Source organism: Sanguibacter sp. Z1732, assembly GCF_051020515.1.
GTDB lineage: Bacteria > Actinomycetota > Actinomycetes > Actinomycetales > Beutenbergiaceae > CALKWS01.
Map to the genome: position 1 here is coordinate 3,952,844 of NZ_CP194857.1, position 56,755 is coordinate 4,009,598.

The window sequence follows — 56,755 nt, forward strand, 5'->3', positions numbered from 1 at the left end:
ACGGCGGCGACCTCGGCGAGCACCTCGCCAGGGCGCCGGTCCCGTTCCTTGCCCCGCAGGCTCGGCACGATGCAGAAGGTGCAGGTGTTGTTGCAGCCCACCGAGATCGACACCCACGCCGCATAGGCACTCTCCCGGCGGGTGGGCAGCGTGGAGGGGAAGACCTTCAGCGAGTCCTCGATCTCCACCTGCGCCTCGTCGTTGTGGCGGGCCCGTTCCAGCAGTACTGGCAGCACGTCGAGGTTGTGGGTGCCGAAGACCACGTCCACCCACGGAGCGCGCTCGACGATGCCGGCCCGGTCCTGCTGGGCCAGGCAGCCTCCGACGGCGATCTGGAAGTCGGGGCGGTCCTTCTTCAGGGAGGCGAGCTGGCCGAGGTTCCCGTACAGGCGGTCTGCGGCGTTCTCCCGTACAGCACAGGTATTGATGACGACGACGTCGGCCCGGGCGGCCTGCTCCAGCAACGAGCCGCTGTGGCCGCCGGCATCGATGTAGCCGGCCTGCTCCAACATGCCCGACATCCGCTCGGAGTCGTGCACGTTCATCTGGCAGCCCAGGGTGCGCACCATGTACCGGCGCGGGGTTTCAACACTCACAGGGCCCGATTCTACGGTGCTGCGGGCCGGGCGCGAGAAGCCCGGGGGGCGGGGATCGAGTCCAATTCGTGATCTGCGTACCGACCCCCGGATGGGTACGAGGCATTAGGTTGCAGATATGTCAGAAGCGACTCCGGAACCGCCTGCCCTGACGGCGCCGGCCTCGGATATGGCCGCAGCCGCCGGTGAACCGCTCGTGGTGCTCAGCGACGTGCAGAAGTACTTCGGTGACTTGCACGTGCTCAAGGACATCGACCTCACCGTGCACCGCGGCGAGGTGGTGGTGGTGATCGGGCCCTCCGGTTCGGGCAAGTCCACCCTGTGCCGCACCATCAACCGGTTGGAACCGATCAATTCCGGTTCGATCACCCTGGACGGCCAGGAACTGCCCGCCGAGGGCAAGGCCCTGGCCGCGCTGCGCGCCGATGTGGGCATGGTCTTCCAGGCCTTCAACCTGTTCGCGCACAAGACGGTGCTGGAGAACGTGACGCTGGGGCCGATCAAGGTCAAGAAGATGAAGACCGCCGAGGCCCGCAAGGTCGCGATGGATCTGCTCGACCGGGTCGGCGTGGCCAACCAGGCCGACAAGATGCCGGCCCAACTCTCCGGAGGTCAGCAGCAGCGTGTGGCGATCGCCCGCGCCCTGGCGATGAGGCCCAAGGTCATGCTGTTCGATGAGCCCACCTCAGCGCTGGACCCGGAGATGGTCAACGAGGTCCTCGACGTGATGGTCTCCCTCGCGAAGGAGGGCATGACGATGGTGGTCGTGACACACGAGATGGGCTTCGCGCACAAGGCGGGCGACCGCGTCGTCTTCATGTCCGAGGGCCAGATCGTGGAGGTTGCCGATCCGGACACCTTCTTCGCCGACCCGCAGACCGATCGAGCCCAGGATTTCCTGAGCAAGATCCTCACCCACTAGTCGCCGCCGACCTGAACACCCATTCCACTCACAGACATGTGCGACCCACAGGAGGAAACCCACGATGAAGAACACCCGTAAGTCATTGATCGCCCTGGCGGCAGCCGGGCTGCTGATGCTCACCGCCTGCAACGGGGACGACGGCGCTCCCGAGGGCGAGCCGGTCGACCCGACGGAGTTCCCCGAAGGCAGCACGATGCAGCAGCTGCACGACCAAGGCTCCATCACCATCGGCACCAAGTTCGACCAGCCCTTGTTCGGGCTGCAGGGCCCGGACGGCACACCGGTGGGCTTCGACGTCTCCATCGGCCAACTCGTCGCCGACGCCCTGGGCGTGGAAGCCGAGTTCGTGGAGGCACAGACCCCGCAGCGTGAGAACCTCATCGAGAACGGATCGGTGGACATCGTCGTGGCCACCTACACCATCAACGACACCCGCAAGGAGGTCGTCGACTTCGCCGGCCCGTACTACATCGCCGGTCAGTCCCTGATGGTGACGATGGACAACGACGAGATCTCCGGCGACGACGACCTCGACGGCAAGCGCGTCTGCTCCGCGGACGGGTCGACCCCGGCGCAGAACATCGCCGAGAACTACCCGGAGGCCGAGCTGGTCACCTACGGCGCCTACACCGACTGCCTGGACCCACTGCGAAGCGGGCAGGTGGACGCCGTCACCACCGACAACGTGATCCTGGCCGGCTACGTGGACGAGAGCCCGGACGACTTCAAGATCGTCGGGGACCTGTTCACCGAAGAGCCCTACGGCATCGGCCTGGCCAAGGGCGACGACGAGTTCCGCGATTTCATCAACGACGTGATCGAGGAATCGTATGAGAACGGCAACTGGGAGGCCGCGTGGGAGAACACCGCCGGCACGGTGCTGGAGCTCCCGGAGCCCCCGGCCGTCGACAGGTACTGATCGCTGCCCACGTTGACACACCTTGACGGTCCGGGGCGCGCTTGCGCTCCGGACCGTCAAGGGTCGGATCGGGAGGACGAGGCATGAATGTTGTCCTGGACAACCTGCCGGCGTTCTGGAACGGATTCCTCACCACGCTGTACCTGTCGGTAACGGCGGGGATCATCTCACTGGTCGTGGGAGTCCTGCTTGCCGCGATGCGGGTCTCCCCCCTGTCCACCTTGCGCTGGGTCTCGACGGCGTGGGTCGAGGTCATGCGGAACACCCCGCTGACGCTGATCTTCGTGTTCATCTCCGCCGTGCTGTTGACGATGGACATTCTGATCCCGATCGGACGTACCCAGGCGATCGTGGCGCTTTCGGTCTACACCTCCGCGTTCGTGTGCGAGGCGGTGCGCTCCGGGATCAACAGTGTGGGCGTCGGACAGGCCGAGGCAGCCCGTGCGATCGGCCTGACCGGCGGGCAGTCGTTGAATCTGGTCGTGCTCCCCCAGGCGCTGCGGACCGTGGTGCCACCGATCATCAACGTGCTCATCGCGATGATCAAGAACACCTCCATCGCGGCCGGATTCGCCACGGTGGAACTGACCTCCACCGCCCGCACGCTGGCGCTGGGTAACCCCGGTCCGGCGGCCCTGTGGATCTTCGTGGGGATCGCCGTGTTCTACCTAGCGCTGACCGTGCCCTCGGGGCTACTCGCCAACTACATCGAGCGGAAGGTGGCCTTCGCGCGATGAGCAACGTCAGTTCAGTTCTCTACGACATTCCCGGACCGGTGACCAAGCGCCGTCAGCGGCGGTGGTCGGTGGTCGCCGGGCTGGCGATCTTCGCGGTCCTCGGTGCGGGCCTGTTCGCGATGTACCGCAACGGGGTCTTCGATGAGCGCTGGATGGTGCTGATCGATCCACCGAACGTTCGGGGGTTGAACAGCACCGCGGCAGATGTGTGGTGGAACTCACTCATCATGACCGGCCTGATCCAGGGGACGCTGGCCGCGGCTGGGCTGGCCATGCCCATTGCCGGGCTCGTCGCGCTGATCCTGGTGGTGCTACGCACCTCGACCAAGAAGGCCGTCAGCGTCCCCGCCAAGGTCCTCATCGAGGTCTCCCGCGGACTCCCGGTGCTGGTCCTGATGCTCTTCGGGCTGTTCGTCTTCAACTTCAGCGCCTACGTCTCTGTGGCATTCGGGCTGATCGTCTATAACGCCGCGATCCTCGCCGAGATCCTGCGGGCCGGTCTGGCCTCGATCGCCAAGGGTCAGGGCGAGGCCGGGATGGCCATCGGGCTGAGCTGGTTCCAGAACTTCTTCATCATCACCCTGCCGCAGGCAGTCCGGGTCATGATGCCCAGCCTGATCGCGCAACTGGTGGTGTTGCTGAAGGACACCTCGATCGGTTTCATCGTGGGCTACACCGAACTGCTGCGAACCGGACAGGTCAACTGGAACTTCTTCGGCAACGAAACCCGTCTGCCGTTCTTCGTGGCGGTGCTGGCGATCTACCTGGTGCTGAACTTCTCCCTCACCCGCATCGCCACCTTCGTGGAGAAGCGGCTCCGCGAGCGTGGCCAGCGCGCCACGCTGCCCGGTGGGATCGCCGCCACCCTCAATCCCAGGGACGCCTGACCGGCTGCCGCCTCCTAGCCCTCGGAGACCACCAGGTCGGCGTAGTCGGTATGACGCTCGATCCAGGCCGCCACGAACGGGCACACCGGGTCCACCCGGCGCCCCTCGGCGCGGATCCAGTCCAGCGCCGTGCGCGCCAGGGCCGAACCCACACCGCGGCCCTCCGCGGCCGGCTCCACGAGGGTGTGGCGAAGGGCCACCACGTCTGCCCGGCGCTCGTACTCCAGGCGCCCGAGGTGTTCACCACCGGCGGTCGCCACGAACTGCTGCTGGTCGGATGAATGTGAGATCTGCGGATCAGCCATGACTCACCCTAGGCAGATCACGGGCTCTCCAGGAAACTCTCGGCGGTGCCGTCCGGGTCGGAGTCGCCCTGGTCGACGCCGTCCTCGGCCTGCTCATCCCAGAGCAGTTCGCTGATCAGCCGGTGTGCCAACCCCGCCGGGTAGCCCTTGCGGGCGAGCATGCCCATCAGACGCCGACGGCGCCGAGTCGGATCCAGGCCCTGGGAAGACCGGGCCTTGCGGCGCAACAGGGCCCGCGCCGCGCCTCCTCGTCCTCGTCCTCGGGCTCGATCGAACTCAACGCAGCCTCGGCATCCTCACTGCCGATGCCCTTGCGTCGCAGCTCGAGCGCCAGCGCCCTGCGGGCGAGCCCCCGCTCGGACTGACGGCTGCGCACCAGCATCTGCGCGTACTCGGCGTCGTTGATCAGGCCCACCTCGGTGAACCGGTCCAGGACCTTGGTGGCCACCGCCTCGGGGACGTCCTTCTTGGCCATCGCCTCGGCCAGTTGCGAACGGGAACGCGGGGAGTGGGTCAGCAGGCGCAACGCGATCGCGCGCGCCACCGACTCCGCTTCCGGTTCGGAATCAACCGCCGCCGCGCCCGTGGCCGGGGTTTCACTCACCCGGCCACGGGAGGTACGCGTACGGCGCATCAGGTCACCGGCGTCGGCTCGCTCGGAGGAAGGCATCCGATACTCAGAAGTCGACCGCCTCGGCGGACTCCGGCACCACCTCGAGTTTGATGCCCACCCCGAGTTTGGTCTTGATCTTGGTCTCGATCTCGTCGGCCAACTCGGGGTTGTCCTTCATGAAGCGGCGCACATTCTCCTTGCCCTGACCCAGTTGGTCGCCCTCGTAGGTGTACCAGGCACCGGACTTGCGCACGATCCCGTGCTCCACGCCGAGGTCGATCAACCCGCCCTCGCGGGAGATGCCCATGCCGTAGAGGATGTCGAACTCGGCCTGCTTGAACGGCGGGGCCATCTTGTTCTTCACCACCTTGGCACGGGTGCGGTTACCCACCGAATCGGTGCCCTCCTTGAGGGTCTCGATCCGGCGCACGTCGATGCGTACCGAGGAGTAGAACTTCAGCGCCTTACCGCCGGTGGTGGTCTCCGGTGAGCCGAAGAACACCCCGATCTTCTCGCGGAGCTGGTTGATGAAGATGGCGGTGGTCCCCGAGGAGGACAGCGCGCCGGTGATCTTGCGCAGCGCCTGGGACATCAGCCGGGCCTGCAGGCCCACGTGGGAGTCGCCCATCTCGCCCTCGATCTCGGCCTTGGGGACCAGGGCTGCGACGGAGTCGATCACCACGATGTCCAGGGCGCCGGAGCGGATCAGCATGTCCATGATCTCCAGGGCCTGCTCGCCGGTGTCCGGCTGGGAGACCAGCAGCGCATCGGTATCCACCCCCAGACTCTTGGCGTACTCGGGGTCCAGGGCGTGCTCGGCGTCGATGAATGCGGCGATCCCCCCGTTCTTCTGGGCGTTGGCCACCGCGTGCAGCGCCACGGTGGTCTTACCGGAGGACTCCGGACCGTAGACCTCGACGACCCGGCCCCGCGGGAGGCCACCAATGCCCAGGGCCACGTCCAGGGCGATCGAACCGGTCGGGATGACCTCTACCGGCGGACGGGTGTCATCACCCAGCCGCATCACCGAGCCCTTGCCGTAGGCGCGGTCGATCTGGCCGAGAGCGGCGTCAAGGGCCTTCGTGCGATCTGCGTTCGTGCGATCTGCTGCGGAAACAGCCATGGTGTGTCACCTTCGGTTCTGGGCGGTCTCTCCGCCGGATGTGCAAGGGCTGGTCTGTTCGCCACCACCCTCTCCGGGTGGCTTGATGGGGCGTGGAACGAGGCTATGTCCGACCACTGACATCCGGTGCGCTGCGGATCCAGCGTGTGGATCCAGGGCCGCACCGTCCGCGTCCTGTGGACAGCCTAGGACGAACGCGTGTTCGAGGTAAGTCCGACACGCCGAACGCGCGGATTGACCACGACGCAGAGCACGATCGTGGGCCCCGCTCAGGTCAGCAGCAGCCGTTCGATCCGCCGGGTCGCGGCCCACAGACCCAGCGCGCTCATCACCGCCAGGTAGGCCACGTGCGCCCACATACCGGCGTGCACTGCTCCGGTGGTCAGGCTCCGGATCAGTTCTACCCCGTGGTAGAGCGGGGTCGCCTGGACCACCCACTGCAGGGCCGGCGGATAGGTACTCAGCGGGAAGAACGTGGCGGAGAACAGGAACAGCGGCAGGATCGCCAGCTGCACGTAGTCGGCGTCATTCCATGAACGCATGTAGGTGGTGGCGGCCATGCCAACCGAGCCGAACGCCAGCCCGATCAGCGAGGCGACCGGGATCGCCAGTACCGCCCAGGCCGAGAGCACGAACCCCGACAGCGTGGCCACCAACAGGAACGCCACGGAGTACACCAACCCCCGCAACAGCGCCCAACCGATCTCCCCCACCGCGACATCGCGCGGGCTCAGCGGGGTGGTGAGCACCGAGTGATAGAGCTTGGCGTCCTTGATCTTGCCGAACACGTTGAACGTGGAGTCCATCACCGCCCCGTTCATCGCGGAGGTGGCCATCATCGCCGGGGCAACGAAGACCGCGTAGGACATCGCCTCCCCGTCGACGTCGATGGTGCCCACCAGCGTCCCGATGCCCACCCCCAGGGCGAACAGGTAGAACACCGGCTCGAGGAAGCCGGAGACATAGGTGAACACCGCCCGGCCGGCCGCCCGCGCGTTGCGTTCGACCAGTGCCCACGGCCGCAGCAGCAGCGCGATCATCACACCACCATCCGCTTTGTCAGTCGGCGCACCGCGAGGGCATAGCCGACGGCGATCATCGCCACCAGCACCGCCAGATGCACCGCGAACCGCCACGGTTCCAACCACAGCGGGGAGTCCGGCCCCAGCCCGAACGCCCGGTTCAGCGCCACCGCGTGGGTCAGCGGCGACACCCATGCCACCGCCTGCAGCCCGGTGGGCAACTGCTCCAGGGGGAAGAACGTCCCGGAGAACAGGAACATCGGCATGATGACGAAGCGCTGCAGGATATTGAAGCCCTGCCCGGAGTCGGTGATCCCGGCGGAGTAGGCGAAGGTGCAGGCCGCGAAGCCCATCCCGGTCAGCACGGCCACCACGACGACGGCGGGCACCCATACCCCGTTCATCGCCCCCAGCGCCGTGGCCACCGCGGTGAAGACCCCGGCCACCATCGTCATCCGGATCAGGATGTAGACCAGTTGCCCGCGCACCAGGTCCACCACCCTGATCGGGGTGGCCAGCATCGCGTAGTAGTTGTAGGTCCACTTGATCGGCGCCAGCACGTTGTAGGTGGCCTCCCCGGAGCCGGTCATCATCGTCTGGGCCGCGACCAGCCCGGTGGCCACGAACGCGACGTAGGCCACGCCGTTGATCGCGCCACCGCCGGGGCCGTCCACCAGCGACCCGAGCCCGTAGCCCAGGCCGGCCAGGTACATCAGCGGGGCCAGGAAGGAGGAGACCACGGTGGAGGGCCAGATCCGCCGGTAGCGCATCAACCAGTACGTCAGCACCGCCCGCCAGCCGGAGAACGAGGACGAGGAGACCGGGCGCGTCGGATCGGCAGGGAGGCTCGCGCCGGCACCGGGGCCGTCTTCCGGGCTGGTCATTCGATCAGGCTCCGCCCGGTCAGCCGCAGGAAGACGTCCTCCAGGCTGGACCGGCGCACCAGCGTGGCCGCCGGGTGGATGCCGCGTGCGGTCACCGTCTCCAGGGGCCGCGTCGCCGTCGCGGACGTAGAGCAGGACCCGGTCGGCGAGCACCTCGACGCGATCGGCGAGATCGCGCACCTGGCCGACGACGTCGTCGTCGTGTTCGGCGAACCGCAGTTCCAGCACCTCCCGGGAGGCGTGCTGGGCGATCAGGGAGCGCGGTGAACCCTCGGCCACGATCCGTCCGGCGTCCATCACCACCAGTCGGTCGCAGAGTTGTTCGGCCTCGTCCATGTAGTGAGTGGTCAGCACCAGGGTGACCCCGGAGCGCTTGAGCTGTAACAGGCGCTGCCACAGGTTGTGCCGGGCCTGCGGGTCCAACCCGGTGGTGGGCTCATCCAGCAGCAGCAGGCGCGGTTCGTTGATCAGGGCACGAGCGATGGTCAGGCGCCGCTTCATCCCGCCGGACAGGCTCTCGACGACGGCGTCGGCCTTGTGGGTCAGATCGGCGAACTCCAGCAGCGGGCCGGCCCGGCGGGCGGCTTCGGCGCGGGACAGCCCGAAGTAGCGACCGTACACGAGGAGGTTCTCGGCGACCTTGAGTTCGGTGTCCAGCCAGTCCTGCTGCGGGACCACGCCCAGTTGGGCGCGGATGTCCGGGCCGTCGCCGGCCGGGTCCATCCCGAGCACGCGTAGGGTGCCGCCGCTCACCGGCGAGGTGCAACCGATCATCCGCATCGCCGAGGTCTTGCCCGCCCCGTTCGGTCCCAGGAAGCCGAAGGACTCCCCCGCCTCCACCGTGACGTCGATGCCATCCACGGCGGTGAAGTCACCGAAGGTCTTGACCAGGTTGCGGGCTTCGATGAGGGGCATGCCTGGCACTGTAGGACATCGTCGGCACTGCTAGCAACCTACCTTGCTTGCCTGGGCGTCATCGCCATGCCGGGTATCCGGGCAGGTTCAGCGCACCGTTCCCACCCCACTCCCGCAGTGCCCGGGTGATCGCCTCATCGGCCGCCGCGGCGGTATCGGGGAAGTCATCGGCGGCCTCGGCGATCACCTGGCGCCACCGGCTCACCAGCAGTTGGCGATGATTCGGCGCCAGCGCACCGGCGGGTCCGATGCTGGCCACCTTGGTCCGGGCCGAAGGAAGCAGCCACGCGGCCGAGACCACGGTGAAGATGACGACGGCGCCGCGCACCTGAGCGGGCCAGTGCGGGTCGGTCGCGAGCTGGGGAAGCTGCCCCGACGCGCCCGCGGTGAACTCGGCCAGCATCGCCTCGCGCAACCCCGACGGCGGAGTGAACACGCACCAGCAACTGCTGAACGGCTGCAGTGCGTAGGCGGCGTCGATGGCTACCGGATGTACCGCGGTGCCCTCGGTATCCAGGAAGCGCACCGCAGGTTCGGTCAGCACCGCGTTGTCCGGGCAGGTGTCTCCGGCTGAGATCACCTCGCGGGTGGAGTCGCCGAGCAGCGCTGTGAGCGCCTCGGAGATCTCGGCCCGCGCCGCCTCGGCGTGGCGCACGCCCCAGTCCGCCATCGCATCGAGCCCAGCGCCCGGCAGCGCGGCAATCAGGCGGCGGTTGGTCTCCTCGGCCGGGCCCAGGTCGGCGCGGAACTGCGCCAGCACGTCGGGATCGGCCACCACGTGGCCGCCCAGCGCCCGGGCCCAGCGCAGGCAGGCGGCCCAGGCCGCACCCGGGTCGTCACGCACGAGCAGGTCCGCCAGGGTGGGGGCCGCGCCGATGTCCTCCATCACCAAGGTGGTGTTCGGGGCGTCCTCGGCGAGCAGGGCCGGGGTACCCGGCAGGTAGCGCAGCCCGGCGCGTTCGCGCAGGAAGCCCTCGGTGTGGGCGCCCGCGCCGGCATCGGCTTCGTCCGGGGAGCCACCCTCCGGGGCCAGGAAGGTCTTGACGACCACGCTGCTCCCCCACTGCGCCGGTGCCTGGTTCACCCGGTGCCGGCTCACCCGGGAGCGAGCAGAGCCACCCAGTTCGGTGCCGGGAGCCAGGTCGATGTCGTCGGGAAGATTCGGCGGGAGCACGGTGGACACCGGTTCACTAGGACAGCGCCGGAAGCCGGATGTGCGGATTCGCCGCGTGAGATTACCGCTTGCGCGCCTGAGGTTGGCGGTGGTGCCAACGCACGTGCTCGGGCAGGTCGTTGACCACGCAGATCGCCGCCCAGACCTCGCGCGGGGACGTGCCCTGGTCCAGGGCCTCCTGCGCCGTCCGCCCACCCAGTGGCCCCAGCACCATGTCCTTGGCCAGCGATGCGGCATAACTGCCGAAGGTGTCGGTCATGGCGGACCAGAATTCCGAATGCTTCACCCGCGCAACCTTATGAGGCCGGGTCAAGGCGTTGACAGTCGGACGTCTCGCTTCTAGCGTGTAATCGATTACTCGCACAGTCTGGATACCTGCCGCTGTGTGACGGCATCGGTTTCACCGCGATGTCACTGACCGACTGGCAACCTCCTTCTGGAGTCGATCGATGACGACGACAATGAGCCGACGAAACGCGCTCCGCCTGGGAGCCGGCGCACTCGGCAGCCTCGGCGCAGCCTGGGCGCTGAGCAGTTGCTCTGACGCCTCGGCCTCACGGCCGATGCAGTTCTGGAACAACTATTCCCCCCAGCGTGCGGGCGATCCGAACGTGATCGCCCAGAGCGACTGGTTCCTGAACGCCACCAGACGCTGGGCGGAGGCGGGCGAGCGCCCGGTGGACATGGTGCACATCCCCGGGTACACCGATCCCACCAACACCCGGATCACCACCGCCTTTGCCGCCGACGAGGGCCCGGACATCTTCCTGATCTCCCCCGGCGACTTCCTGCGCTACTACAACGGCGGCGTGCTCACGGACCTGACGCCATACCTGACGCAAGAGGCTATCGACGACTTCTACCCCGACGCGCTGGCAACCCGGATGGTCGACGGGCGCGTGTACGGCCTACCGATGGAGCAGGAACCCCTCGCAATCTTCTACGACATCGCCGCGTTCGAGGAGGCCGGGTTGGCCGAGGGCGACCTGCCGAGCACCTGGGATGACATGCTCGGCCTCGGCCGGGAACTCACCGGTGGCCAGCGTGCCGGTCTGGTCCTCGATACCACCCCGAGTTACTACCAGAACTTCACCTTCTACCCGTGGATATGGCAGGGCGGCGGGGACGTGATCGATCCCGCAAGCGGCACACCGCACTTCGACTCCGACGCCGCCGTGCAGGCCCTGAGCCTGTTCCAGGAGGCCGTGCAATCCGGTGCCTCACCGCGCACATTGCCGGCCGGGGGCGACCTGGTCAGCGCCTTCACCAACGGGTACGCGGCTATGTGGCAGACAGGCATCTGGCAGGTCGAGGCGATGCGGCAGAACGCCCCCGACCACCCTTACGGCATCTTCCAACTCCCGTCCCCGCCCGGTGGGCAGTCGGTCACCGCGCTAGGCGGGTGGGCATTCGTAGTGAACAGCCGTGGGGTGGATCCCGACGCCGCAGCCCGCTTCACGGTCGAGTTGATGGGAACGATGAGTGAGAGGTCCATCGGCGCAGCGGTGGAATGGAACGGGCTGGCCAAGGGCAATATCCCGGCACGCCGCTCAGTGACCCGGGCGATCGGCGACACCGGATCGTTCGAAAACCCGATTCTGCAGCAGTTCCGCGACGAGATCGTCCCCACCGGCCGGGGTGAGCCTCGCTACCCACCGGTTATCTACAAGGCCGTCTCCAACGCCATCCAGAACACCATGCTCGCCGGCGCCGAGGCGAACGAGCAGGCGCAGATCACTCAATCGGCGATCGAAAGTTACCTGGAAACATACGAAGGGGGCTCACTGATATGAGTTCACTGACGCTCTCGCGCACGGCCGGCCGTGAGTCGCCGGCCACCCCGTCGGCGACCGGTGGGAAGTCCGCACAAGCCCGCTGGGAACGCCGCGCAGCGTTCTGGTTCCTGCTTCCGGACTCCCTGGGACTGCTGGTCTTCGTGGCGCTCCCGATGGTGCTGGCCGTGGTACTGGGGTTCTTCCACATGGACGGCTTCGGCACCTTCGAGTTCGTGGGCGTGGACAACTACGTACGCATGGCCGGAGACCCACAGTTCTGGAACAGCGTACGCATCACGCTGATCTACCTCGTAGCCGTGGTACCGGCGATCTACGTGATCGGGCTGGCTCTGGCGCTGCTGGTCCAGCAACGGTTCCCGTTCGTGGGCCTGGTTCGGAGTGCGCTGTTCGTGCCCTACGTGGTCAGCCTCGTCGTCGTCGCCATGGTCTGGGAGTTCATGCTCGCCGAGCGCACCGGGATCATCTCCCGGGCCCTGAGTGGACTGGGCATCACCGATGTCTCCCTGCTCGGTGAACCCAGCCTGGCCCTGACCGCGGTGATCGTGGTGACCGTCTGGTTCCAGATGGGCTACTACATGGTGATCTTTCTCGCCGGGCTACAGGACATACCGGGCGAGTACTACGAGGCTGCCCGCATCGACGGAGCGAATGCGTGGCAGCGGTTCCTGCTGATCACTTCCCCGCTGTTGCGCCCCACCAGTTTCTTCGTCGTCATTACCGAACAGTCGCGGTCTTCACCGGCGGCTTGGACCTGATCTTCGTGCTCACCGGCGGCGGACCAGCCGGAGCGACCACGCTGTTGATCTTCTATGTCTACGAGCAGGCGTTCCTGTTCGGCGAACTGGGCTACGCGGCGGCGATCGGCTCGGTACTGGTGTTGGTGCTGATGATCTGGTCCGGCCTAATGTTCGCCCTCACCCGCGGAGGACGGTTCGACAATGACTGACACAGTCGCCCACCCAGACCACCAAGACCACACCGCGACCCCGCGACGACGGGTGCGGGTCGACAGCTTGTGGACCAAGCGGCGCACGATGATGCTGGCGCTCGGCCTGGTACTGGGGGCGTTGACCATCTTCCCGCTGGTGTGGATGGTATCTGGCTCCTTCAAGACCGCAGCCGACGTCTACAGCCTGGACCTGATCCCGGCCAGTCCCACCCTGGAGAACTTCACGTACGTCTTCACCGAGGTGCCATTTCTGCGATACATGGCCAACAGCCTGTTCGTGGCGGGCACGGTCACGGTGCTGGCGCTGTGGTTCCACTCGATGGCCGCCTACGCCCTCGCCCGTCTGAACTTCAAGGGCCGGGACACGATCTTCCTGATCATCTTCTCCACCCTGCTGGTGAGTCTGCCGGTGGTACTGATTCCCACATTCGTGGTGGTGCGCACGCTGGGTCTGGTGGACAGTTACGCCGGGCTGATCATCCCGGCCATCTTCAACGCCTTCGGCATCTTCCTGCTGCGCCAGTTCTACATCTCCCTTCCCAAGGAACTCGAGGAGGCCGCCCTGGTGGACGGAGCCAGTTACTGGCGGATATACGCGAACGTGATCCTGCCGCTGTCACGCCCGATACTGGCGGCGTTGGCTGTCTTCTTCTTCCTGGCGAACTGGAACTCCTTCGTCTGGCCGCTGACGATCACCTCGGATCCCAACCTGCGGGTGGTCCAACTCGGAATCGCAACCTTCCAACAGCAGTACACCGCGGACTGGAACTACATCCTGGCCGCCGCCACGGTGGCGGCGGCCCCGACTTTGCTGGTGTTCTTCTTCTTCCAGCGCCAGATCGTGGAGTCCATCAAGAGTGCTGGCTTCAAATGAGGCCTGATCCGTCGTCGAGGCGCACTGCCGGCGGGGTTGAGCAAGCCCCGCCGGCCCTGGTATCGAATGTGTCATGACAACTGAACTGACCTGGTTGCGCGCCACCGAGCACTCCGACCTACTCGCCGAACCCACCCGCGCTGCATTGGCCGGCTGGCCCGGCGCCGAGGCCGTCCAGGTGGCCGAGATCGACCCTGCGATCGCCGACACCTCCGCCCTGGTCGCCGCGACCGACATCACTCTGGAATCCAGCGCCAACTGCTTGGTGGTGCGGGCCCGGCGGTCCGGCACCGAGACCCTGGCCGCCGTCCTGGTCCTGGCTACCACGAAGGCGGACATCAACACCGCGATCCGCAAGACGCTCGGGGCGCGCAAGTGCTCCTTCATGTCGATGGGCGCCGCGGTGGAGGCCACCGGGATGGAGTACGGCGGCATCACTCCGATCGGACTCCCGCAGGACTGGCCGCTACTGATCGATGAGCGGGTGGTGGCCCAGGACCAGATCGTGATCGGCTCGGGGGTGCGCCGATCCAAAGTGCGCATGCCCGGCCCGCTCGCGCAACAGTTGCCCGGGGCCCAGGTGATCACCGACCTCGCGGTGCCGAGCGCCTGAGCCTCGGCCGGGGTCTCCGGGCGGGGTGTCGGTACCTACCGTCACAATAGGGCGGTGAGTGGATCCACTGAGCGCGGACCGGACCCGGGCACCCTCCCGCGGGAGACCACGGCGCCCCTGACCGGGTTCAGCGAGCCGACGACGGCGTGGTTCTCCTCCGCATTCGCCGCGCCGACCGCCGCCCAGTCCCAGGCGTGGGAGGCGATCGCCTCCGGCGATCACGCCCTCGTCGTCGCCCCGACCGGGTCGGGGAAGACGCTTGCGGCGTTCCTGGCCGCGCTGGACGGGTTGCTCACCGGCCCGGACCCGGCCGACCCGGGCCTGCGGTGCAAAGTGCTCTATGTGTCCCCGCTCAAGGCACTGGCCGCCGACGTGGAGCGAAACCTGCGCTCACCGCTGGTGGGAATCACCCAGGCCGCCCAGGCCCACGGCCGCTCGGTACGCGAAGTCCAGGTTGGCGTGCGCACCGGGGACACTCCGGCGGCGCAGCGTCGGGCCTTCGCCACCAGGCCCACCGACATCCTGATCACCACTCCGGAGTCGTTGTTCCTCATCCTCACCTCCGCGGCGCGGGAGGGGCTGCGGGGTGTGCAGCAGGTGATCCTCGATGAGGTGCACGCCCTGGCCGGCAACAAGCGCGGTGCGCACCTCGCGTTGTCGTTGGAGCGGCTCGATGTGCTCACCGAGCGCCCGGTGCAGCGGATCGGACTGTCGGCCACGGTCCGTCCGCCCGAGGTGGTCGCGCGGTACCTGGCCGGGGCACGCCCGATCGCCGAGGGTGGGCGCGAGGTGCGGGTGGTGGCTCCGCGCATCGCGAAGGTCCTGGACATCGACGTGACCGTCCCGGTGCCGGACCTGTCCGACATCGGCGGGGCAGCCAGCAGCGCCGACCCACCGGCCACCGGCGGGGACGAGGAACTGGACCTGTCCGGGTCCGCGGCCGGGCGGCTCCCGGAACTGACCCGCCCGGGCGCAGGGCAGGCCAACTCGATCTGGCCGCACGTGACCGAGCGGATCACAGACCTGATCAACGCCCACCGGGCCACGATCGTGTTCACCAACTCCCGCCGGGGCGCGGAGCGGTTGGCAGCCCGGATCAACGAGTGCCAGGCCCGGCGGCTCGGCCTGGACGATCCCGACCCCGGTGCCGATCAGCCGGCGCAGGCACCCGGCCAGTCCGGCTCCCGCACCGACGTACCGCCCGAGGCGGTGATCGCCGCGGCTCACCACGGCTCGATGAGTCGGGAGGAGCGCGTCCGGATCGAGTCCGCCCTGAAATCCGGACGCTTCCGGCGGTGGTTGCTACGAGTTCACTGGAACTGGGGATCGACATGGGCGCGGTCGACTTGGTGGTCCAGGTCGGGGCCCCGCCGTCGGTGGCCTCGGCGTTGCAGCGCATCGGTCGGGCCGGACACCAGGTCGGGGAGGTCTCCCGCGGGGTGGTCATGCCGACCCACCGCGGTGACCTACTGGCTGCGGTGACCACGGCCGCGCGGGCCGGGTCCGGACAGATCGAGCAGGTGCACGTCCCGGCCAACCCACTGGACGTGCTCGCCCAGCAGGTGGTGGCCGCCACCGCGGTGCAGGACTGGGACGAGGCCGAACTTGTGGCGTTGGTACGCCGCGCGACTCCCTTCACCGGTCTCACCGACGGGGTATGGCGTGCGGTGTTGGACATGCTCTCCGGGCGCTATCCGAGTGAGGACTTCGCCGAACTGCGGCCCCGCCTGGTGTGGGACCGTCGCGGTCGGACCCTGAGCGCCCGCCCGGGCGCGCTCCGCCTGGCGGCGACCTCCGGGGGCACCATTCCCGATCGTGGGCTGTACGGGGTCTACCTCGTGGGGGAACAGGACCCGCGCCGCGGCGGCAAGCGGGTGGGAGAGCTGGACGAGGAGATGGTGTTCGAGTCCCGCGTCGGGGACACCTTCACCCTCGGCTCGAGCACCTGGCGCATCGAGGACATCACGCCCGACCGGGTCCTGGTCTCCCCCGCCCCGGGCCTGCCGGGCCGACTGCCCTTCTGGAAGGGTGACGCCCCGCCCCGCCCGGCCGAGCTGGGCCGAGCCCACGGCGAGATGATCCGCCACCTCGCCACCGACCCCGACGGCGCCCACGCCCGGGCGGGGCTGGCCGGCCTGGACGACTGGGCGCGGCAGAACCTGCTGACCTACATCGGTGAGCAGGAGCAGTCCACCGGGGCGTTACCGACCGACCGCACGATCGTGGCCGAGCACTTCCGCGACGAGTTGGGTGACTGGAGAATCGCGATCCACTCCCCCTACGCGCGGCGGCGCGGCGGTGCACGCGCCCTGGGCGCTGGTGCTCAGCGCCCGGCTGCGGGAGCGGTTCGGCCTGGACGCCCAGGTGATGCACGCCGATGACGGGATCGTGCTGCGATTGCCCGAGACCACCTGGGCCGAGGATGAGGCACGCGGTCCGCTGGACGTAGGCGAGCTGGTGTTGGCGCCGGAGGATGTGCACGCCGATGTGCTCAGCGCCCTGACCTCCTCGGCGCACTTCGCCGCTCGGTTCCGGGAGGCGGCGGCTCGCTCACTGCTCCTGCCCCGCCGCCGCCCGGACCGGCGCCAGCCGTTGTGGCAGCAGCGTCAGCGCAGTGCCCAGTTGCTCTCGGTGGCGGGCCGGTTCACCGATTTCCCGGTGGTCCTGGAAGCGGTGCGGGAGTGCTTGCAGGACGACTTCGATATCACCGCCCTGACGGACCTGATGCGCGCCCTGGACCGGCGGGAGGTGCGCCTGGTGGAGGTGCAGACCCCCCAGCCCTCCCCCTTCGCCCAGTCCCTGGTGTTCGGGTATATCGCGCAGTTCCTGTACGAGGGTGACGCGCCACTGGCTGAGCGCCGTGCCGCCGCGCTGACCCTCGATGCCCGGCTGCTGACGGAACTGCTCGGCGAGGGTGCCGAGGTGGCCGAACTGCTCGACGTCGACGCGCTGAGTTCGGTGGAGGCCGAGGTGGGTCTACGCACCGAGACGACCCGGGCCCGCGACCTCGAGGCCCTGGTGGACCTGATCAGGCGACTGGGGCCGGTGCCGCAGCACGAACTCACCGCGCGCAGTGCCACGCCGCAGGACGTACCCGGCTGGCTGGCGGACCTGGCCGCCGCCCGGCGGGTGCTGCCGGTGCGCGTAGCCGGGCAGGACCAGTGGGTGATCGCCGAGGACGCCGGCCGTGTCCGCGACGCGTTGGGGGTGGCGCTTCCCCCTGGGCTGCCCGAGGACTTCACCGCCCCGGCGCCCGATGCTCTCCTGGATCTGGTGCGCCGGCACGCTCGCACCCACGGTCCGTTCCGGGCCGGCGAGGTGGCGCAGCGGTTCGGCCTGGGCGTGGCCACGCTCACCCCCGCGTTGACCGCACTGACCGACCAGGGGGTGCTCGCTGCCGGAACGCTGCGTCCGGTGCAGGCCCACACCGCGGCCAGTGCGGCGATGGCCGGGCCGGACTATTGCGACGCCCAGGTGCTGCGCAGGATCCGGCGCCGGTCGCTGGCGGCGCTGCGCGCCGAGGTAGAGCCGGTGCCCGCCGCGGCGCTGGGAATCTTCTCCCCGCGCTGGCACCAGATCGGACGGTTGCGCGGGGTGGAGGGGGTGCTCAGCACGGTGGAGCAACTGGCCGGCAGCCCGATCGCCGCCTCGGCATGGGAGTCCCTGGTGCTGCCGGCCCGGGTGAGCGACTACCGCCCGGCGATGCTCGATGAACTCACCGCCTCCGGGGAGGTGGTCTGGGTGGGGGCCGGCGCCGGTCCGGGCAGCGATGGCCTGCTCGCCCTGCTGCCGGCCGAGGCTGTTGCGGAACTGGCGCCCCCGCCCGATGACGACGCCGCCCACGGCCGGGTGCATCGGGCCGTCCTGGAGGCGCTGGCAGGTGGGGGCGGAGTGTTCTTCCGGGATCTGGTCGCCGGTGTGCGTTCGGCCTCGCCCGCACCGGAGGAGGACGGTGACGACCAGGAGCTCGCGCAGGTCAGCACCGAGGAGGTGGTACGGGCCCTATGGGACCTGGCCTGGGCCGGCCATCTGACGAATGACTCCCTGGCGCCGCTGCGCGTGTGGATGTCGGCGGGCGGCGCCCGGCCCGGCACCCATGTGGCCGGCCGGCGGCCCGCCCGGCCGCGGTCGCTGCGGGCCGGGGCGTTGCGTGCAGCAGGCTTCGGGGCAGGCGGCCGGCGCACCGGCAGCGCGGTGCCCACGCCTCCTTCCGCGATCGGACGGTGGTCGGCGGTACCGGAACGGGCTCCAGCGCCCGAGCGGGCCGTCGCCGCGGTGCTGTCGCTGGTGGATCGGGACGGCGTACTGACCCGTGGCTCGGTCGGGACCCGGGTGCCGGGCGGGTTCTCCGCGGCCTACCGGGTGCTAGCCGAGGCGGAGCAGGGCGGTCAGGTGCGTCGGGGGTACTTCGTGGAGGGCCTGGGGGCTGCCCAGTTCGCCCTGGCTGAGTGCGTGGAGCGGCTGCGTGCCGATGCGGCCGAGGTGGAGCGTGATCGTGGGCAGGCAGTGCTGCTGGCTGCCACCGATCCTGCGCAGCCCTACGGCGGTGCGCTGGCGTGGCCGGAGACGGTCACCACCACGGCTACCGGACACCGGCCGGGCCGGAAGGTGGGGGCCAGCGTGGTGCTGGTGGACGGCCGGTTGGTGCTGTACCTGGAACGCGGAGCCAGGAGCCTGCTCTCCTTCACCTCCGCTCCGGCGGCGCTGCGGGCCGCGGCGACTGAACTGGCCCGATGGGCCGGCGACGGAGCGCTGGGCAGGTTCACGGTGCAGCGCGCAGACGGCGCCGACGCCCTCACCGAACGGAGCCCGCTGGTCGCGGCCCTGACCGAGGCGGGGTTCATCGCCACCCCACGTGGGCTCCGGCTGCGCGCGGGCTCGGGACTGTCGGGGAGCTCGGGTGCCCGAGGGTGACGTCGTGGCCCGAGTGGCGCGCCACCTCACCCGAGCACTGACGACGGGACCGTTGGTGCGTGCCGAACTGCGCTGGCCGGGCCTGGGCGATGCCGACCTGACGGGTCAGCAGGTGAGCGAGTGCCTCGGCTACGGCAAGCACCTGTTCATCCGCACCGGGAACGGCTGGAGCCTGCACACCCACCTGCGCATGGATGGCACCTGGCGGGTGCGGCGCACCGCCGCCCCGCCCGAAGCGCTCCGAGGTCGTTGGATCCGTGCGGTGCTCGCCACTGCGCGATGGACCTGTGTGGGTTCACACCTGGGCATGATGGACTTGGTGCGTGCTCGTGACGAGCGCCGGCTCATCGCGCACCTGGGACCGGACCTGATGGCGAAGCACCCGGACCTGGATGGGGCCGCGCGGAATCTGCATGCCCAAGGCTCCCGTGGGGTCGGTGAGTCGTTGCTGGACCAACGGGTGGCGGCCGGGATGGGCACCATCTACATGGCCGAGACACTGTGGGAACACCGGCTCAGCCCGTGGTTACCCGCCGACCGGGTGCCAGATCCCCGCGCGCTGTACGCCACGGCGTCGTTCCTCATGCGCCGCAGCGCCGACGCACCCGAACTGACCGCCACCGGGCACCTGGGAGCGGGGCTGCGCACCCACGTGCACGACCGGGCCGGGAAGCCCTGCCGGCGCTGTGGTGAGATGATTGCCGTTGCCGAGGTTGCTGCGCCACCGTTGGCACGGCCGGCGTTCTACTGTCCGGGTTGTCAGGAAGGCAGGCGAGCGGGGGCCGGGTATTGAGGTTGCGGGGAGATCCACGGACACCGGTGCTGTCCGCGCTGGTCCTGACGATGGCCATGGTGGCGATGGACACCACGATCATCGCCACCGCCGTACCGCAGGTGGTCGGTGACCTCGGGGGGTTCGATCAGGTCGGCTGGGTGTTCTCGGTGTACCTCCTCACCCAGACCGTGACGATCCCGATCTACGGCAAACTCACCGACGTCCACGGCCGCAGACCGGTGCTCGTGTTCGGGGTGTCGGTATTCCTGGCGGCCTCGGCCCTGTCCGCGGCAGCCTGGGACATGGTCGCGCTGATCGCCTTCCGCGCGCTGCAGGGACTGGGCGCGGGGGCGATCGCGGGGACCGTGCAGACCGTAGCCGGGGATCTGTACAGCGTGCGCGAACGCGGCCGGGTACAGGGGTACCTGGCCAGCGTGTGGGGCATCTCGGCGGTGCTCGCCCCTACCCTGGGCGGCTTGTTCGCCCAGTACCTGTCCTGGCGATGGATCTTCCTGGTGAACATCCCGATCGGGATCTTCGCCCTGGTGCTGATCCTGCGGGGCCTGCACGAGGACATCGCGCGGCGGCGCCACAGGATCGATTACCCCGGCGCAACGCTGATCCTGATCTCGGCCGGGCTGCTCATCTTCTGGCTGCTTCAGGGCGGAGCCACCTTCCCGTGGTGGTCGCTCACCAGTGTGGTGATGGTGAGCGTGGCCGTCATGGCCGCAGCCGCACTGGTGCTGGTGGAACGTCGTGCAGCCGAGCCGATCCTGCCACCACACCTGTGGGCGCAGCGCATCACCCTCTCGGCCTACATCGCCTCGGGGGCCGCGGGGATGGCGGTGATCGGCCTATCGGTCTACCTGCCGAACTGGGGGCAGAGTGTGCTCGGGCTGTCACCGATCGCCGCGGGGTTCGTGCTGGCCACGATGAGTATCACCTGGCCGATCACCTCAAGCCTGTCCGCGAAGGCCTACCTGCGAATCGGGTTCCGGGACACCGCCCTGGTCACGGTGCTGGCCGGGGTGGGGTTGAGCCTGCTCGGACCGGACGCCGGAGTGTGGCAGCCGGTGGCGTGCAGCGCCCTGATGGGCGTCGGGATGGGTCTGTTGTCCACCCCGTTGATGGTGGGCCTGCAGAACACGGTCGGCTGGGACCAGCGCGGAACCGTCACCGGGGGGTTGCTGTACGCCCGTTTCCTGGGACAGAGCATCGGGGCGGCCGGGTTCGGTGCGGTCGCGAACACGGTGCTGCGGCGCCGGGAGGGAGCAGCCGCCGACGTCGCGATGCATGCGGCGACCCATGCGGTGTTCGTGGCGCTACTGGTGGTAGGCGTGCTGGCCGTGGTGGCTCTGCTCCTCGCGCCCCGGCGGTTTCCCACCCATGCGATGGGCGGGGAACCGGTCCGGGACGAGGGCTGAGCCCGGGCTCAGACGCCGGCGAGATCTTCCTGGCCGAACTGCTCGGCCATGGCCATCTGCTCGGCGAAACTGACCGGGACCGTGTCCGGAACGGCGATCCCCTCGACCAGCGCGATGCGGTCGGAGACTTCCCGCAGCACCACCGACAACGGCACGCTCAATGCCGAGGCGATGGGTTGAGCAGCTCCGAGGAGGCTTCCTTCTGTCCGCGCTCGACCTCGGAGAGGTAACCGAGGGACACCTGGGCGGCCGAGGAGACCTCGCGAAGGGTGCGGCCCTGGCGCTGGCGGATGTCGCGAAGGACATCACCGATTTCTCTGCGAAGAACCACCATGGTGCGTCCCTCCTCTCTCGCCTGCATCGAACTCTTGGATGTGTGTGCCGGTGTTGCAGTATTACCGTACCCCGAGATCGCCCGTGGCACCGTCCGGGGAGTGGACGGACGGCCGGCCGGGCGCCTGGAGCGCGGAGGGTGCATACGTGTGATCATTACTTGCTTCAACGCCCGGGCGCATCTTGTTTGTTCCCGGTGGGCCGGATCGCCGCCGCGCCGAGCGCCAGCGCCAGGTCCACCGAGGACGCGCGCAACTGCTCCCGCCCCCCGGCGAGTCGGTAGTGCCGTACCCAGACGCCACCCGGATGAGCACAGGCCAGATAGATCGTGCCGACTCCCTGCCCGTCCTGACCGGCCGGGCCGGCCACGCCGGTGGTAGCCAGGGTGAGGTCGGTGCCAAGCAGTTGCGCTGCCCCGGCAGCCATCTGCGCGGCCACCAGCGGATGCACCGGTCCGTGCGCCGCGAGCAGACCAGCGTCCACCCCGAGCAGATCCCGCTTGACGTCGGTGGCGTAACTGACAACCGAACCCCGGAAAGTCGCCGAGGCGCCCGGAACCTGCACGATCCGGTCGGCGAGCAGCCCACCGGTGAGGGACTCAGCCGCGCCCAGGCTCCAACAGGCCGCGCCCAGCCGAGCCAGGAGCGTCGCGGCCGGGTTCTCCGCCGTCAGACCGGTCATGGGCCCGCTACTGCGCGGTGGCACCGCTCCGGGCCACCTTGATGGCTCGGATGACGTAGTCCAGCCCGGTGACCACGGTCACCAGCACCGCGGCCAGCATCACGACGAACGCAGCGGTCTCGATCCAACCGCCGAGGGTGGCGCCGAGGAGGCCGACCGCGGGCAGGATCATCAGGGCGATGAAGATCACCTGCATGACCGTCTTGAGCTTGCCGCCCTTGGAGGCTGCCATCACCCACCGGCGCACCATGATGAATCGCAGGATGGTGATCGCTGCCTCCCGGACGATGATCGTGATCGTGGCCCACCAGGGCAGGTCACCGAGCATCGAGAGCATGATGATCGCACCACCGACGAGCATCTTGTCCGCGAACGGGTCGGCGATCTTCCCGAAGTTGGTCACCAAGTTGCGCGCCCGCGCGATCGAGCCGTCCAGCTTGTCCGTCAGCGCGGCGAGCAGGAACACCGCCAGCGCACCGACCCGCGACCAGGTGGTGTCCTGCCACAGCAGCACCATGAAGAAGGGGACCATGACGATGCGGAGCATCGTGAGCATGTTCGGCAGGTTCCAGACCTGGCCGGCATGAGGATTGACCGGTTCACTCGTCACCCGCCCAGGGTAAGGGAGATTCACAGGCTCAGCGGCCGGTGAGTTCCCAGGCATCGGTGGAGTCGGCGTCGGAGGCCTCGTCGTCGTAGTCGGTGGTCTGCGCGTACTCTGCGGCCGGCACGCCCGTGTCCTCATGGGACGTCTGGTGCGGCTCGGCGTCGAATGGGACATCACCGTCGGACCCGGGGCCGGGCCCGTCTCCGCGCAGCATCGCCAGGGTGGAGGGCAGGTCATCGGGATCCACGAGCACATCGCGTGCCTTGGAACCCTCCGACGGCCCCACGATCTCGCGGGACTCCAACAGGTCCATCAACCGGCCGGCCTTGGCGAAGCCCACCCGGAGCTTGCGCTGCAGCATCGAGGTGGAGCCGAACTGGGTGGAGACCACCAGTTCGGCGGCCTGCAGCAGCAGGTCGAGATCATCGCCGATGTCCTCATCGATCTGCTTCTTGGCCGCCGCGACCGTCACGTCCTCGCGGTAGGTCGGCTTGAGCTGGCCCTTGACGTGATCGACCACGCCGTGGACCTCGGACTCACTGACCCAGGCCCCCTGCACCCGCATCGGCTTGGAAGCGCCCATCGGCAGGAACAGGGCGTCACCCTGGCCGATCAGTTTCTCCGCGCCAGGCTGGTCCAGCACCACCCGGGAGTCGGTCACCGAGGAGGTGGCGAACGCCAGCCGGGAGGGCACGTTGGCCTTGATGAGTCCGGTGACCACATCGACACTGGGTCGCTGGGTGGCCAGCACCAGGTGGATCCCGGCTGCCCGGGCCAGTTGGGTGATGCGCTGGATGGAGGCCTCAACATCGCGCGGGGCCACCATCATCAGGTCGGCCAACTCATCGACGATCACCAGCAGATACGGGTACGGGGCGAGTTTTCGCTCACTGCCCGGCAGGGGGGTGACCTTGCCCGAGCGCACTCCGGCGTTGAAGTCATCGATGTGCTTGTAGCCGAAGGTGGCCAGGTCGTCGTAGCGGGTGTCCATCTCCCGCACCACCCAGTCCAGCGCCTCGGCAGCCTTCTTCGGGTTGGTGATGATCGGGGTGATCAGGTGCGGGATGCCCTCGTAGATGGTCAACTCCACCCGCTTGGGGTCCACCAGCACCATGCGCACCTCCTCGGGCGTGGCGCGCATCAGGATCGAGGTGATCATCGAGTTCACGAAGGAGGACTTACCCGCACCGGTGGCACCGGCGACCAGGATGTGCGGCATCTTGGCCAGGTTGGCCACCACGTAGCCGCCCTCGACGTCCTTGCCCACCCCCATCACCATCGGGTGCTCGTTGCGGCGGGCCGGTCCGGAGCGCAGCACGTCCCCGAGGGAGACCGTCTCGCGGTCGGTGTTCGGGATCTCGATCCCGATGGCCTTCTTGCCCGGGATCGGGGACAGGATGCGCACATCGGCGCTGGCCACCGCGTAGGCGATGTTCTTGCTCAGCGCGGTGACGCGTTCCACCTTCACACCCGAACCCAGCTCCACCTCGTACCGGGTCACCGTGGGCCCGCGGGTGAACCCGGTGACCTCGGCGTCCACGTCGAAGTCGGTGAGCACCGCGGTCAACGCCTGCACCACCCGGTCGTTGGCCTCCGAGCGGGTCTTGTGCGGGGCGCCCCGGGCGAGCATGTCGTCGGTGGGCAGGGTGTAGGTCAGGTCCGGCGTGAGCATCAACTGCTCAGCGCGCGGTGGTAGCGGCCGGGTGGGAGGCGGTTCGATGACCTCGGTGCCCCCGGCCTCGGTGGCCGCCGACGCGGTCGTCTTCGCCGCGGCGGCCTTGGCCGGCTTCTTCTTCCCGGCCGGAGCACCGGCCCCGGAGACGGACGCGGCACCAGCACGGGCCTCATCGGTGTCATGGGGATGGCTGAATGCCTCATCGCCCGCGAAGGCGCCGGGGTCGGGCGCCGATCCACCGCCCTTCCTGCGGCCACGACGGCGGTCGGCGCCGCCTGCGGGTGCATCCGGTCCGGCGCCGTCCGCGCCGTGCGGGGAGCCCTCATCCTCGGTGACATCCGCACCGGTGAGCCACTGCCAGGCTTGCACGAACCGGCGCGGAACGGCCGCCACCGGGGTGGCGGTCACCACGAGCAGGCCGAAGACCGCCAGCAGTACCAGCAGCGGAATGCTCACGTAGGTGCTCAGGGCGAGCGACAGCGGGTAGGCCGCCACGTAGCCGAGCAGTCCGCCGGCGCTGAACATCTGTGGCCAATCCGGGGGGCTCGGTAGTCCGCGCGCCACGTGGATCAGACCGCTGACCGCCATGGTCAGGGCACCCAGGCCCACGGTGATCCGGCCGTTCACCTCCCCGCGTTCGGGATGGCGCATCAGCCGGACCGCCATGAACAGCAGGATCAGCGGGATGACGGCGGCCAGCACCCCCACCGAGCCGGCGACCGCGGCGTGGATGACGTCCCCGGCCGCGCCGGAGAGGCCGAACCACACCCGCACCGCGATGATGACCGCCAGGCCCAGCAGCAGGAACGCCAGGCCGTCACGCCGATGAGCCGGATCCAGCCCCTTGGCGCTGGATCCGATCGAGCGGGCGGCACCGCCGACGACGTGGGCGGTGCCCATCCAGATCCCACGCAGCATCCGCACCGGCAGGGAACGCGTGGGTTCCGAACCCTCACCCTTGGACGCGGTGTCCCTCGTCGCGGTGGTACGCGAGGCCGTCGCTGTCTTCTTCCTACGTCCTGGTGGGGCTGACCGTCCGGGGGAAGTCGTCCGGGTCGCCATGGTGCCTGCTGTCCTCCTGCCCTCGGGCATCGCTTATACGCGCCCGTCGCTGTCCACTGAACCAGAGGAACGGCAGAATCCTGCGGTGTGACACGCACTCCAGGGGCCCATCCCCCGGGACCGGCGCGGCGGGACGGCGCTCAGACGGCGATCAGACCGACGCCGAGCGTCAGCAGACCCGCGATCAGGAAGGAGGCACCGGCGTAGATCAGCACACTCCACCGGTTCGGCGTGCGCCGGTCCGGACCCATCGCGGAGAAGAAGAAGCCCGCCGGCATCAGGATCGCCGCGACCAGCACCCCGGCACGGGCCAGCCAGGCCCAGCAGCCCCCGCTCAGGCCGGAGGCATCGGTGAGAACCAGGCACACCAGTCCCAGGGTGATGAAGACCCCGGCGTGGCCGTGCCCGGCCCGGAAGGACCGGCGCTGGAAGTCGGTGACCGGGGCCTTGCCGGCATTGATGCGCAGCAGGAGGTAGCCGCCGGTGGTGACGGTGGTGGCCGCCAGCACCGCGATCCCGGCGGTGCGGGTGGCGGCTTCGGTCAATTCGAGCATGGGGCACCTCTCAGGGGCTGGACATCCATTCTCTAACACTGTTATCTAACGCTGTTAGGAACTGGTCGTCAAGCTCTTTAGACTCCCCTCATGCCCCGCCCGCGCCGTTACGACGACGACCTTCGCCGTCGGCTCCTCGACGTCAGTTCCGAAGCGATCAGCCATCGCGGTACCCAGGGGCTGAGCCTGCGCGCCGTCGCCGCCGGGGCCGGGACCACCACCGCGGCGGTGTACGCGTTGTTCGGTAGCCGCGATCACCTCATCGAGGCGGTCACGGCCGAGGGACTGGCCCGGTTCGCCGCGCACCTGGATGCGGTGGAACGCACCCATGATCCAGGTGCGGACCTGCTCGCCCTCGGCGTGGCCTACCGCGACAGCGCCCTGGACGACCCGCACTTCTACCGGGTGCTGTTCGGATCGACGAGCACGGCCAAGCCCAGCGAGCCCGAGGAGCACGCCACCTTCGATGCCCTGCGTCAGGCGGTCCGCCGGCTCGTCGGCGGTCCGGAGCCCGACGTCACCGAGCACACCTACCGGTTGTGGTCGGTCGTGCACGGCCTGGTGGACCTGGAACTGGGCGGCCTGCTCCCGGGCACGACGGCGCAGCGGGCCGACCGCTACATCGCCACCCTGCGCGCCGTGGGTCCGGCGCTGCTGCGCGGGTAGTGCGGCACGATCAGGCTTCCACGACCACCGGGATCAGCATCGGACGACGGCGCAACCGGCGCGAGGCCCACCGGCCCACCACCCGCCGGATGATCTGCTGGAGTTGATGGGTGTCCACCTTGCCGCTGGCAGCGGCCTCGGTGAGGGCGTCGGTGATCTCCGGGACGATCTCCGATAGCCGCTCATCCCCTTCGGCGAGGCCGCGGGCCTGCAGGTGCGGCCCGGCCACCACCTTGCCGGTGGAGGAGTCGATCGCGGCGAAGATGCTGATGAACCCCTCCTCGGCGAGGATGCGCCGGTCCTTGAGCTCGGCGTCGGTGATCTCTCCCACCGAGGAGCCGTCCACGTAGACGTACCCGCACGGCACCGCCCCGGCGATGCTGGCCTTGCCGTCGACCAGGTCCACCACCACCCCGTCCTCGGCCAGGACCACCCGCTGGGGGTCCACCCCGGTGGCCACCGCGAGCGCCCCGTTGGCCACCAGGTGGCGGATCTCGCCGTGCACCGGCATCACGTTCTTGGGCCGGACGATGTTGTAGCAGTACAGCAACTCCCCGGCCGAGGCGTGACCGGAGACGTGCACCCGGGCATTGGCCTGGTGCACCACCTTCGCGCCGAGCCGGATCAGGCCGTTGATCACCCGGAACACCGCGGTCTCGTTGCCCGGGATCATCGAGGAGGCCAGCACCACGGTGTCCCCCGGGCCCACCGAGACGCGGTGGTCCTGGTTGGCGATCCGGGACAGCACCGCCATCGGCTCCCCCTGCGAGCCGGTGCTCATCAGCACCACCTGGTCATCGGGCAGGCTATCGACCTTCTTCTGATCGATGAGCACCCCGGATGGTACCTCGAGGTAGCCCAGGTTCTCAGCGATCTTCATGTTCCGCACCATCGACCGGCCCACCAGGGCGACCCTGCGGCCGTGGGCGTGGGCGGCGTCGAGCACCTGCTGCACGCGGTGCACGTGCGAGGCGAAGGACGCCACCACCAGCCGGCCCTCCGCGGTCGCGAAGACGCCGTCGAGCACCGGGCCGATCTCCCGCTCGGAGACGGTGAACCCGGGCACCTCGGCGTTGGTGGAGTCGGTCATGAACAGGTCCACGCCCCGCTCCCCCAGCCGGGCGAAGGCACGCAGGTCGGTGATGCGGCCGTCCAGCGGCAACTGGTCCATCTTGAAGTCACCGGTGTGCAGGACGGTGCCGGCCGGGGTGTGCACGGCTACGGCCAGGGCGTCGGGGATCGAGTGGTTCACCGCGACGAACTCACAGTCGAACACTCCGGCCTGGAAGTGCTGGTCCTCGGCGACTTCACGGGTGACCGGCTTGATCCGGTGCTCGGTGAGTTTGGCCTCCAGGAACGCCAACGTCAGTTTCGACCCGACCAGCGGGATGTCCTGACGCATCCGCAACAAGTAGGGCACCGCCCCGATGTGATCCTCGTGGCCGTGCGTCAGTACGATCGCCTCGACATCATCCAGCCGATCGGCGATGTAGTCGAAGTCGGGCAGGATCAGGTCCACCCCGGGCTGGTGGTCCTCGGGGAAGAGCACACCGCAGTCGATGATCAGCAGCCGGCCGTCGTACTCCAGCACTGCCATGTTCCGGCCGGCCGACCTCGCCCAGCCCGCCGAGCGGAACGATCCGCAGGCCCCCCTTCGGCAGCGGCCCGGGCAGGTCCAGATCGGGATGGGGATGACTCATGAGCGGTCCTCTTCTTCCAGCCCGTGCAGGCGCAGGGCGGTACGTAGATCAGCAAGTTCTGCCTCGTTGGCGGCGACCAGGGGCGAGCGCACCGCGAGGCTGGGTAGGCGCCCCTGCAGGTACAGTGCGGCCTTGGACATCACCGCGCCCTGCCCGGTGCCCATGATCGCATCACACACCGGGGCCAGGTCCGCCGAGAGGTCCCGGGCGGTGAACAGGTCACCGTCGTCGATCGCTTTCACCATCCGGGCGTACTGACCGGCGACGACGTGACCGACCACCGAGACCACGCCGGAGGCCCCATGGGTCAGCCAGGCCAGGTTCAGCGCGTCGTCGCCGGAGTAGTACTCTAAACCGGTGCGGCGCATCCGGTCGAAGCCCGCCGGGACATCACCGGTGGCGTCCTTCACGGCGCGGATGCGGGGGTGCTCGGCGAACCGGTCCAGGATCTCGTCCCCGATCGCCACTCCGGTGCGGCCGGGGATGTCGTACAGCATCGCGGGCAGGTTGACCGAGTCCACGATCGTGCAGATGTGCCGGTAGACACCCTCCTGGGAGGGGCGGTTGTAGTAGGGCGAGACCACCAGCAGGCCGTGGGCGCCGTTGCGCTCTGCCGCCTTGGCGATCCGGGTGGCGTGCGCGGTGTCGTTGGATCCGGCGCCGGCGATGACCATGACCTCCGACCCGACCTCGTCGACGACGGCGGCCACCAGGTCATCCTTCTCCGGCTGGTGGGTGGTGGGCGACTCTCCGGTGGTGCCGTTGACCACCAGGGCGTCGCACCCGGAGGTCACCAGATGGCGCGCCAGGACGCGGGCGCTCGGCACGTCGATGCTGCCATCGGGATGCATCGGGGTGACCATCGCCACCGACACCGAACCGAACGTGCGCGGTGGCACCCTGCGGATGTTCTCAGCCATGCCTAGACGGTACCGCGCCGGGGTCGCGCTCAGGTGAATTGACCGGCGTTGGCGCGTACCCACTGAGCCGGTCGGCGAGGAGGTAGCCTGTCCGGTGATGACTGCCCACTCCCACGGTCCGACCGCCGACGTCTCGGTACGGCCGGCAATCGCCGAGGACGCCGACCATCTCGGCCGCATCCAACTCGACTCCTGGCGGGCCCGGCACCGTGACCATCTGTCCGAACAGGTCCTGGCCGGGCTCGATGCCACCGACTTCGCCGCCGCATGGCGCAGCGCCATCACCGACCCGCCCTCGCCCAAGCACCGGGTGCTGACGGCCACCGCCGGACCGCTCGTGGTGGGGTTCGCGGCCCTGGCCCCAGGGATCGACGGCGACCCGACCGGTGAGGTGGTGGAACTGGCCGTGGACACCGATCACCTGCGGCAGGGGCACGGCTCCCGCCTGCTGGCGGCCTGCACCGACGTCCTCAAGGGCACCGGCGCCGCCAAGACCCGGATCTGGCTGGTCGAGGGCGATGAGGTGCGTGAGGCGTTCCTCACCGACGCCGGCTTCGGCCCCATCGGGGTGCGCCGGGTGCTGCAGGTGGGCCAGGCTCAGGTGAGCGAGCATGCCTGGGCGGCCGACCTGCACGGCTGAGACCACCGGGGCACACGGGCCGCCTGCCCGCACTCAGTCCTGCAGGTCGCGCTCCAGCACGGGGGCGAGCCGGAACGGGATCAACTCACCCATCGCCAGCCACGTCTCGGTGCGGATCACCCCGTCGCAGGCCAGCACCAGTTTGTTCACCCGGTACAGGTCCTCGGCGTCGGTGCACACGCACCGCACCAGGATGTCTCCCCGCCCGGACAGGCCGTGCGCCTGGACCACCTCCGGAATATCTCGCAACTGCTCCACCACGTACTCCAGCCGGGGCTGATCCACTTCGGTGGCCATGAACACCGTGAGCGGATAACCCAGGGACGCCGCGTGCAGCCGGCGGTCGAAGCCCTGCAGCGCGGCGCTGGCCTCCAGGGCCTGCACCCGCGCCTGCACGGTGTTGCGGCTCAGGCCCAGTTCCGCCGCGATCGCCACGATGGTGGCGCGGGGGTTGGCGGTCATCGCGAGCAGGATCCGTCGGTCGGTGTCATCAACACTGATCATAATGACCAATCATAGCGCGTGGCTGCGCTACATATTTAACATTATGCTCAATTGATCCGCTACAGATTGCACCTATTGCCCTGCAGGAGTACCGTCGAACCAAGGCTGGACCTGGCCGCATTGGGGTGCCCACAAGGCGCCCGGGATCATGGAGGTTCTCACCATGTCGACAACGATGTCTCCACCGGATTCCTCCCTCGTGGAGGGTTTGAAGGAACCGTTGCAGGTGCTCGCACCCGATGGCACCCGCACGGCGAATGAACTGCTCGACCCCCACCTGGGCGATATCGATGAGACGGTCCTGACCGACCTGTTCATCGACATGTCCATCGTGCGCCGGATCGACACCGAGGCGGTGGCGCTGCAGCGTCAGGGTGAACTGGGTCTGTGGCCCCCGCTGCTGGGCCAGGAGGGCGCCCAGATCGGGCTGGCCCGGGCCATCAACGACGACGACTTCATCTTCTCCTCCTACCGCGAGCAGGCGCTGGCCTGGTGCCGCGGCGTGGAGCCGGCGGAGATGCTCAGCGTCTGGCGCGGCACCACCTTCTCCGGGTGGGACCCCCAGCAACGCCACATGACCACCCCGCAGATCATCATCGGCGCCCAGGCCCTGCACGCCGCCGGATACGCGATGGCGATCACCGGCGCCGGCGGCAGCGAGATCGCCATCGCCTGCTTCGGTGACGGCGCCACCAGTCAGGGAGACCTGAACGAGGGTCTGGTCTTCGCCTCGGCGTTCAACGCCCCCGTGGTGTTCTTCTGCCAGAACAACCAGTACGCCATCTCCGAGCCGGTCGCGGTGCAGAGCCGGGTTCCTCTGGCTCTGCGGCCCACCGGGTTCGGCATCCCCTCCTTGCGGGTGGACGGCAACGACGTGCTGGCGGTGCGGGCCGCAACCCGGATCGCCGCCGACCGGGCCCGCAGCGGGGGCGGTCCCACCTTCATCGAGGCGGTCACCTACCGGATGGGCCCGCACACCACCAGCGACGACCCGACCCGCTACCGCGACAAGGCGGAGTTGGAGCACTGGGCCGCGCGCTGCCCGATCGCCCGGCTGGAGTCGCACCTGGAGGGCACCGGCGCCCCGATCGAGTCCATCCGCGCCGAAGCCCGGATCCGCTCCGACGCGGTGGCCAAGGATCTGCGCGCGGCCATCACCACGATGACCCCGCCGCCCGCGCACACCCTGTTCGAGCAGGTCTATGCCAGCGAGCACGCCCCGTTGCGCCGCCAGCGCCGCGAGGCCGAACTCCTCGAGGCCTCGCTGGCACCGGAGGGCTCATGACCACGATGACGATGGCGGGCGCCCTGAACGCGGCCCTGCGTGAGCGGCTCGAGGCGATGACTCGGTGGTGCTGATCGGTGAGGACATCGGCGCCCTCGGCGGGGTGTTCCGGGTAACCGACGGCCTGCAGCGCGACTTCGGCCGGCAACGGGTGATCGACTCCCCGCTGGCCGAGTCCGGCATCATCGGGACCGCGGTGGGGATGGCCTACGCAGGGCTGCGGCCGGTGTGTGAGATCCAGTTCGACGGGTTCGTCTACCCCGCCTTCGACCAGATCGTGGCGCAGGTGGCCAAGTTGCACTACCGCACCCGCGGCACGGTCCGGATGCCCCTGACGATCAGGATCCCCTACGGCGGCGGCATCGGCGCCGTGGAACATCACTCCGAGTCCCCCGAGGCCTACTTCGCGCATACGGCGGGCCTGCGCGTGGTGACCGCCGCCAGCCCGCAGGAGGCCTACCAGACCCTGCGTGCGGCAATAGCCTCGGACGATCCGGTGCTGTTCCTCGAGCCCAAGGCCCGGTACTGGACCAAGGCGGAGGTGGACCCCGGAGCCGAGGCGGACCTGGAGACCGCCCAGGTGGTGCTGCCCGGGCGGGACGCCACCGTGGTGGCCTACGGTCCGATGGTGGCCACCGCCCTGGACGCCGCGATCGCCGCGAGCGACGAGGGCATCAGCCTGGAGGTGATCGACCTGCGCGCCATCTCCCCGATCGACCGCACCACGGTGGCGGCGAGCGTGCGGCGCACCGGCCGCCTGGTGGTGGCCCATGAGGCCGCGGGCAGTTTCTCGGTCGCCTCGGAGGTGATCACCTGTGCCGTGGAGGACTGCTTCGAGCACCTGGAGGCGCGCCCCGAGCGGGTCACCGGGTACGACACCCCGTATCCGCCGGCGGCCCTGGAGGAGGTCTTCCTGCCCGGGATCGACCGCATCCTGGACGCGGTGGACCGCACCCTCGGGCGCAGACACTCCCGCAGCGGTCAGGAGGTGCCGGCATGAGGTCCACCTTCCGGCTGCCCGATCTGGGCGAAGGTCTGACCGAGTCCGAGATCGTCACCTGGCTGGTCGCCGAGGGTGACGAGGTGGAACTGAACCAGATCCTCGCCGAGGTGGAGACCGCCAAGGCGGTGGTGGAGTTACCGAGCCCTTATGCCGGCCGGATCGCCACCCTGCACGCCGAACCGGGGCAGACCGTGGCGGTGGGGGCCCCGCTGGTCGAGTTCGACGTGAACGGTGCCGACGACGAGGCACCCCCGGGCGCGGACGCGCCGGTGGCCGAGGACGGCGAGGCCGACGCAGAAGATGCCGGGGCAGTACCGGCCGGGGCGGCGGACAGCGGGCCGGCTGAGCAGACTCCCGCAATCGAGCGCCAGTCGGTCCTGGTGGGGTACGGGCCCAAGGTGGCCGGTGATGCGCGCCCGACGCGCCGCCGTCGCACGTTCGAGACCACGCCGTACCGGGGCGGAGACGACGACGGCGAGGAGCCGGCCGGGCCGACCCCGCCGGCGATGCCCCCGGTCCGCGCCCTGGCCCGCCGGCTCGGGGTGGACCTGCGCGCCGTCACCGGGTCCGGACCCGACGGGCTCGTGCTGCGCGCCGATGTGCAGCGCGCCGCCGGCCAGGGCCCGGAACCGGGCGGGCGGGCTGACGCCCCCACCGGCCCGGCGACATCCGGCTCCACGTTCATCCCGGTCAGCGGGCTGCGCAAGCACACCGCGCAGGCGATGACGGACTCGGCCTTCACCGCACCGCACGCCAGCGTGCAGTCCACGATCGACGTCACCGCCACCCTGGACCTGCTCCGCCGGGTGCGCGAACAGGCCCGGGGCGAGCGGGCGCCGTCGTTCCTGTCCCTGGTGTGCCGGGCGGTCCTGCGGGCGGTGCGCGCCACACCGAGTGCGAACTCCCACTTCGATGCCGACGCGGGCCGGATCGAGGTGTTCGGCCACGTCAACCTCGGGATCGCGGTGTCCACGGACCGCGGTCTGGTGGTGACCGGCGTGGAGGGTGCCCAGGACCTGGACGCCCGGGCCCTGACCGAGCAGATCGCCACCCAGGCGAGCCGGGCGCGGGATGGGTCGGCCGAGCTGGCCGAACTCACGTCCTCGACCCTGACCGTGACCAATGTGGGCGTGTTCGACGTCGACTCCGGGGTACCGATCCTCAACCCCGGGGAGAGTGCGATCGTGGCGGTCGGCGCGATCCGCACCCGCCCTTGGGAGCACCAGGGACAGGTGGCACTGCGCCAGGTGGTCACGATCACCGTATCCTTCGACCACCGCGTGCTCGACGGCGCGGAGGCTTCGGCCTTCCTGTCCGACATCACGGCGGTATTGTCGGATCCGGCGATCGCACTGATGGGGTGAGCGTGGAGGTACTGAGCACGGCGGTGGCGCCCGAGGTCGCCGCGGACCGGGCGCGGGCGATGGAGCAACTGGTCACCGAATTGCGCGAGGTGACCGCCCGCACCGCTATGGGTGGGTCGGAGCGCGCCCGGCAACGGCACGTCGATCGGGGGAAACTGCTCCCGAGGGAGCGGATCGACCACCTCATCGATCCCGGCACCCCGTTCCTGGAACTGAGTCCGCTGGCCGCGCACGGGATGTACGACGACGAGGCTCCGGCGGCCGGGATCGTCACCGGGATCGCCGTGGTGGCCGGGCGGCACGTGATGATCGTGGCCAACGACGCCACCGTCAAGGGCGGCACGTACTTCCCGATGACGGTCAAGAAGCACCTGCGGGCCCAGGCCGTCGCGGAGCAGAACCAGTTGCCGTGCGTGTACCTGGTGGACTCCGGTGGTGCCTTCCTGCCGATGCAGGACGAGGTCTTCCCCGACCGTGAGCACTTCGGGCGCATCTTCTACAACCAGGCGCGGATGAGCGCGGCCGGGATCGCCCAGATCTCGGCGGTGCTGGGCTCCTCCACCGCCGGCGGGGCCTACGTGCCCGCGATGAGCGACCAGACCGTGATCGTCCGCGAGCAGGGCACCATCTTCCTCGGGGGTCCGCCGCTGGTGAAGGCCGCCACCGGGGAGGAGGTCAGCGCCGAGGAGCTCGGCGGCGGGCAGATGCACACCTCGGTCTCCGGGGTGGCCGACCACCTGGCCGACGACGACGAGCACGCCCTGGACATCGTCCGTGACATCGTGGCCACGCTCCCGGTTGCCGAGGCCGTCCGGCCGGTCGAACCGGTGCGGGATCCGGTGGTGCCGGCCGATTCGGTCAGTTCGGTGGTGCCGACGGACCTGACCACTGCCTATGACGTGCGCGAGGTGATCGCCCGGCTGGTGGACGGCAGTGCGTTCGCCGAGTTCAAGCCCACCTACGGCGCGACGTTGGTGACCGGGTTCGCCCGGATCCACGGCCACCAGGTGGGCATCGTGGCCAACAACGGCATCCTGTTCAGCGAGTCCGCTCTCAAAGGTGCCCACTTCATCCAGTTGTGCGACCAGCGCGGCATGCCGCTGCTGTTCCTGCAGAACATCGCCGGGTTCATGGTGGGCGCGGAGTATGAACGCGGCGGGATCGCCAAGGACGGGGCCAAGATGGTCACGCGGTCGCCACGACGAGGGTGCCGAAGTTGACCGTGGTGATCGGCGGATCGTTCGGGGCCGGGACGTACTCGATGTGCGGGCGGGCCTATGATCCGCGGTTCCTCTGGTTGTGGCCGAACGCCCGCGTCTCGGTGATGGGCGGGGCGCAGGCCGCAGCGGTCCTGGCCACGGTCAAACGCGACCAGATCGAGGGTGCGGGCGGCACCTGGAGTGCTGCGGAGGAGTCCCGGTTCACCGCTCCGATCACGCAGCAGTACGAGGCGCAGGGCAATCCGTACTACGCCACCGCCCGACTCTGGGACGACGGGGTGATCGAACCGGACCAGACCCGCACCGTGCTGGGCCTGGCCCTGGACGTGATCAGCCGGACTCCGCTGCCGCCGCCCCGGTTCGGCATCTTCCGGATGTGACCGGGACGATGACAAGGCTGTTCGATGCGGTGCTGGTGGCCAACCGCGGCGAGATCGCGGTACGGATCATGCGCACCCTCACCCAGACGGGAATCACGTCGGTGGCGGTCTACACCGAGGCCGACGACGACGCCCCGCACGTGCGGGCGGCCACCCGGGCGGTGCCGGTGCCCAGTTACCTCGACGCCGATGCGCTCGTTGCGGCCGCCAGTGGGGCCGGTGCGCAGGCGATACACCCCGGGTACGGGTTCCTGGCCGAGAACGCCGGCTTCGCCCGCGCCTGCGCCCGGGCCGGGCTGGTGTTCATCGGGCCGGGTGCGGCGGCGATCGAGACGATGGGCAACAAGATCGCCGCCCGCGCCGCCGTGGCGGCCCGCGGGGTGGCCACCGTGCCGGGTCTGGCCGAGCCGGGCCTGGATGATGCGGCACTGGTCGCCGGCGCCCAGCAGGTGGGGTTCCCGCTGCTGATCAAGCCGGCTGCCGGTGGTGGCGGCAAGGGCATGCACCGGGTGGACGATCCTGCGGACCTCCCGGGCGCACTGGCCACCGCCCGCCGGGAGGCCGGTGGGGCCTTCGGTGACGACTCCCTGTTCCTGGAACGGTTCATCACCACCCCGCGCCACATCGAGGTGCAGGTGCTCGCCGATGCCCACGGGAACGTGGTGCACCTGGGTGAACGGGAGTGCTCGCTGCAGCGGCGCCACCAGAAGGTGGTCGAGGAGGCGCCCAGTCCGCTGCTCACCCCGGCGCAGCGCGAGCACCTGGGGCAGGCCGCGATCGAGACCGCACGCGCGGTGGACTACGTCGGCGCCGGTACGGTGGAGTTCATCGTGTCCGGGGCCGATCCCGACGAGGCGTTCTTCATGGAGATGAACACCCGGCTGCAGGTGGAGCACCCGGTGACCGAGGCCATCACCGGAATCGACCTGGTCGCCGAACAGGTGCGCATCGCCGCCGGGGCGCCGGTGGGCATCACCCAGGAGGACCTGGTGCTCCACGGGCACGCCATCGAGGCCCGCATCTACGCCGAGGATCCCGACTCCGGGTTCCTACCGACCGGGGGGCACGTACTGCAGGTTTCCCTGCCCGGGGCAACGGGGTGCGGGTGGACCACGCCCTGACCGCCGGTATGCACGTGGGCAGCGACTACGACCCGATGCTGGCCAAGGTGATCGCCCATGGCCCGAGCCGGCCGGATGCACTGGCCCGCCTGGATCGGGCGCTCAGCGCCACCCATGTGCTCGGGGTGGTCACCAACACCGCGTTCCTGCGGTCGCTGCTGGAGCACGAGGACGTGGTGGCCGGTGACATGGACACCGGGCTCATCGAACGGCACCTGGGCGACCTCACTCGGACCGAGGCGACCCCGAGCGATTACGCGGTGGCGGCGCTGGTGCGGTGGCAGCACCTGCACCAGGAAGCGACCGCCCGGGGTGAGCCGGATCTGTGGCACACACCGTCGGGGTGGCGACTGGGTGGGCAGGCGCCGTTCGTGGTGCGCTTCGCCGCCTCTGCGGGTTCCACCAGCGAGCCCGTGCGGGTTGCCCTGACCGGAACGCCCCGCGATGCGCGCGCCCGGGTGAACGGGGCGGAACTCGATCTCGGTCTGCGCGAGGCAGCCGTGCGGGTGGACGGCCGGCAGCGGCCGCTGCTCTGGCACGTCCGGGACCGGGTGGTGTGGATCAGTACACCGGGCGGGGACCGCGCGTTCGAGATGCACACCCCCACCCGCCGCAGCGGGAGCACCGAGGCGGTACCCACGCTGGAGTCCCCGATGCCCGGCACCGTGGTGGCGGTCCTGGTGCAGGACGGCGCGCCGGTGCAGGCCGGTACCCCGGTGCTGGCGGTGGAAGCGATGAAGATGGAGCACGTGCTGCGGGCCCCCACGGACGGCGTGGTGCACCTTCATGTGCGACGCGGGCAGACGGTGACCCGCGGGCAGCAACTGGCACAGGTTCAGGCGCAGGAAGAAGGCGACGATGACTGACGGCGACCCGCCCGAGGGCGACGGCTCGAACGATCAGGGCGGACGGCGGTTCGTCCAGCGCGGCTTGTACGCCGATGAGATGCAGATCGGGGCGGTCTACGCCCATCGCCCGGGGCGGACCGTGACCGAGGCGGACAACACGTTGTTCTCCACGATGACGATGAACCCCCAGGCGTTGCACCTGGACGCCGCATTCAGCGAGGGTACCGAATTCGGCCAGCGGCTGATGAACTCGATGTTCACCCTGGCCACGATCGTCGGCGCCTCGGTCTCCCACCTCACCCAGGGCACCTTGGTGGCCAACCTCGGCTTCACCGAGGTGACCTTCCCGCACCCGTTGTTCCACGGCGACACCCTGTACTCGGAGACCGAGGTGAGCGCGATCCGAGCCTCGAGATCCCGCCCGGGTCAGGCGATCGTGACCTTCATCCACACCGGGCGCAACCAACACGGCGATGTCGTGGCCCGGGCGGTGCGCAACGCGTTGATGTACCAGGAGGAGCCGTGAGCACCGCGGCACCCGGCGCCGTCGAGCCCTTCGCGCTGGGACCGGCCCTGCTGTTCTGCCCCGGCGACCGCCCCGAGCGCTTCGCCAAGGCCGCGCAGCGGGCCGATGCGGTGATCCTCGACCTGGAGGACGCGGTGGCCCCCGAGGCCAAACCGGCGGCCCGTGCCGCCGTCGCGGCCGCCGACTTCGACGTCAGGCGAACCGTGGTGCGCATCAACGCCTGCGGCACCGAGGACTTCGCGGCGGACGTGGGTGCCCTGGCCGGGACCGAGGTGCGCTACGTGATGCTGCCCAAGGCCGAGAGCCCCGACGACGTCGCGGCCGTGGTCGCTGCGCTTCCGGCTGTCTCGGTGGTGGCCCTGTGCGAGACCGCCCGCGGGGTCCTGGCGGCGCCGGAACTGGCCGCTCAGACCGGCGTGGTGGCGCTGATGTGGGGTGCGGAGGACCTCATCGCCTCCCTCGGTGGGACCTCCTCACGCCATCGGGCCGGCACTTACCGGGACGTGGCCCGGCACGCCCGGTCCACCGTGCTGTTGGCGGCCCGGGCGCACGGACGCGGCGCGATCGACGCGATTCACACCGACATTGCCGATGCTGACGCGCAGTACGCCGACGCTCTCGATGCCGCTGCCAGCGGCTTCACGGCCACCGCCTGCATCCACCCGGATCAGGTGGGCGCCATCCGCTCTGCCTACGCCCCCACCGCCGAGGAACTCGACTGGGCGCACCGCCTCCTGACCGCCGCCGAGGAAGCCGGCACCGGCGTCTTCCGGTTCGAGGGCGCCATGGTCGACGAACCCATCCTGCGCCATGCCCGGCTGCTCGCCTCGCGGGGTGAGCGTTCGTGAGTCCCCGGCGGCGGGCTACCTGCCCTAAAGGTCGAGGTAGGCGTCCAGTCCCACGGTCAGGCCCGGATGGTCGGCCACCTGGCGCACCGCCAGCAGCACCCCGGGCATGAAGGAGGACCGGTGATAAGAATCGGTCCGGATGCTCAACTGCTCGCCGGGATTGCCGAACAGGATCTCCTCGTGGGCCACCAGTCCCCGCAACCGGACGGCGTGCACGTGCACGCCGTCCACGACGGCGCCACGTGCGCGCCGTCCAGGCTTGAGCTGGTGGCATCGGGTGCCCGGTCCCGGCCGGCCTCGGCGCGGGCAGCAGCGATGCCACGTGCGGTATGCACCGCGGTGCCGGAGGGGGCATCAGCCTTGTCGGGGTGGTGCAGCTCGATCACCTCGGCCGATTCGAAGTACCGGGCGGCCCGGGCGGCGAAGCGCATCGCCAGGACCGCTGACAGTGCGAAGTTCGGGGCGATCAGCACCCCGGCTCCAGGTCGCTCACTGAGGTGCTCGCGCACCCGGCCCAGTGACTCCTCGGTCCAGCCGGTGGTGCCCACCACCACGTGCACGCCCTGATCGATCAGGGTGTGCACGTTCTGCTCGGTGACGTCCGGGACGGTGAAGTCCACGGCCACATCGGTGGACTCCGGTGCCACCTGGCCGAGATCATCGCCGGCGTCCAGGCGGTGTACCAGGTCCAACCCCTCGGCGCCCTCGACCGCCTCGCACACGGTCGCGCCCATCCGCCCGGCCGCGCCGATCACTGCCACCCTGATTGCCTCGCCCATGGTGACCATCGTAGTGCGGCGCGCACCGCCGTCGTCCGCCGTGCCAGGTCGTGGGATCGACACTCAGCCCAGGTCGATCCAGTACCGCCGCTTCGGCACCACGCCGGGGCTCTCCCGGCGCATGTCCTCCAGGACGCCCCCGCGCCGGGTGATGATCGCGGCCGATGCCGCGTTGTCGTCGTCACAGGTGACCAGTGCCCGCTGCACGCCCGCCCGTCGCAGCTCCGCCAGGGACAGTTCCAGGATCCTGGTGGCGTAGCCGCGGCGGCGAAACGCCGGGCGCACGGCGTAGCCGACGTGGCCGCCGACCTGCAGCAGGAAGTCGTTCAGTTCGTACCGGATCGAGGTGCGCCCGACGACGTCGGGGCCGACGACGGCGAGCAGATAGTCCGCCCGCACCCGTCCCGGTGCCAGGTTCACGCCCCTGCGCTCGGAGTCGAGGGCTCGCAGGATCTCATCCCACGGGCGGTCCGTCCGCCCCGGAGAGGAACGTGAAGCGCTCGGAGTCCACCTCGCTCGCGGCGCGGCGCACCTGCGCCTCGTCCCGGGGCCCGGGAGGTCGCAGGACCAACTCCTCGGGAGCGACCCCGGTCATCGTGCCGGTCGGGAGGCGGCGGCCCGGGCCAGTGCGGGGCCGGCGACGTCCTCGGCGAAGGGACCCACGACCACCAGGTGGCGCGGTCGTGCGTACAACTCGGTGGCCAGCTCGCGCACCTGCTCTGCGGTGACCGCGCGGACCTTCGCCAGGGTGTCCTCGATCAGGTGCAACTCCCCCAGGCTGATCTCCGCCCGGCCCAGGCGGGCCATCCGGGACCCGGAGTCCTCCAGGCCGAGCACCATCGAACCGCAGATCTGCCCGATCCCACGGTCCAGTTCCTCCTGGGAGATTCCGTCGGTGGCGAGCACGGCCCACTCCGACTCGAGCAGCGCGCTGACCTCGGCGACCTTGGCCGGGGTGCATCCGGCGTACAGGCCGAACGCACCGGTCTCGGTGTAACCGGTGGCGAAGGAGTACGTGGAGTAGGCCAAGCCGCGCTTCTCCCGGATCTCCTGGAACAGCCGCGAACTCATCGAGCCACCCAGCACCGCGTTCAGCACCGAGAGCGTGAACCGGCGGTTATCACCGGCTCGCAATCCCACCCCGCCCAGGATGACGTTGGCCTGCTCGGTGCTGCGCCGCACCGTGGTGGCCGTTCCGGCGGTGGGGACCTCACCGGTCTGCCCGGCGAAACGGCGCGATGCCGGTGCCGCCCCGGCGTCGATGGGCCAGCCGCCGGCCTGCACCGCACTCAGCACCTGGGCGCAGATCTGCTCGTGATCCACCGAACCTGCCGCGGTGATCACCAGTTCGGACGGGATGTAGGTGCGCTCGTAGTGGTCCAGCACCGCCTGGTGCGGGAGCTGCCGGATCGTCTCCGGGGTGCCCCCGATCGGCCGTCCCAGCGGATGGGCACCGAAGACGGCGGCGGCGAACGTCTCGTGCGCCACATCGAGTGGGTCGTCCTCGTTCATCGCCAGTTCTTCGAGGATCACACCCCGCTCGTTCTCGAACTCGGTCTCCGACAACCCGGCGCAGGTGACCATGTCCAGGATGACGTCGGTGGCCATCGGCAGATCCGCATCCAGCACCCGGGCGAAGTAGCAGGTGTGCTCCTTGCCGGTGGCGGCATTGGCCTCCCCGCCCACGGCATCGAAGGCGGCCGCGATGTCCAGCGCACTGCGCCGCGGGGTGCCCTTGAACAACAGGTGCTCGAGGAAGTGGGTGGACCCGTGGTGTCCGGTCTCCTCATCCCGCGACCCCACCGCGACCCAGGCGCCCAGGGCCGCCGAACGCTGCCCCGGGACCGCCTCGGTCAGGACCCGGATTCCGCCCGGCAGGACCGAGCGGCGCACCAGGGCGCCGGACTCGGCCTGCAGGGAGATCTCGGTCCCGGGCGTTCCGCCCGGGCCGAGGACCAGATCAGCCACGCTCGGTTCAGTCCTGCTCCGACGTCGCCTCGTCGGCCTGGCCATCCTCGTCCTCGACCACCGCGTGCAGGGAGAGCTTCCCGCGCGGGTCGATCTCGGCCAGTTCGACCTGGATCTTCTGGCCCACGCCGAGGACGTCCTCCACGGAGTCGATCCGCTTGCCACCCACCAGGCGTCGCACCTGGGAGATGTGCAGCAGTCCGTCCTTGCCGGGGGTCAGGGACACGAACGCACCGAAGGACGTGATCTTGACGACCGTGCCGATGAACCGCTCGCCCACCTCGGGCATCTGCGGGTTCGCGATGGCGTTGATCGCCTGCCGTGCGGCTTCGGCGGAGGGGCCGTCCACCGCACCGATGAACACGGTGCCGTCGTCCTCGATGGAGATGTCGGCGCCGGTGTCGTCCTGGATCTGGTTGATCATCTTGCCCTTGGGGCCGATGACCTCACCGATCTTGTCCACCGGCACGGTCACGGTGATGATCCGCGGAGCGGTCGCTGCCATCTCGTCCGGTGTGTCGATGGCCTCGGCCATGACGTCCAGGATGTGCAACCGGGCCTCACGGGCCTGGCTCAGGGCGCCGGAGAGCACCGAGGCGGGAATGCCGTCGAGCTTGGTGTCCATCTGGATGGCGGTGATGAACTCCTTGGTGCCGGCGACCTTGAAGTCCATGTCGCCGAAGGCGTCCTCGGCGCCGAGGATGTCGGTCAGCGCGGCGTACTTGGTCTCACCGTCCACGGTGTCGGAGACGAGCCCCATGGCGATACCGGCCACCGGGGCGCGCAGCGGCACGCCGGCGTTCAGCAGCGACAGCGTGGAGGCGCACACCGACCCCATCGAGGTCGACCCGTTGGAGCTCAGCGCCTCCGAGACCTGCCGGATGGCGTAGGGGAACTCCTCCCGTGCCGGCAGCACCGGCAGGATGGCCCGCTCGGCGAGCGCACCGTGGCCGACCTCCCGGCGCTTGGGGCTGCCCACCCGGCCGGTCTCACCGGTGGAGTAGGGCGGGAAGTTGTAGTTGTGCATGTACCGCTTGCGGGTCTGCGGAGACAGGGTGTCCAGTTGCTGCTCCATCTTGAGCATGTTCAACGTGGTCACGCCCAGGATCTGGGTCTCGCCGCGCTCGAACAGCGCCGAGCCGTGCACCCGGGGCAGGACCTCGACCTCGGCGGACAGGGTGCGGATGTCCTGCAGCCCACGTCCGTCGATACGGAAGGAGTCGGTCAGGATCCGGCGGCGGATCGTCAGTTTGGTCAACTCCCGGAAGGCCGCGGACAGTTCCTTCTCGCGGCCCTCGAAGTCACCCTGCAGGGCCGCCGCGGTCTCATCCCGCACGGCATCCATGCGGTCCTCACGCTCGGCCTTGCCCGCGATGGACAGTGCCTCCTCGAGCTGGCCGGCGGCCCGGGCCTGCACGGCCTGGAACGCGTCGTCGGCGTAGTCGGGGAAGAGCGGGTACTCCTGGGTCTCCTTCGCCGTCCGGCCGGCCAGGTCGAGCTGGGCCTGGGCGAGCCGGCGGATGAACGGCTTGGCCGCCTCCAGCCCCTCGGTCACGACCTGCTCGGTCGGAGCGGTGGCACCGGACTCGGAGATCAGGGTCCAGGCGTTGTCGGTGGCCTCGGCCTCGATCATGGCGATGGCCACGTCCGTGTTGCCATCGGCTCCGGTGACGATCCGCCCGGCCACAACCATGGAGAACACCGCGCGCTCCAGTTCGGAGTAGCGCGGGAAGGCCACCCACTGACCGTCGATCAGCGCGATCCGCACGGCGCCGACCGGACCGGAGAACGGCAGACCGGAGATCTGGGTGGACAGCGAGGCGGCGTTGATCGCCAGCACGTCGTAGGTGTCGTCGGGGTGGATGGCCAGGACCGTCTCGACCACCTGGACCTCGTTGCGCAGGCCCTTGACGAACAGCGGGCGCAGCGGCCGGTCGATCAGTCGGCAGGCAAGAATCGCCTCGGTGGAGGGGCGGCCCTCCCGGCGGAAGAAAGAACCGGGGATCTTCCCGGCGGCGTACTGGCGCTCCTCGACGTCCACCGTCAGGGGGAAGAAGTCGAAGTGGTCCTTGGGGTGGCGCCCGGCCGTGGTGGTGGACAGCACCATGGTGTCCTCATCCAGGTAGGCGGTGATGGCGCCACCGGCCTGCTTGGCCAGACGTCCGGTCTCGAACCGGATGGTGCGGGTGCCGAACGAGCCGTTATCGATGACGGCTTGCTCGAATTGGATTTCGGGTCCCTCCATGGGGTGCCCTCCTTCGGTGTTCGCCGGGCTCCCGGCGGCCATCGATCGAGGCCCACGGAGCGCCGCTCCGGAGGCCACTACCGAGGACCATCTGGGGCCCGGTGGGGTTTGACTGATGTATTGAGTTGTTGCGCCTCTACGGCGCCCGTGACACGGCAACCGGTCCGGACCTGGTGTGGTCCGGACCGGCGGTGTTGCTATCGACGCAGACCGAGCCGCTCGATCAGGGCGCGATAACGCTCGATGTCGTTCTCGCGCAGGTAGCCCAGGAGCCGGCGGCGCTGACCGACCAGCAGCAGCAGACCACGACGGGAGTGGTGGTCGTGCTTGTGCTCCTTGGAGTGCTCGGTCAGGTCCGAGATACGCTTGCTGAGCAGGGCGACCTGGACCTCCGGGGATCCGGTGTCGCCTTCGTGCGTGGCGTAGTCGGCAATGATTTGCTTCTTCACTTCCGGCTCGAGGGCCACAGGGATCTCCTTCTGTCAGGGTTGTTGCGCGGAGCTCCGGGGCAGGTTCACCCGGGCATGGGACAACCGCGGCCGATCTGACGGCAACGCTCAGCCTAGCACCCACCGCCGGTGGTGACCGAGGTGGCGCCGCCGGATCATGGTGATCCACACCACGGGTGGCTCAGGATGTCCAGGTCCGCACCTGCTCCGGGGTGGGGTAGTCCGGTTCGGGCACGTCCAGCCGCTCGGCGGCATCGCGCACATCCTGCTGCATCTGGCGTACCAGGGCGTCGATCCCCTCGAACCGCCCGTGGGACGCAGCAGGTGGCTGAACTCCACCACCACTTCCTCGCCGTACAGTTCCAGGTCCCAGCGGCCCAGGACATGGGCCTCGACCTGACGCACCAGGCCGTCGAACGTGGGATTGGTCCCCACCGAGATCGCTGCCGGCATCCGTTCGCCGGTCTCGGTCCCGGGACGACGGAGCAGCCAACCCGCATATACCCCGTCGGCGGGTACCGCTCCGCTGGCGTCGGCGTCCAGGTTGGCGGTGGGGAAGCCGAGGTCGCGCCCGCGTGCATGACCGCGCACCACCACCCCGCGCATCCGGTGCGGCCGGCCCAGCACCTCAGTGGCGGCCTCGACGTTGCCGGCCGCGAGCAACTCGCGCACCCAGGTGGAGGACCAGCGCCGCTCCCCCGGGTCGGCGACGTCATGGACCACGTGCACGTCGAACCCGTGCCGGTGACCCAATCCGGTCATCGTGGTGCGGTCCCCGGAGTTGCCGCGCCCGAAGCGCACATCAGCGCCGACGACCACGGCCCTGGCCTTGAGTGCGTCCACCAGGTAGCGCTGGACGAACGTCGAGGCGTCCTGGGCGGCGAAGTCCAGGGTGTAGTCGATCACCAACGTGGCATCCAGGCCGTGTTCGGCGAGCAGGTCGAGCTTGTCGGACAGTCCGGTGAGCAGTTCCGGTGCCGCTTCGGGACGGTGCACCTGGGCGGGGTGTGGATGGAAGGTCAGCGCGACCGCCATCGCCCCGGCCTCCCGGGCAACGTTGACCGCCGCCTCCAGCACGGCCCCGTGCCCGCGGTGGACGCCGTCGAAGTTGCCGATCGTCACCACACTGGCATCCAGGCCCGCCGGTATCGCCTCGATCCCGTCCCAACGCTGCACCCTGGCTCCCTTCTGCGGCCCACTGCCGGACCGGTGCGAGGCTAGCCTGCCATCACTTCCGCCCGCGCGGGAACTCCAGGGGCGTCGTCGTGCTTCTCCTCACTCCGGATCCGGTGGCCCGCCCGGGCGGGTGAGCCCTGACCGTGGCCTACCGGGGCAAGGGCAGCGGCCCGTCGGCCGGGCGGCCCGCGGCGAGGAGCCGGCCGGAGGAGGAGTCCCAACGCGGCAGTGACAGCACTGCCAGCGAGGCCGTCGGCACGCGCATCCGGTCGCCGCTGAACTCACCCACGAGGTCCTCCAGCGCGGGATTGTGACCCACCAGTGCAACGGTCCGCGCCGACTCCGGAAGGCCTGCGATCACCCCTGCCAGGGCGCGGGGTGAGAACGTGTAGGCATCCTCGTCATAGACCACCTCCCCCGCGCCGGGCCCGCCGGCCTCGGCGATCGCGGTGTCGATCAGGTCCCACGTGTGGCTGGCCCGGGTGGCCGGGGAAACGACCGCCAGATCCAGCCGCACCTCGTGCTGACACAGCCACCGGCCCACGGCCGGCGCCTGGCGACGCCCACGCGCCGTCAGCGGTCGCTGTACGTCGCTGACCGGCACCGACCAGTCGGACTTGGCGTGCCGGATCAACACCAGTGTGTGCATGAGGGCCTCCTTCAGGCGGGGTCCAGGACCAGCACCGGCTTCAGGCGCTCACCGTGCGGCTGCACGAGAGCCACCACGTGCCCGTCCGGGTGCATCGCCGCGAGCGGGAGTGCCTGTGCGACCTCCGGGGCTCCCGGAGTGGGTCGGTCGATCGCCTGCCCGTAGCGAAGCGCCCGGGCCTCCGGCTCCGGCAGCACCAGCACATCGAAGACGGCGGAGCACGCCGCGGTCAGGTCCTGCACCTGTAGGTGGTGCCCGCCCTCGTCGTCCGGGCTCGGCAGTTCCTGGGCTTGGGCGAGGCTGAAGCCACCCACCCTGGTGCGCCGCAACGCGACCAGGTGCCCCCCGGTATCCAGGGCCGCGCCCAGATCCCGGGCCAGGGCCCGGATGTAGGTGCCCGAGGAGCACACCACCCGCACCGGCACGTCGAGCACGGCGGTGCCGTCCTGCGCCCGGTCAGGTGTCGCCGGACCGGTCTGTTCGAAGACCGCGATGTGCACCGGGCGCGACTCGAGCACCACCTGCTCTCCCGCACGGACGCGGGCGTAGGAACGCTTCCCGTCGACCTTGATCGCCGAGACGCTGCTGGGCACCTGCTCGATCGCGCCGGTCAATGCTGCCATCGCCGCGGGGAGGGCCTTCGCGGTGCCGTCGGAGCGGCCGGCACCGGCGGTGATCTCCCCTTCGGCGTCGTCGGTGCTGGTGTCCTGACCGAGCCTGATGGTGGCGGTGTACTCCTTGTCCGCACCCACCAGGTAGGTCAGCAACCGGGTGGCCCGGTTGATGCCGAGCACCAGCAGGCCGGTGGCCATCGGGTCCAGGGTGCCCGCGTGGCCGACCTTGCGGGTGCCGGCCAGGCGGCGCACCCGCGCCACCACATCATGGCTGGTCCACCCGGGAGGTTTGTCGATCAGGACCAGCCCGTCGTCCACCATCAGTCCTGCGTGGGCTCATCCGCGGTCGGCACGCTCTGCCGTTCGGCTGCTCGACCTGGTCGGCCGGGGCCCGGTAGGGGTCGGCCTCGCCGGCGAAGGTGGCGCCCTCCCGACGACGCGCCAGCTCGGCGTCCTTGGCTGCGGCTTCGCGCAGGGCCTGCTCCAGGTGCGCGGCGGTCTCCGGCAGTGCGTCGGGGACGAACTCGATGCTGGGGGTGAGTCGGATGCCGAGTTGGCGACCCACCTCCGAGCGGATCAGCCCGCGCGCCGAGGCCAGTGCGGCGGCACTGGCCTCCCGGTCGGCATCCTCGCCCAGCACCGTGTAGAACACGGTCGCCTGCTGCAGGTCACCGGTCACACGCACGTCGGTCACGGTGACGAAGCCCAGGCGCGGATCCTTGATCCGGGTGTCCAGCAGGGTGGCGACCACCTCGTGGATCCGATCAGCGACCTTACGGGCGCGGGCGTTGTCGCTCATGGAACTCCTTCACTACGGTCGTCCTGCGGGCACGGGCCGGACGGCGACCGATTCCGGTGCCGCCCGGCCCATGGTGTGGTACCTCAGGCGCGGGGCTTCTCCTGCGTCTCGAACGTCTCGATCACATCACCGATCTGGATGTCCTTGGCGCCCAGTCCGATACCGCACTCGAAGCCCTCGCGGACCTCGGTGACGTCATCCTTCTCCCGGCGCAAGGAGTTGATGGTGAGGTTGTCGGAGACGACCACCCCATCGCGCAGCAGCCGCGCGTTGGCGTTGCGCCGGATGATTCCCGAGCGCACGATCGACCCGGCGATGTTGCCGGCCCGGGAGGAGCGGAAGATCTCCCGCACCTCGGCGCTGCCGAGCTGGACCTCCACGTACTCGGGCTTGAGCATGCCCTTCAGGGCCGCCTCGATGTCCTCGATGGCGGAGTAGATGACCGAGTAGTACTTGATCTCCACGCCCTCCCGGTCGGCCAGGGTGTTGACCCGGTCGTCCGGACGCACGTTGAAGCCCAGGATCACCGCGTTGTCCACGGTAGCCAGGTTCACGTCGTTCTGGGTGATCGCACCCACACCGCGGTGGATGATCCGCAGTGCGACCTCGTCGCCCACGTCGATCTTGAGCAAGGCGTCCTCCAACGCCTCCACGGCACCGGAGACGTCGCCCTTGATGACCAGGTTGAGGGTCTCCACCTTGCCCTGCTCCAGAGCCTGGGTGAACTCCTCCAGGGAGATCCGCTTGCGACGCTTGGCCAGGGTAGCGGCCCGCTCGGCGGCCTCGCGCTTGTCGGCGATCTGCCGGGCGGTCCGGTCATCGGGGGCCACCAGGAAGGTGTCTCCCGCGCTGGGCACCGAGGTCAGCCCCAGTACCTGGACCGGCATCGAGGGCAGCGCCACGTCCAGGTTCTCCCCGTGGTCGTCGAACATGGCACGCACCCTCCCGTAGGAGGTGCCCGCCACGATCGCATCGCCCACGGCAAGGGTTCCCGACTGGACCAGGACCGTGGCCACCGCACCGCGACCGCGGTCCAGTTTGGCCTCGATCGCCACTCCGCGGGCGTCCTTGTCCGGATTAGCCGTCAGTTCCAGCGCCGCATCGGCAGTCAGCAGGACCGCCTCGAGCAGGTCATCGATACCGGTGGCCTCACGTGCCGAGACCTCCACGAACATGGTGTCGCCGCCGTATTCCTCGGCCACCAGGTTGTACTCGGTGAGCTGGGAGCGGACCTTGTCCGGGTTCGCGTCGGGCAGGTCCACCTTGTTCACCGCGACCACGATCGGCACGTTTGCGGACTGGGCGTGGTTGATCGCCTCAACCGTCTGGGGCATCACGCCATCGTCCGCCGCGACCACCAGGATCGCGATATCGGTGACCTTGGCACCACGGGCACGCATGGCGGTGAACGCCTCGTGACCAGGGGTGTCGATGAAGGTCAGGCCACGGTTCTCACCCTCGTGCTCGGTGTGCACCTGGTAGGCACCGATGTGCTGGGTGATGCCACCGGCCTCGGTGGCGCTGACCTCGATCTGCCGGATCGCGTCCAGCAACCGGGTCTTACCGTGGTCGACGTGACCCATCACGGTCACCACCGGCGAGCGGGGCTCCAGGTCCTCCTCGCTCTCGCCCTCCTCCTCGGCCTGCAGGTCGATGTCGAAGGAACCGAGCAGCTCACGGTCCTCCTCCTCCGGGGAGACGATCTCGATGACGTAGCCGAGTTCGGCGCCCAGGGTGGCGAAGGTGTCCTCATCCAGGGACTGCGTGGCCGTGGCCATTTCACCAAGGTGGAACAGCACCGTGACCAGGGACGCCGGGTTGGCGTCGATCCGGTCGGCGAAGTCGCTCAGCGAGGCACCCGCACGGATCCGGATGACGGTGCTGCCGTCACCACGGGGTACCTGGACGCCGCCCGGCGACGGAGCGGACTGCTGCTCGAACTCCTGGCGCTTGGCGCGCTTGGACTTCCGGCTCCGAGCCGGACGGCCACCGGCACGACCGAACGCGCCCTGAGTGCCACCACGGCCACCGCGGCCACCGGGACGGCCACCGAAACCACTACGCGGACCACCGCCGGGACCACCAGGGCCACCGCCGGGACCGCCACCACGGCCACGACCGCCACCGCCACGGGCGGGTGCACCCGGGCGTCCGACGGCGCTCTTGCCGGGCATCATCTGGGGCGAGGGGCGCGGGCCGCGGGTGTCGGAACCCGCACCGGCGCCACTGCGCGGACCACCGGGGCGCCCGTCACCCCTGCCACCGGGACGGGGCATGCCCTGGGAGGGCGCGAACGGGTTGTTACCCGGACGCGGTGCGCCGCCCCCGGGCCGCTGGCCACCACCGCGCGGACCACCGGGGCGCGCATCACCCCTGCCACCGGGACGGGGCATGCCCTGGGAGGGCGCGAACGGGTTGTTACCCGGACGGGCCCCGGGCTTGGGGCCGGGGGTGGGTCGAGGCGGCGCGGGCTTACTGGCCGCCGGTGCCTGCGGGCTCTCCTCCGGCTCGGTCGCTTCCGGCTGGGCGGGCTCGGCCTGCTCCGGCTCGGGCTGCCGCTCGGGCTCAGGCTCGGGCTCAGGCTCGGGCTCGGGTGCCGGCTTGGGCTTGGGCGCCGGCTTCGGCGCAGCCTTGGGTGCCGCCTTGGTCTTGGCGGGCTTGGGCTCCGCCTTCTCCCCCTCGGGCGGCGGGGGGGAACGCCTCGCGCAGCCTGCGCTGCACGGGCGGTTCGATCGTGGACGATGCCGACTTGACGAATTCGCCGAGTTCACTCAACTTCGCCATGACGGACTTACTGTCGACGCCGAGCTCCTTAGCGAGCTCGTGGACGCGGACCTTGGCCACATCTCTCCTGTCCTCGGCCCGCCCAGGACAGGGTGGACCGCTGTTAGTGGTTCGTACTCATCGCTGGGGACTCATCGGGTTCCCATAGTGTGTCGACCCGCTCTCTGTTCGACTGATCAACGGTTCATGTGCGGCGAACCACTCCAGAACAGCGTCCATAACTACTGGTTCACTCAGACGCAGGGCCCGGGAGATCGCTCGCTTTCGCACGGCACGGTCCAGGCAACCAGAATGCGGATGCACCCAGCAACCTCGGCCCGGCGCGCGTGCCGCCGGATCCACGATCACGGCCTGTGCCGCTATCGATCGATCCCGCACCAAGCGCACCAAGTCGGACCGCGGGGCCCGTTCCCGGCACCCCACACACGTGCGAACCGGTCCCAAGCCCGTCGACAAGTGTACTACTCCCCCGGCTCGTCCGGTCGAATGTCGATCTTCCAGCCGGTCAGCCGGGCCGCCAGGCGGGCGTTCTGCCCCTCCTTGCCGATCGCCAGCGAGAGCTGGTAATCGGGCACCACCACGCGGGCGGAACGGGCCTGCTCATCGACGATCTCCACACTGGAGACCCGCGCCGGTGACAACGCACTGGCCACGAACTCGGCCGGGTCCTCGGAGTAGTCGACGATGTCGATCTTCTCGCCCTGCAACTCCGCCATCACCGCCCGGACACGTTGTCCCATGGGCCCTATGCAGGCTCCCTTGGCGCCCAGGCCGGGCACGGTGGAGCGCACCGCCATCTTGGTACGGTGCCCCGCTTCCCGGGCCAGGGCGGAGATCTCCACCGATCCGTCGGTGATCTCCGGGACCTCCAGGGCGAACAGTCGCCGCACCAGGTTCGGGTGGGTGCGCGAGACCGTGATCGAAGGCCCCTTCGGCCCGCGAGTGACATCGAGCACATAGGCCCGGATCCGGGTGCCGTGGGTGTAGTCCTCTCCTGGCACCTGCTCGTGCGGGGGCAGTACCGCCTCAACCCCGCCGACGTCGATGAACACCATCCGCGGGTCCCGACCCTGCTGGATGATGCCGGCGATCACCTCGTCCTCCTTGCCGCGGAATACCCCGAGCACCTGGTCGTCCTCAGCGTCCCGCAGGCGCTGCATGATCACCTGGCGGGCGGTGGCGGTGGCGATTCGGCCGAAGTTGTCCGGGGTGTGGTCGAACTCCGGGCCCAGGTCGTACCCGGGGCCGGACGGGTAGGCCTCGGCGGGCGCGCCGTCCTCCTGGTTCTGCTCCGCGGAATCCGCCGGGACCTCGCGCTCGATCCGCTCCCGGGCATAGACGGTCACGTGGCCGCTGCTGCGGTCCAGCTCCACGCGGGCGTCCGCCAGGGCCCCCGGGGTGCGGTGGTAGGCGGACTCCAGTGCCTGCTCGATCGCCCCCACCAGTACGTCCAGGCTGATCTCACGCTCCCGCTCGATCATCCGCAGGACACTCATGTCCACGTCCATGCCGACACTCCTTCCAGAAAACCTCGAACAGACAGGGGGACCTTCAGGCGTCGGCCGGGGAGCCGAACTCCACCTCGATCGTGCCCTGGCGGACCTCGTCCCAGGTCAGGACCAGCGGCTCCGGTGCCGGTGCGCCGCGCCGGTTCGGAGGCTGCTGCACCTGCAGACCGTCGTCGTCGGCGGCCACGATACGCCCCCGCACGATGCCTTCGGTCGTCGTCACCGTGGCCAGCCGGCCCACGGCGCGCCCGAAGTGGCGCGGCTGCGTCAGTGGGCGCGAGATGCCGGGGGTGGTCACCTCGAGATGGTAGGGGCCGCGGAGCACGTGGTCGACGTCGTCCAGGCGGTTGGAGACCGCCCGGGAGACCTCGGCCAGCTGGTCCGAGGAGACACCCCCGGGGCCTTCCGGCAGGTCGATCACCACGGTGAGGGTCCGGTTGCGGCCGGAGCCGCCGACGGCGACCTCCTCCAGGTACAGGCCCTGCTCGGACACCACGGGCGAGAGTGCCTGGAGCAGTACGGCAGAGACGTCTGACGGGCTCATGGTTCTCACCTCGTGTGAAGTTGTCGGCGGGCGGTGCTGATGCCACAGCCTAAGGCCCGAACGTGGCACGATCAACGCGTGCAGATTTCCACGTCCGCCCCCCGGGGGCGAACCCGATGGTACCGGCTGAGCGTGGTCCTGGCCGTTCTCCTGATCCTCACCGGGTGCGGGGTACGCCTGGATGTGCCGCCGGCGCCCACGCCCGTTCCCGAGGGCCAGGACGAGGTCCGCCAGGAGGCTGCTCAGGCTGTTTCGGTGATCCTGCAGAGCGCCGAACTGGCGATCCCGGACGCACCGGAGCAGGTGGGCGGGGTCCTTCAGGCGGTGGCTGCTGACGCGCAGGCTCATCTGGAGGCGCTCGGCGGAGTGTGGGAACCACCGCCCCGGCCCGAACCGGAGGACCCGGAGGACGCCCCGCCGGCCCAGCCCGAGCCCATCACCGCCGCCGGTGCATCGGATGTGCTGGCGGCACTGGAGGCAGCGGCACCGCAACTGCGTGGCGGCGCCGCGAGCGTCGAGCCCGACCTGGCCGTACTGCTGGTCTCGGTATCGGCCAACCAGCACGTGCACGCCCGGGACCTGGCCGGCGCGCTCGGCGCGGACCCGGCGCCGCCCCCGGCTGAACCGGCCGACCCGGCCGATGCCTATCCAGCCGCCTTCGGCCCCGAGGCCGCGCCGCTGTGCCGGGCGCTGGATGCCGCCGGGTACCTGGCGGAGGTGCGGGCCGGCCGGGCCAGTGGGGAGGAGGCGGCCCGGTTGGCCGAGCGGGCCCAGGAACTGCGGGCCCAGGCCGAACTGGTCGCCACCCGTGGCGGGTTCTCCGGTACCGAGGAGGACCCACGGGAGATCGCCTACGCCCTGGCGTTCGAGGACCTGCCCGCCCAGGCCCAGGCCCTCGCCCTGACCCGCGTGCCGGCGTGGCTGAACCTGCTCGAGTCGGCCGAGGAGGGCGCTGACCGGGAGTTGATCGCCATTCAGGTCATCACGGCTGCGCTGGCGGTGCACGGCCGGGGCGAGCCGGTGCCGACGTTCCCGGGGCGGGCCGGCTGAACCCGGTGCCCCGAGGTCGCTAGAGGCCGGCTTCGGCCAGCCGGTGCCGTACCTCGGTGGCCGCCACGCCCGCCTGGATGTCGTGCCGGGCGCCGCTGGCCCGTTCGCGAAACTCCACCACGCCATCGGCCAGCCCGCGTCCGACCACCAGCGTGTACGGCACCCCGAGCAGTTCGGCGTCGGCGAACTTCACCCCGGCGGAGACCTTCGGGCGGTCATCGAGCAGCACCTCCACGCCCTCGGCATCCAGGTCGGCGGCGATCTGCTCCGCGGTGGTCAGCACGTGTGGATCCTTACCCGTTGCGACGATGTGCAGATGTGCCGGGGCGACCTGCACCGGCCAGCACAGCCCGTTCTCGTCGTGGGTGGCTTCGGCGATCGCGGCCAACACCCGGGTGACGCCCAGGCCGTAGGAGCCCATGGTGACCACCCGGGTCTTGCCGTTCTCGTCGAGCACGTTCAGGCCCAGGGCCGCAGCGTAGGTGGTGCCCAGCGCGAAGACGTGTCCGACCTCGATGCCGCGGGCCAGCTCCAGCGGTCCGGACCCGTCCGGAGCCGGGTCGCCGGCGCGCACCTCGGCGGCCTCGATGGTGCCGTCAGCGGTGAAGTCCCGCCCGGCGACCAGGTCGAAGACGTGCTTGCCGGGCTCGTTGGCGCCGGTCATCCACACCGTGCCCGGCACGATACGTGGGTCGAGCAGGTAGCGCGCCGCTCCGGTACCGGCCGAACCGTCGGAGTCGTCCTGGTCGCGCGGAGCCCCATTGGGACCCAGGACCGCGGGCCCCATGTACCCGGGCACGAGTTCGGGCCGGTTGGCCAGGTCCTCGTCGGTGGCGGCCTCCACAAGCGCCGGCTCCATCGCGGCCTGCAGGCGATCCATATCCACCTGCCGGTCTCCGGGAACACCGACTACGAGCACCTCCCGGCGCCCGTCGGGGTGGGTGGCGGTGATGGCCACGTTCTTCAGCGTGTCCGCTGCCTGCCAGGGGCGATCGCTGCGGGGGAAGTGGTCATTGGCGAAGTCCACCAGGGTCTCGATGGTGGGAGTGTCCGGGGTGTCCTCCACGTGCGCGGCGCGCACGCCCGTGGCGTCGGCGTCCGGCGGCACGGGCGTGGTGACGGCCTCGATGTTGGCCGCGTACCCGCCCGGGGAGCGCACATACGTGTCCTCCCCCACATCGGAGGGGTGCAGGAACTCCTCGGAGAAGGATCCGCCCATCGCCCCACTCATCGCCGAGACGATCACATAGTCCAGCCCCAGTCGGTCGAAGATACGCTCGTAGGCATCGCGCTGGGAGGCGTAGGAGACTCTCAGAGCCTCCTCGTCGATGTCGAAGGAGTAGGCGTCCTTCATGATGAACTCGCGCCCGCGCAACAGCCCGGCGCGGGGACGGGCCTCGTCGCGGTACTTGGTCTGGATCTGGTACAGCATCAGGGGCAGGTCCTTGTACGAGGAGTACAGATCCTTGACCAGCAGGGTGAACATCTCCTCGTGCGTGGGGGCCAGCAGGTAGTCGGCCTCCTTGCGGTCCTGGAGCCGGAAGATGTTCGGACCGTACTCCTCCCACCGGTTGGAGGCCTCGTAGGGCTCCTTGGGCAGCAGCGCGGGGAAGTGCACCTCCTGGGCGCCGGAGGCATTCATCTCCGCACGCACGATCGCCTCGATCTTGCCCAGCACCCGCAGTCCCAGCGGCAGCCAGGAGTAGATCCCCGGCGCGGCGCGGCGGATGTAGCCGGCCCGCACGAGCAGTTTGTGGCTGGCGACCTCGGCGTCCACCGGGTCCTCACGCAGGGTTCGGACGAACAGCGTCGACATTCGCAGTATCACGCGGCCGAGTCTATCCACCACCGCGCTGCGGCCCGTCCCGGTCCGCGTGCACATCGGGCGCCGGCGCGTGAGGCATCGCCCGAGCGGCTCTGCCAGAATGAGCAGGTGCCAGAGATGCCCGAGGTCCAGGGGCTGGTCCAGGCGCTGCACGCGCAGTTGACCGGCCGGGAGATGCGCGCGGTGCACGTGGTCTCCTTCCCCGCGCTGAAGACCTACGACCCACCGGTCACCGCCCTGCACGGAGCGCACGTCGCCGGCGTGCAACGGCATGGGAAATGGATCGACATCGCTGCCCGCACCGGCGAGGACGAGGTGCACCTGGTCTTCCACCTCGCCCGCGGTGGATGGGTGCGCTGGCACGAGGAGGCACCGACCCGCTCGCCTCGACCGGGCAAGTCCGGCCTGGCGGTGCGGGTGCTGCTCGACCGGGGGGCTTTCGACCTGACCGAAGCCGGCACCACGAAGAAGCTCGCCGTGCACGTGGTGCGCAGGGCCGTCGACGTGGAGCGGATCGCCACGCTGGGGGTGGACCCGCTCTCGGCGGAGTTCACCCGGGCCCGCTTCGAGGAGTTGCTCGATGTCCGGAACGCCCAGGTCAAGGGCGTGCTGCGGGACCAGAGCCTGATCGCCGGGATCGGCAATGCCTACTCCGATGAGATTCTGCACGCCGCCCGGCTCAGCCCGTTCGCGCTGACCCGGTCCCTGGACTCCGGCGCCCGGGAGCGGCTGTTCGCCGCGATCGAGAGCGTACTGACACGTGCGATCGAGGCAGCATCGGGTAAGGGGCCGGCCGACCTGAAGGATGTGAAGCGCTCGGGGATGGCGGTGCACGGACGCACCGGTCAGGCGTGCGCAGTGTGCGGCGACGTCATCGCCCAGGTCTCCTTCGCCGACTCCTCCCTGCAGTACTGCCCCACATGCCAGACCGGCGGTAAGCTCCTGGCCGACCGCCGCATGTCCAGACTCCTGCGCTGACCGTC

At 69.7% G+C, this 56,755-nt stretch carries 49 protein-coding genes and 8 pseudogenes (1 of these 57 only partly in view); 24 read left to right on the forward strand and 33 right to left on the reverse strand.

Features of this window, described 5'->3' with window-relative positions; all coding sequences use genetic code 11:
- Positions 1–569, reverse strand: partial view of a tRNA (N6-isopentenyl adenosine(37)-C2)-methylthiotransferase MiaB gene (gene miaB, locus ACRRRO_RS20535; RefSeq protein WP_424797340.1) — the start only. 925 nt of this gene lie to the left of the window's left edge; 569 of the gene's 1,494 nt are visible here — the first part of the coding sequence; the start codon lies at positions 567–569; the stop codon falls past the left edge of the window.
- A 196-nt stretch (positions 570–765) separates the two neighbouring features.
- Between miaB and ACRRRO_RS20540 the strand changes: the two genes are divergently transcribed.
- The 4 genes from ACRRRO_RS20540 to ACRRRO_RS20555 all read left to right on the forward strand — a co-directional run bounded on the left by ACRRRO_RS20540 (position 766) and on the right by ACRRRO_RS20555 (position 4,064).
- Entirely contained in the window at positions 766–1,518 is a 753-nt protein-coding gene (locus ACRRRO_RS20540; protein WP_424797341.1) for an amino acid ABC transporter ATP-binding protein, read from the forward strand.
- Positions 1,519–1,582: 64 nt separating this feature from the next.
- On the forward strand, positions 1,583–2,440 hold the full coding sequence (locus ACRRRO_RS20545) for a glutamate ABC transporter substrate-binding protein (protein WP_424797213.1): 858 nt from the start codon (positions 1,583–1,585) through the stop codon (positions 2,438–2,440).
- A gap of 83 nt (positions 2,441–2,523) precedes the next feature.
- The gene (locus ACRRRO_RS20550) at positions 2,524–3,177 is read left to right on the forward strand and encodes an amino acid ABC transporter permease (RefSeq protein ID WP_424787962.1); all 654 of its coding nucleotides are present in this window, start codon (positions 2,524–2,526) and stop codon (positions 3,175–3,177) included.
- A complete protein-coding gene (locus ACRRRO_RS20555) occupies positions 3,174–4,064 on the forward strand; it encodes an amino acid ABC transporter permease (RefSeq protein WP_424787963.1) in 891 nt (296 codons plus the stop codon). The genes ACRRRO_RS20550 and ACRRRO_RS20555 overlap by 4 nt, the downstream gene beginning before the upstream one ends.
- A 14-nt stretch (positions 4,065–4,078) precedes the next feature.
- Here the strand turns inward: ACRRRO_RS20555 and ACRRRO_RS20560 are convergent, their stop codons facing one another.
- The 9 genes and pseudogenes from ACRRRO_RS20560 to ACRRRO_RS20600 form a co-directional block, all read right to left on the reverse strand.
- Entirely contained in the window at positions 4,079–4,369 is a 291-nt protein-coding gene (locus ACRRRO_RS20560) for a GNAT family N-acetyltransferase (RefSeq protein ID WP_424797214.1), read from the reverse strand.
- 17 nt (positions 4,370–4,386) lie between these two features.
- Complete coding sequence (locus ACRRRO_RS20565; protein ID WP_434080774.1) at positions 4,387–4,596, reverse strand: hypothetical protein; 210 nt, start codon at positions 4,594–4,596, stop codon at positions 4,387–4,389.
- Positions 4,536–5,039 (reverse strand): regulatory protein RecX, encoded by a 504-nt coding sequence (locus ACRRRO_RS20570; protein WP_434080775.1) that lies wholly within the window; start codon positions 5,037–5,039, stop codon positions 4,536–4,538. Before ACRRRO_RS20570 ends, ACRRRO_RS20565 begins: the two co-directional genes overlap by 61 nt.
- 7 nt (positions 5,040–5,046) lie before the next feature.
- Complete coding sequence (recA, locus tag ACRRRO_RS20575) at positions 5,047–6,105, reverse strand: recombinase RecA (protein WP_424787966.1); 1,059 nt, start codon at positions 6,103–6,105, stop codon at positions 5,047–5,049.
- A gap of 269 nt (positions 6,106–6,374) precedes the next feature.
- A complete protein-coding gene (locus ACRRRO_RS20580; protein ID WP_424797216.1) occupies positions 6,375–7,145 on the reverse strand; it encodes an ABC transporter permease in 771 nt (256 codons plus the stop codon).
- Complete coding sequence (locus ACRRRO_RS20585) at positions 7,145–8,011, reverse strand: ABC transporter permease (protein ID WP_424797217.1); 867 nt, start codon at positions 8,009–8,011, stop codon at positions 7,145–7,147. The genes ACRRRO_RS20580 and ACRRRO_RS20585 overlap by 1 nt, the downstream gene beginning before the upstream one ends.
- Positions 8,008–8,926 (reverse strand): annotated as a pseudogene (locus ACRRRO_RS20590) (ABC transporter ATP-binding protein). Before ACRRRO_RS20590 ends, ACRRRO_RS20585 begins: the two are co-directional and overlap by 4 nt.
- Positions 8,927–8,984: 58 nt before the next feature.
- Positions 8,985–10,109: a hypothetical protein gene (locus ACRRRO_RS20595; protein ID WP_424797219.1), complete on the reverse strand. Its 1,125-nt coding sequence runs from the start codon at positions 10,107–10,109 to the stop codon at positions 8,985–8,987.
- Between the two features lie 52 nt (positions 10,110–10,161).
- Complete coding sequence (locus ACRRRO_RS20600) at positions 10,162–10,386, reverse strand: DUF3046 domain-containing protein (protein WP_424787971.1); 225 nt, start codon at positions 10,384–10,386, stop codon at positions 10,162–10,164.
- Between the two features lie 175 nt (positions 10,387–10,561).
- Here ACRRRO_RS20600 and ACRRRO_RS20605 point away from each other — a divergent pair, with 175 nt between their 5' ends.
- The 8 genes and pseudogenes from ACRRRO_RS20605 to ACRRRO_RS20640 all read left to right on the forward strand — a co-directional run bounded on the left by ACRRRO_RS20605 (position 10,562) and on the right by ACRRRO_RS20640 (position 21,445).
- Positions 10,562–11,893, forward strand: a complete 1,332-nt coding sequence (locus ACRRRO_RS20605; protein ID WP_434080776.1) for an ABC transporter substrate-binding protein — start codon at positions 10,562–10,564, stop codon at positions 11,891–11,893.
- Positions 11,890–12,651, forward strand: a complete 762-nt coding sequence (locus ACRRRO_RS20610) for a carbohydrate ABC transporter permease (protein WP_434080777.1) — start codon at positions 11,890–11,892, stop codon at positions 12,649–12,651. The genes ACRRRO_RS20605 and ACRRRO_RS20610 overlap by 4 nt, the downstream gene beginning before the upstream one ends.
- Positions 12,642–12,842, forward strand: coding sequence for a hypothetical protein (locus ACRRRO_RS20615; protein WP_434080778.1), 201 nt, complete (start codon positions 12,642–12,644; stop codon positions 12,840–12,842). Before ACRRRO_RS20610 ends, ACRRRO_RS20615 begins: the two co-directional genes overlap by 10 nt.
- Positions 12,835–13,719: a carbohydrate ABC transporter permease gene (locus ACRRRO_RS20620; protein WP_424797222.1), complete on the forward strand. Its 885-nt coding sequence runs from the start codon at positions 12,835–12,837 to the stop codon at positions 13,717–13,719. The genes ACRRRO_RS20615 and ACRRRO_RS20620 overlap by 8 nt, the downstream gene beginning before the upstream one ends.
- 73 nt (positions 13,720–13,792) lie before the next feature.
- Complete coding sequence (locus tag ACRRRO_RS20625; protein ID WP_434080779.1) at positions 13,793–14,332, forward strand: YbaK/EbsC family protein; 540 nt, start codon at positions 13,793–13,795, stop codon at positions 14,330–14,332.
- A gap of 117 nt (positions 14,333–14,449) precedes the next feature.
- Positions 14,450–19,246, forward strand: a pseudogene (locus ACRRRO_RS20630) (DEAD/DEAH box helicase).
- The gene (locus tag ACRRRO_RS20635) at positions 19,233–20,039 is read left to right on the forward strand and encodes a DNA-formamidopyrimidine glycosylase family protein (RefSeq protein WP_424797225.1); all 807 of its coding nucleotides are present in this window, start codon (positions 19,233–19,235) and stop codon (positions 20,037–20,039) included. The pseudogene ACRRRO_RS20630 and the gene ACRRRO_RS20635 overlap by 14 nt, the downstream one beginning before the upstream one ends.
- Positions 20,040–20,065: 26 nt before the next feature.
- The gene (locus ACRRRO_RS20640) at positions 20,066–21,445 is read left to right on the forward strand and encodes an MFS transporter (RefSeq protein WP_424797226.1); all 1,380 of its coding nucleotides are present in this window, start codon (positions 20,066–20,068) and stop codon (positions 21,443–21,445) included.
- An 8-nt stretch (positions 21,446–21,453) separates the two neighbouring features.
- On the opposite strand, the pseudogene ACRRRO_RS20645 reads toward ACRRRO_RS20640, so the two are convergent.
- The 5 genes and pseudogenes from ACRRRO_RS20645 to ACRRRO_RS20665 form a co-directional block, all read right to left on the reverse strand.
- Positions 21,454–21,779, reverse strand: a pseudogene (locus tag ACRRRO_RS20645) (helix-turn-helix domain-containing protein).
- Positions 21,780–21,943: 164 nt separating this feature from the next.
- Complete coding sequence (locus ACRRRO_RS20650) at positions 21,944–22,459, reverse strand: CinA family protein (protein ID WP_424797227.1); 516 nt, start codon at positions 22,457–22,459, stop codon at positions 21,944–21,946.
- Between the two features lie 7 nt (positions 22,460–22,466).
- Entirely contained in the window at positions 22,467–23,069 is a 603-nt protein-coding gene (gene pgsA / locus ACRRRO_RS20655; RefSeq protein WP_424791337.1) for a CDP-diacylglycerol--glycerol-3-phosphate 3-phosphatidyltransferase, read from the reverse strand.
- Positions 23,070–23,097: 28 nt separating this feature from the next.
- On the reverse strand, positions 23,098–25,659 hold the full coding sequence (locus tag ACRRRO_RS20660; RefSeq protein WP_424797228.1) for a DNA translocase FtsK 4TM domain-containing protein: 2,562 nt from the start codon (positions 25,657–25,659) through the stop codon (positions 23,098–23,100).
- 284 nt (positions 25,660–25,943) lie between these two features.
- Positions 25,944–26,357, reverse strand: coding sequence for a hypothetical protein (locus tag ACRRRO_RS20665; RefSeq protein ID WP_434080780.1), 414 nt, complete (start codon positions 26,355–26,357; stop codon positions 25,944–25,946).
- 90 nt (positions 26,358–26,447) lie between these two features.
- Between ACRRRO_RS20665 and ACRRRO_RS20670 the strand changes: the two genes are divergently transcribed.
- The gene (locus ACRRRO_RS20670) at positions 26,448–27,023 is read left to right on the forward strand and encodes a TetR-like C-terminal domain-containing protein (RefSeq protein ID WP_424797230.1); all 576 of its coding nucleotides are present in this window, start codon (positions 26,448–26,450) and stop codon (positions 27,021–27,023) included.
- 10 nt (positions 27,024–27,033) lie between these two features.
- Here the strand turns inward: ACRRRO_RS20670 and ACRRRO_RS20675 are convergent.
- Positions 27,034–28,723, reverse strand: a pseudogene (locus ACRRRO_RS20675) (ribonuclease J).
- Positions 28,720–29,643, reverse strand: coding sequence for a 4-hydroxy-tetrahydrodipicolinate synthase (gene dapA / locus ACRRRO_RS20680; protein WP_424797231.1), 924 nt, complete (start codon positions 29,641–29,643; stop codon positions 28,720–28,722). The pseudogene ACRRRO_RS20675 and the gene dapA overlap by 4 nt, the downstream one beginning before the upstream one ends.
- Positions 29,644–29,740: 97 nt before the next feature.
- Between dapA and ACRRRO_RS20685 the strand changes: the two genes are divergently transcribed.
- Positions 29,741–30,283 carry an N-acetyltransferase family protein gene (locus ACRRRO_RS20685; protein ID WP_424797232.1) on the forward strand — a complete coding sequence of 181 codons (543 nt, stop codon included), beginning with the start codon at positions 29,741–29,743 and terminating at the stop codon, positions 30,281–30,283.
- Between the two features lie 33 nt (positions 30,284–30,316).
- On the opposite strand, the gene ACRRRO_RS20690 is transcribed toward ACRRRO_RS20685, so the two are convergent.
- On the reverse strand, positions 30,317–30,787 hold the full coding sequence (locus ACRRRO_RS20690; protein WP_424797233.1) for an Lrp/AsnC family transcriptional regulator: 471 nt from the start codon (positions 30,785–30,787) through the stop codon (positions 30,317–30,319).
- Positions 30,788–30,950: 163 nt separating this feature from the next.
- Between ACRRRO_RS20690 and ACRRRO_RS20695 the strand changes: the two genes are divergently transcribed.
- The 8 genes and pseudogenes from ACRRRO_RS20695 (at position 30,951) to ACRRRO_RS20730 (ending at position 39,382) form a co-directional block, all read left to right on the forward strand.
- Positions 30,951–32,072, forward strand: coding sequence for a thiamine pyrophosphate-dependent dehydrogenase E1 component subunit alpha (locus ACRRRO_RS20695; RefSeq protein ID WP_424797234.1), 1,122 nt, complete (start codon positions 30,951–30,953; stop codon positions 32,070–32,072).
- Positions 32,069–33,072 (forward strand): annotated as a pseudogene (locus ACRRRO_RS20700) (alpha-ketoacid dehydrogenase subunit beta). Before ACRRRO_RS20695 ends, ACRRRO_RS20700 begins: the two are co-directional and overlap by 4 nt.
- Positions 33,069–34,439 carry a dihydrolipoamide acetyltransferase family protein gene (locus tag ACRRRO_RS20705; protein WP_424797235.1) on the forward strand — a complete coding sequence of 457 codons (1,371 nt, stop codon included), beginning with the start codon at positions 33,069–33,071 and terminating at the stop codon, positions 34,437–34,439. Before ACRRRO_RS20700 ends, ACRRRO_RS20705 begins: the two are co-directional and overlap by 4 nt.
- Positions 34,440–34,498: 59 nt before the next feature.
- Positions 34,499–36,039, forward strand: a pseudogene (locus ACRRRO_RS20710) (carboxyl transferase domain-containing protein).
- A gap of 8 nt (positions 36,040–36,047) precedes the next feature.
- A complete protein-coding gene (locus ACRRRO_RS20715; RefSeq protein ID WP_434080781.1) occupies positions 36,048–37,160 on the forward strand; it encodes a biotin carboxylase N-terminal domain-containing protein in 1,113 nt (370 codons plus the stop codon).
- On the forward strand, positions 37,145–38,026 hold the full coding sequence (locus tag ACRRRO_RS20720) for a biotin/lipoyl-containing protein (protein ID WP_434080782.1): 882 nt from the start codon (positions 37,145–37,147) through the stop codon (positions 38,024–38,026). The genes ACRRRO_RS20715 and ACRRRO_RS20720 overlap by 16 nt, the downstream gene beginning before the upstream one ends.
- Positions 38,019–38,534: a MaoC family dehydratase gene (locus ACRRRO_RS20725; RefSeq protein ID WP_424797237.1), complete on the forward strand. Its 516-nt coding sequence runs from the start codon at positions 38,019–38,021 to the stop codon at positions 38,532–38,534. Before ACRRRO_RS20720 ends, ACRRRO_RS20725 begins: the two co-directional genes overlap by 8 nt.
- On the forward strand, positions 38,531–39,382 hold the full coding sequence (locus ACRRRO_RS20730; RefSeq protein WP_424797238.1) for an HpcH/HpaI aldolase/citrate lyase family protein: 852 nt from the start codon (positions 38,531–38,533) through the stop codon (positions 39,380–39,382). The genes ACRRRO_RS20725 and ACRRRO_RS20730 overlap by 4 nt, the downstream gene beginning before the upstream one ends.
- Before the next feature lie 24 nt (positions 39,383–39,406).
- Here the strand turns inward: ACRRRO_RS20730 and dapB are convergent.
- The 14 genes and pseudogenes from dapB to rimP form a co-directional block, all read right to left on the reverse strand.
- A pseudogene (gene dapB / locus ACRRRO_RS20735) lies at positions 39,407–40,161 on the reverse strand (4-hydroxy-tetrahydrodipicolinate reductase).
- Between the two features lie 63 nt (positions 40,162–40,224).
- Positions 40,225–40,581 carry a GNAT family N-acetyltransferase gene (locus ACRRRO_RS20740; RefSeq protein WP_434080783.1) on the reverse strand — a complete coding sequence of 119 codons (357 nt, stop codon included), beginning with the start codon at positions 40,579–40,581 and terminating at the stop codon, positions 40,225–40,227.
- Positions 40,582–40,615: 34 nt separating this feature from the next.
- Entirely contained in the window at positions 40,616–40,756 is a 141-nt protein-coding gene (locus ACRRRO_RS20745) for a hypothetical protein (protein ID WP_434080784.1), read from the reverse strand.
- On the reverse strand, positions 40,753–42,129 hold the full coding sequence (locus ACRRRO_RS20750) for a M16 family metallopeptidase (RefSeq protein WP_424797241.1): 1,377 nt from the start codon (positions 42,127–42,129) through the stop codon (positions 40,753–40,755). Before ACRRRO_RS20750 ends, ACRRRO_RS20745 begins: the two co-directional genes overlap by 4 nt.
- Before the next feature lie 7 nt (positions 42,130–42,136).
- Positions 42,137–44,374, reverse strand: coding sequence for a polyribonucleotide nucleotidyltransferase (locus ACRRRO_RS20755; RefSeq protein ID WP_424797242.1), 2,238 nt, complete (start codon positions 44,372–44,374; stop codon positions 42,137–42,139).
- A 197-nt stretch (positions 44,375–44,571) separates the two neighbouring features.
- Positions 44,572–44,841, reverse strand: coding sequence for a 30S ribosomal protein S15 (gene rpsO / locus ACRRRO_RS20760; RefSeq protein WP_424797243.1), 270 nt, complete (start codon positions 44,839–44,841; stop codon positions 44,572–44,574).
- Positions 44,842–44,931: 90 nt separating this feature from the next.
- Entirely contained in the window at positions 44,932–45,999 is a 1,068-nt protein-coding gene (locus ACRRRO_RS20765) for a bifunctional riboflavin kinase/FAD synthetase (protein WP_434080785.1), read from the reverse strand.
- Positions 46,000–46,147: 148 nt separating this feature from the next.
- Entirely contained in the window at positions 46,148–46,648 is a 501-nt protein-coding gene (locus ACRRRO_RS20770; RefSeq protein ID WP_424797245.1) for a SixA phosphatase family protein, read from the reverse strand.
- 11 nt (positions 46,649–46,659) lie between these two features.
- Entirely contained in the window at positions 46,660–47,583 is a 924-nt protein-coding gene (truB, locus tag ACRRRO_RS20775) for a tRNA pseudouridine(55) synthase TruB (protein WP_424797246.1), read from the reverse strand.
- On the reverse strand, positions 47,528–48,061 hold the full coding sequence (gene rbfA, locus ACRRRO_RS20780; RefSeq protein ID WP_434080786.1) for a 30S ribosome-binding factor RbfA: 534 nt from the start codon (positions 48,059–48,061) through the stop codon (positions 47,528–47,530). The genes truB and rbfA overlap by 56 nt, the downstream gene beginning before the upstream one ends.
- Positions 48,062–48,144: 83 nt before the next feature.
- A pseudogene (infB, locus tag ACRRRO_RS20785) lies at positions 48,145–50,905 on the reverse strand (translation initiation factor IF-2).
- A gap of 57 nt (positions 50,906–50,962) precedes the next feature.
- Positions 50,963–51,268, reverse strand: a complete 306-nt coding sequence (locus tag ACRRRO_RS20790; protein WP_424788020.1) for a YlxR family protein — start codon at positions 51,266–51,268, stop codon at positions 50,963–50,965.
- A gap of 38 nt (positions 51,269–51,306) precedes the next feature.
- The gene (gene nusA, locus ACRRRO_RS20795; protein WP_424797249.1) at positions 51,307–52,353 is read right to left on the reverse strand and encodes a transcription termination factor NusA; all 1,047 of its coding nucleotides are present in this window, start codon (positions 52,351–52,353) and stop codon (positions 51,307–51,309) included.
- Between the two features lie 43 nt (positions 52,354–52,396).
- Entirely contained in the window at positions 52,397–52,897 is a 501-nt protein-coding gene (gene rimP / locus ACRRRO_RS20800; RefSeq protein WP_424797250.1) for a ribosome maturation factor RimP, read from the reverse strand.
- Between the two features lie 78 nt (positions 52,898–52,975).
- Here rimP and ACRRRO_RS20805 point away from each other — a divergent pair, with 78 nt between their 5' ends.
- Complete coding sequence (locus ACRRRO_RS20805) at positions 52,976–53,947, forward strand: hypothetical protein (protein WP_424797251.1); 972 nt, start codon at positions 52,976–52,978, stop codon at positions 53,945–53,947.
- A gap of 19 nt (positions 53,948–53,966) precedes the next feature.
- Here the strand turns inward: ACRRRO_RS20805 and ACRRRO_RS20810 are convergent, their stop codons facing one another.
- The gene (locus ACRRRO_RS20810; protein ID WP_434080787.1) at positions 53,967–55,763 is read right to left on the reverse strand and encodes a proline--tRNA ligase; all 1,797 of its coding nucleotides are present in this window, start codon (positions 55,761–55,763) and stop codon (positions 53,967–53,969) included.
- A gap of 117 nt (positions 55,764–55,880) precedes the next feature.
- Here ACRRRO_RS20810 and ACRRRO_RS20815 point away from each other — a divergent pair, with 117 nt between their 5' ends.
- Complete coding sequence (locus ACRRRO_RS20815; protein WP_424797253.1) at positions 55,881–56,750, forward strand: DNA-formamidopyrimidine glycosylase family protein; 870 nt, start codon at positions 55,881–55,883, stop codon at positions 56,748–56,750.
- Positions 56,751–56,755 lie beyond the last annotated feature (5 nt).

What these genes read in the sequence shown, in the direction of transcription:
- ACRRRO_RS20540 (WP_424797341.1), top strand. Translation starts at nt 766, where the DNA reads ATGGCCGCAGCCGCCGGTGAACCGCTCGTGGTGCTCAGCGACGTGCAG.
- ACRRRO_RS20545 (WP_424797213.1), top strand. Translation starts at nt 1,583, where the DNA reads ATGAAGAACACCCGTAAGTCATTGATCGCCCTGGCGGCAGCCGGGCTG.
- ACRRRO_RS20550 (WP_424787962.1), top strand. Translation starts at nt 2,524, where the DNA reads ATGAATGTTGTCCTGGACAACCTGCCGGCGTTCTGGAACGGATTCCTC.
- ACRRRO_RS20555 (WP_424787963.1), top strand. Translation starts at nt 3,174, where the DNA reads ATGAGCAACGTCAGTTCAGTTCTCTACGACATTCCCGGACCGGTGACC.
- ACRRRO_RS20560 (WP_424797214.1), bottom strand. Translation starts at nt 4,369, where the DNA reads ATGGCTGATCCGCAGATCTCACATTCATCCGACCAGCAGCAGTTCGTG.
- ACRRRO_RS20570 (WP_434080775.1), bottom strand. Translation starts at nt 5,039, where the DNA reads ATGCCTTCCTCCGAGCGAGCCGACGCCGGTGACCTGATGCGCCGTACG.
- recA (WP_424787966.1), bottom strand. Translation starts at nt 6,105, where the DNA reads ATGGCTGTTTCCGCAGCAGATCGCACGAACGCAGATCGCACGAAGGCC.
- ACRRRO_RS20580 (WP_424797216.1), bottom strand. Translation starts at nt 7,145, where the DNA reads ATGATCGCGCTGCTGCTGCGGCCGTGGGCACTGGTCGAACGCAACGCG.
- ACRRRO_RS20585 (WP_424797217.1), bottom strand. Translation starts at nt 8,011, where the DNA reads ATGACCAGCCCGGAAGACGGCCCCGGTGCCGGCGCGAGCCTCCCTGCC.
- ACRRRO_RS20605 (WP_434080776.1), top strand. Translation starts at nt 10,562, where the DNA reads ATGAGCCGACGAAACGCGCTCCGCCTGGGAGCCGGCGCACTCGGCAGC.
- ACRRRO_RS20610 (WP_434080777.1), top strand. Translation starts at nt 11,890, where the DNA reads ATGAGTTCACTGACGCTCTCGCGCACGGCCGGCCGTGAGTCGCCGGCC.
- ACRRRO_RS20620 (WP_424797222.1), top strand. Translation starts at nt 12,835, where the DNA reads ATGACTGACACAGTCGCCCACCCAGACCACCAAGACCACACCGCGACC.
- ACRRRO_RS20625 (WP_434080779.1), top strand. Translation starts at nt 13,793, where the DNA reads ATGACAACTGAACTGACCTGGTTGCGCGCCACCGAGCACTCCGACCTA.
- ACRRRO_RS20650 (WP_424797227.1), bottom strand. Translation starts at nt 22,459, where the DNA reads ATGACCGGTCTGACGGCGGAGAACCCGGCCGCGACGCTCCTGGCTCGG.
- ACRRRO_RS20660 (WP_424797228.1), bottom strand. Translation starts at nt 25,659, where the DNA reads ATGCTGCGTGGGATCTGGATGGGCACCGCCCACGTCGTCGGCGGTGCC.
- ACRRRO_RS20665 (WP_434080780.1), bottom strand. Translation starts at nt 26,357, where the DNA reads ATGCTCGAATTGACCGAAGCCGCCACCCGCACCGCCGGGATCGCGGTG.
- ACRRRO_RS20670 (WP_424797230.1), top strand. Translation starts at nt 26,448, where the DNA reads ATGCCCCGCCCGCGCCGTTACGACGACGACCTTCGCCGTCGGCTCCTC.
- dapA (WP_424797231.1), bottom strand. Translation starts at nt 29,643, where the DNA reads ATGGCTGAGAACATCCGCAGGGTGCCACCGCGCACGTTCGGTTCGGTG.
- ACRRRO_RS20685 (WP_424797232.1), top strand. Translation starts at nt 29,741, where the DNA reads ATGACTGCCCACTCCCACGGTCCGACCGCCGACGTCTCGGTACGGCCG.
- ACRRRO_RS20690 (WP_424797233.1), bottom strand. Translation starts at nt 30,787, where the DNA reads ATGATCAGTGTTGATGACACCGACCGACGGATCCTGCTCGCGATGACC.
- ACRRRO_RS20695 (WP_424797234.1), top strand. Translation starts at nt 30,951, where the DNA reads ATGTCGACAACGATGTCTCCACCGGATTCCTCCCTCGTGGAGGGTTTG.
- ACRRRO_RS20705 (WP_424797235.1), top strand. Translation starts at nt 33,069, where the DNA reads ATGAGGTCCACCTTCCGGCTGCCCGATCTGGGCGAAGGTCTGACCGAG.
- ACRRRO_RS20715 (WP_434080781.1), top strand. Translation starts at nt 36,048, where the DNA reads ATGACAAGGCTGTTCGATGCGGTGCTGGTGGCCAACCGCGGCGAGATC.
- ACRRRO_RS20725 (WP_424797237.1), top strand. Translation starts at nt 38,019, where the DNA reads ATGACTGACGGCGACCCGCCCGAGGGCGACGGCTCGAACGATCAGGGC.
- ACRRRO_RS20745 (WP_434080784.1), bottom strand. Translation starts at nt 40,756, where the DNA reads ATGACCGGGGTCGCTCCCGAGGAGTTGGTCCTGCGACCTCCCGGGCCC.
- ACRRRO_RS20755 (WP_424797242.1), bottom strand. Translation starts at nt 44,374, where the DNA reads ATGGAGGGACCCGAAATCCAATTCGAGCAAGCCGTCATCGATAACGGC.
- ACRRRO_RS20770 (WP_424797245.1), bottom strand. Translation starts at nt 46,648, where the DNA reads ATGCACACACTGGTGTTGATCCGGCACGCCAAGTCCGACTGGTCGGTG.
- truB (WP_424797246.1), bottom strand. Translation starts at nt 47,583, where the DNA reads ATGGTGGACGACGGGCTGGTCCTGATCGACAAACCTCCCGGGTGGACC.
- rbfA (WP_434080786.1), bottom strand. Translation starts at nt 48,061, where the DNA reads ATGAGCGACAACGCCCGCGCCCGTAAGGTCGCTGATCGGATCCACGAG.
- nusA (WP_424797249.1), bottom strand. Translation starts at nt 52,353, where the DNA reads ATGGACGTGGACATGAGTGTCCTGCGGATGATCGAGCGGGAGCGTGAG.
- rimP (WP_424797250.1), bottom strand. Translation starts at nt 52,897, where the DNA reads ATGAGCCCGTCAGACGTCTCTGCCGTACTGCTCCAGGCACTCTCGCCC.
- ACRRRO_RS20810 (WP_434080787.1), bottom strand. Translation starts at nt 55,763, where the DNA reads ATGTCGACGCTGTTCGTCCGAACCCTGCGTGAGGACCCGGTGGACGCC.